General features: G+C 70.7%; 51 protein-coding genes, 1 tRNA gene and 1 pseudogene (2 of these 53 cut by a window edge). 28 read left to right on the forward strand and 25 right to left on the reverse strand.

What is annotated here, in order from left to right; genetic code table 11:
* A protein-coding gene (locus tag ACFQE5_RS01045) for a GTP-binding protein (protein ID WP_449301257.1) crosses the window boundary here: on the forward strand, positions 1-484 show its 3' portion. It extends 92 nt beyond the left edge of the window; 484 of the gene's 576 nt are visible here — the last part of the coding sequence; its start codon lies off the left edge, out of view; its stop codon occupies positions 482-484.
* A gap of 51 nt (positions 485-535) precedes the next feature.
* Here the strand turns inward: ACFQE5_RS01045 and ACFQE5_RS01050 are convergent, their stop codons facing one another.
* Both ACFQE5_RS01050 and ACFQE5_RS01055 read right to left on the reverse strand, forming a co-directional pair.
* Entirely contained in the window at positions 536-775 is a 240-nt protein-coding gene (locus ACFQE5_RS01050; protein WP_379581684.1) for an acyl-CoA carboxylase subunit epsilon, read from the reverse strand.
* An 84-nt stretch (positions 776-859) separates the two neighbouring features.
* The gene (locus ACFQE5_RS01055; protein WP_379581686.1) at positions 860-2,500 is read right to left on the reverse strand and encodes an acyl-CoA carboxylase subunit beta; all 1,641 of its coding nucleotides are present in this window, start codon (positions 2,498-2,500) and stop codon (positions 860-862) included.
* Positions 2,501-2,610: 110 nt separating this feature from the next.
* On the opposite strand from ACFQE5_RS01055, the gene ACFQE5_RS01060 reads away from it, so the two are divergent.
* Genes ACFQE5_RS01060 through ACFQE5_RS01070 form a run of 3 tightly spaced genes read left to right on the forward strand, consistent with a single transcriptional unit; the run spans position 2,611 to position 4,917 of the window.
* Entirely contained in the window at positions 2,611-3,441 is an 831-nt protein-coding gene (locus tag ACFQE5_RS01060) for a biotin--[acetyl-CoA-carboxylase] ligase (protein ID WP_379581688.1), read from the forward strand.
* 50 nt (positions 3,442-3,491) lie between these two features.
* The gene (locus tag ACFQE5_RS01065; RefSeq protein WP_379581690.1) at positions 3,492-3,977 is read left to right on the forward strand and encodes a PH domain-containing protein; all 486 of its coding nucleotides are present in this window, start codon (positions 3,492-3,494) and stop codon (positions 3,975-3,977) included.
* Positions 3,970-4,917, forward strand: a complete 948-nt coding sequence (locus ACFQE5_RS01070; protein ID WP_379581692.1) for a hydroxymethylglutaryl-CoA lyase — start codon at positions 3,970-3,972, stop codon at positions 4,915-4,917. The genes ACFQE5_RS01065 and ACFQE5_RS01070 overlap by 8 nt, the downstream gene beginning before the upstream one ends.
* Positions 4,918-4,944: 27 nt before the next feature.
* Here the strand turns inward: ACFQE5_RS01070 and ACFQE5_RS01075 are convergent.
* The 8 genes and pseudogenes from ACFQE5_RS01075 to hisN all read right to left on the reverse strand — a co-directional run.
* Positions 4,945-5,103, reverse strand: a pseudogene (locus ACFQE5_RS01075) (superoxide dismutase [Ni]); the annotation flags it as partial.
* 19 nt (positions 5,104-5,122) lie between these two features.
* Positions 5,123-5,362 (reverse strand): hexameric tyrosine-coordinated heme protein, encoded by a 240-nt coding sequence (locus ACFQE5_RS01080; protein ID WP_379581694.1) that lies wholly within the window; start codon positions 5,360-5,362, stop codon positions 5,123-5,125.
* A gap of 86 nt (positions 5,363-5,448) precedes the next feature.
* Positions 5,449-6,780, reverse strand: a complete 1,332-nt coding sequence (locus ACFQE5_RS01085; RefSeq protein WP_379581696.1) for an acyl-CoA dehydrogenase family protein — start codon at positions 6,778-6,780, stop codon at positions 5,449-5,451.
* Between the two features lie 331 nt (positions 6,781-7,111).
* Positions 7,112-8,521: a DNA-binding protein gene (locus ACFQE5_RS01090; RefSeq protein ID WP_379581698.1), complete on the reverse strand. Its 1,410-nt coding sequence runs from the start codon at positions 8,519-8,521 to the stop codon at positions 7,112-7,114.
* Between the two features lie 52 nt (positions 8,522-8,573).
* Positions 8,574-9,914 (reverse strand): acyl-CoA dehydrogenase family protein, encoded by a 1,341-nt coding sequence (locus ACFQE5_RS01095; RefSeq protein WP_379581700.1) that lies wholly within the window; start codon positions 9,912-9,914, stop codon positions 8,574-8,576.
* A 76-nt stretch (positions 9,915-9,990) separates the two neighbouring features.
* Positions 9,991-10,440 (reverse strand): RrF2 family transcriptional regulator, encoded by a 450-nt coding sequence (locus ACFQE5_RS01100; RefSeq protein ID WP_379581702.1) that lies wholly within the window; start codon positions 10,438-10,440, stop codon positions 9,991-9,993.
* A gap of 331 nt (positions 10,441-10,771) precedes the next feature.
* A complete protein-coding gene (locus ACFQE5_RS01105; RefSeq protein ID WP_379581704.1) occupies positions 10,772-11,218 on the reverse strand; it encodes a MaoC family dehydratase in 447 nt (148 codons plus the stop codon).
* A gap of 9 nt (positions 11,219-11,227) precedes the next feature.
* On the reverse strand, positions 11,228-12,022 hold the full coding sequence (gene hisN / locus ACFQE5_RS01110) for a histidinol-phosphatase (RefSeq protein WP_379581706.1): 795 nt from the start codon (positions 12,020-12,022) through the stop codon (positions 11,228-11,230).
* A gap of 113 nt (positions 12,023-12,135) precedes the next feature.
* Here hisN and ACFQE5_RS01115 point away from each other — a divergent pair, with 113 nt between their 5' ends.
* The 3 genes from ACFQE5_RS01115 (at position 12,136) to ACFQE5_RS01125 (ending at position 15,715) form a co-directional block, all read left to right on the forward strand.
* Positions 12,136-12,792, forward strand: coding sequence for a response regulator transcription factor (locus ACFQE5_RS01115; RefSeq protein WP_379581708.1), 657 nt, complete (start codon positions 12,136-12,138; stop codon positions 12,790-12,792).
* 12 nt (positions 12,793-12,804) lie between these two features.
* Positions 12,805-14,079: an ATP-binding protein gene (locus ACFQE5_RS01120; RefSeq protein ID WP_379581710.1), complete on the forward strand. Its 1,275-nt coding sequence runs from the start codon at positions 12,805-12,807 to the stop codon at positions 14,077-14,079.
* A 64-nt stretch (positions 14,080-14,143) separates the two neighbouring features.
* The gene (locus ACFQE5_RS01125; RefSeq protein WP_379581712.1) at positions 14,144-15,715 is read left to right on the forward strand and encodes an IS1182 family transposase; all 1,572 of its coding nucleotides are present in this window, start codon (positions 14,144-14,146) and stop codon (positions 15,713-15,715) included.
* Between the two features lie 300 nt (positions 15,716-16,015).
* Here the strand turns inward: ACFQE5_RS01125 and ACFQE5_RS01130 are convergent, their stop codons facing one another.
* The gene (locus ACFQE5_RS01130; RefSeq protein ID WP_379581714.1) at positions 16,016-16,531 is read right to left on the reverse strand and encodes a GtrA family protein; all 516 of its coding nucleotides are present in this window, start codon (positions 16,529-16,531) and stop codon (positions 16,016-16,018) included.
* A gap of 94 nt (positions 16,532-16,625) precedes the next feature.
* Between ACFQE5_RS01130 and ACFQE5_RS01135 the strand changes: the two genes are divergently transcribed.
* Positions 16,626-17,837 carry a 5-(carboxyamino)imidazole ribonucleotide synthase gene (locus ACFQE5_RS01135; protein ID WP_379581716.1) on the forward strand — a complete coding sequence of 404 codons (1,212 nt, stop codon included), beginning with the start codon at positions 16,626-16,628 and terminating at the stop codon, positions 17,835-17,837.
* Positions 17,830-18,333 (forward strand): 5-(carboxyamino)imidazole ribonucleotide mutase, encoded by a 504-nt coding sequence (gene purE / locus ACFQE5_RS01140; protein WP_379581718.1) that lies wholly within the window; start codon positions 17,830-17,832, stop codon positions 18,331-18,333. The genes ACFQE5_RS01135 and purE overlap by 8 nt, the downstream gene beginning before the upstream one ends.
* A gap of 271 nt (positions 18,334-18,604) precedes the next feature.
* On the opposite strand, the gene ACFQE5_RS01145 is transcribed toward purE, so the two are convergent.
* Positions 18,605-19,300: a TetR family transcriptional regulator gene (locus tag ACFQE5_RS01145; RefSeq protein ID WP_379581720.1), complete on the reverse strand. Its 696-nt coding sequence runs from the start codon at positions 19,298-19,300 to the stop codon at positions 18,605-18,607.
* Positions 19,301-19,393: 93 nt separating this feature from the next.
* Between ACFQE5_RS01145 and ACFQE5_RS01150 the strand changes: the two genes are divergently transcribed.
* Positions 19,394-20,548, forward strand: coding sequence for an acyl-CoA dehydrogenase (locus ACFQE5_RS01150; protein ID WP_379581722.1), 1,155 nt, complete (start codon positions 19,394-19,396; stop codon positions 20,546-20,548).
* 64 nt (positions 20,549-20,612) lie between these two features.
* On the opposite strand, the gene ilvA is transcribed toward ACFQE5_RS01150, so the two are convergent.
* Positions 20,613-21,848 (reverse strand): threonine ammonia-lyase IlvA, encoded by a 1,236-nt coding sequence (gene ilvA, locus ACFQE5_RS01155; RefSeq protein WP_379581812.1) that lies wholly within the window; start codon positions 21,846-21,848, stop codon positions 20,613-20,615.
* Positions 21,849-21,967: 119 nt separating this feature from the next.
* Positions 21,968-23,641 (reverse strand): APC family permease, encoded by a 1,674-nt coding sequence (locus tag ACFQE5_RS01160; RefSeq protein ID WP_379581724.1) that lies wholly within the window; start codon positions 23,639-23,641, stop codon positions 21,968-21,970.
* Between the two features lie 411 nt (positions 23,642-24,052).
* Here ACFQE5_RS01160 and ACFQE5_RS01165 point away from each other — a divergent pair, with 411 nt between their 5' ends.
* The 9 genes from ACFQE5_RS01165 (at position 24,053) to ACFQE5_RS01205 (ending at position 33,651) form a co-directional block, all read left to right on the forward strand.
* Positions 24,053-25,051, forward strand: a complete 999-nt coding sequence (locus ACFQE5_RS01165) for a potassium channel family protein (protein ID WP_379581814.1) — start codon at positions 24,053-24,055, stop codon at positions 25,049-25,051.
* Positions 25,052-25,118: 67 nt separating this feature from the next.
* Complete coding sequence (locus tag ACFQE5_RS01170; protein WP_379581726.1) at positions 25,119-25,979, forward strand: exodeoxyribonuclease III; 861 nt, start codon at positions 25,119-25,121, stop codon at positions 25,977-25,979.
* Positions 25,980-26,078: 99 nt separating this feature from the next.
* Complete coding sequence (locus ACFQE5_RS01175; RefSeq protein ID WP_379581728.1) at positions 26,079-26,837, forward strand: DUF4142 domain-containing protein; 759 nt, start codon at positions 26,079-26,081, stop codon at positions 26,835-26,837.
* Positions 26,819-27,481 (forward strand): class F sortase, encoded by a 663-nt coding sequence (locus ACFQE5_RS01180; protein ID WP_379581730.1) that lies wholly within the window; start codon positions 26,819-26,821, stop codon positions 27,479-27,481. Before ACFQE5_RS01175 ends, ACFQE5_RS01180 begins: the two co-directional genes overlap by 19 nt.
* A 127-nt stretch (positions 27,482-27,608) precedes the next feature.
* Positions 27,609-28,880 (forward strand): aldehyde dehydrogenase family protein, encoded by a 1,272-nt coding sequence (locus ACFQE5_RS01185; protein ID WP_379581732.1) that lies wholly within the window; start codon positions 27,609-27,611, stop codon positions 28,878-28,880.
* Positions 28,881-29,045: 165 nt separating this feature from the next.
* A complete protein-coding gene (locus ACFQE5_RS01190) occupies positions 29,046-30,335 on the forward strand; it encodes a M16 family metallopeptidase (protein WP_379581734.1) in 1,290 nt (429 codons plus the stop codon).
* Positions 30,332-31,711: a M16 family metallopeptidase gene (locus tag ACFQE5_RS01195; protein WP_379581736.1), complete on the forward strand. Its 1,380-nt coding sequence runs from the start codon at positions 30,332-30,334 to the stop codon at positions 31,709-31,711. Before ACFQE5_RS01190 ends, ACFQE5_RS01195 begins: the two co-directional genes overlap by 4 nt.
* Positions 31,708-32,715, forward strand: a complete 1,008-nt coding sequence (gene nudC / locus ACFQE5_RS01200; RefSeq protein WP_379581738.1) for an NAD(+) diphosphatase — start codon at positions 31,708-31,710, stop codon at positions 32,713-32,715. Before ACFQE5_RS01195 ends, nudC begins: the two co-directional genes overlap by 4 nt.
* Before the next feature lie 72 nt (positions 32,716-32,787).
* On the forward strand, positions 32,788-33,651 hold the full coding sequence (locus ACFQE5_RS01205; RefSeq protein WP_379581740.1) for a class I SAM-dependent methyltransferase: 864 nt from the start codon (positions 32,788-32,790) through the stop codon (positions 33,649-33,651).
* Between the two features lie 225 nt (positions 33,652-33,876).
* Here ACFQE5_RS01205 and ACFQE5_RS01210 read toward each other — a convergent pair whose 3' ends face one another.
* A complete protein-coding gene (locus tag ACFQE5_RS01210; RefSeq protein ID WP_379581742.1) occupies positions 33,877-34,230 on the reverse strand; it encodes a mycoredoxin in 354 nt (117 codons plus the stop codon).
* Here ACFQE5_RS01210 and ACFQE5_RS01215 point away from each other — a divergent pair.
* The 3 genes from ACFQE5_RS01215 (at position 34,210) to ACFQE5_RS01225 (ending at position 37,057) form a co-directional block, all read left to right on the forward strand.
* Complete coding sequence (locus ACFQE5_RS01215; protein ID WP_379581744.1) at positions 34,210-36,252, forward strand: ATP-dependent DNA helicase UvrD2; 2,043 nt, start codon at positions 34,210-34,212, stop codon at positions 36,250-36,252. The two genes, ACFQE5_RS01210 and ACFQE5_RS01215, sit on opposite strands and share 21 nt — an antisense overlap.
* Positions 36,253-36,371: 119 nt before the next feature.
* Positions 36,372-36,578 carry a hypothetical protein gene (locus ACFQE5_RS01220; protein WP_379581747.1) on the forward strand — a complete coding sequence of 69 codons (207 nt, stop codon included), beginning with the start codon at positions 36,372-36,374 and terminating at the stop codon, positions 36,576-36,578.
* Positions 36,579-36,682: 104 nt separating this feature from the next.
* Positions 36,683-37,057 carry a WhiB family transcriptional regulator gene (locus ACFQE5_RS01225; RefSeq protein ID WP_379581750.1) on the forward strand — a complete coding sequence of 125 codons (375 nt, stop codon included), beginning with the start codon at positions 36,683-36,685 and terminating at the stop codon, positions 37,055-37,057.
* 65 nt (positions 37,058-37,122) lie between these two features.
* On the opposite strand, the gene ACFQE5_RS01230 is transcribed toward ACFQE5_RS01225, so the two are convergent.
* A complete protein-coding gene (locus ACFQE5_RS01230) occupies positions 37,123-38,457 on the reverse strand; it encodes an ABC1 kinase family protein (RefSeq protein ID WP_379581752.1) in 1,335 nt (444 codons plus the stop codon).
* 18 nt (positions 38,458-38,475) lie between these two features.
* A complete protein-coding gene (locus ACFQE5_RS01235; RefSeq protein WP_379581754.1) occupies positions 38,476-39,486 on the reverse strand; it encodes a TOMM precursor leader peptide-binding protein in 1,011 nt (336 codons plus the stop codon).
* Positions 39,487-39,613: 127 nt separating this feature from the next.
* On the opposite strand from ACFQE5_RS01235, the gene ACFQE5_RS01240 reads away from it, so the two are divergent.
* Positions 39,614-40,207, forward strand: a complete 594-nt coding sequence (locus tag ACFQE5_RS01240; protein ID WP_379581756.1) for a M48 metallopeptidase family protein — start codon at positions 39,614-39,616, stop codon at positions 40,205-40,207.
* Positions 40,208-40,219: 12 nt separating this feature from the next.
* Here ACFQE5_RS01240 and ACFQE5_RS01245 read toward each other — a convergent pair whose 3' ends face one another.
* Together ACFQE5_RS01245 and ACFQE5_RS01250 are read right to left on the reverse strand one after the other, a co-directional pair.
* On the reverse strand, positions 40,220-41,719 hold the full coding sequence (locus ACFQE5_RS01245) for a zinc-dependent metalloprotease (RefSeq protein ID WP_379581758.1): 1,500 nt from the start codon (positions 41,717-41,719) through the stop codon (positions 40,220-40,222).
* A 60-nt stretch (positions 41,720-41,779) separates the two neighbouring features.
* Positions 41,780-42,775, reverse strand: coding sequence for a YlbL family protein (locus ACFQE5_RS01250; protein ID WP_379581759.1), 996 nt, complete (start codon positions 42,773-42,775; stop codon positions 41,780-41,782).
* A 203-nt stretch (positions 42,776-42,978) separates the two neighbouring features.
* On the opposite strand from ACFQE5_RS01250, the gene ACFQE5_RS01255 reads away from it, so the two are divergent.
* Positions 42,979-45,915, forward strand: coding sequence for a UPF0182 family protein (locus tag ACFQE5_RS01255; RefSeq protein ID WP_379581816.1), 2,937 nt, complete (start codon positions 42,979-42,981; stop codon positions 45,913-45,915).
* 138 nt (positions 45,916-46,053) lie between these two features.
* Positions 46,054-46,127, forward strand: a tRNA-Met gene (locus ACFQE5_RS01260).
* A 289-nt stretch (positions 46,128-46,416) separates the two neighbouring features.
* On the opposite strand, the gene ACFQE5_RS01265 is transcribed toward ACFQE5_RS01260, so the two are convergent.
* On the reverse strand, positions 46,417-47,214 hold the full coding sequence (locus ACFQE5_RS01265) for a crotonase/enoyl-CoA hydratase family protein (RefSeq protein WP_379581761.1): 798 nt from the start codon (positions 47,212-47,214) through the stop codon (positions 46,417-46,419).
* Positions 47,215-47,364: 150 nt separating this feature from the next.
* Complete coding sequence (locus ACFQE5_RS01270) at positions 47,365-48,957, reverse strand: long-chain-fatty-acid--CoA ligase (RefSeq protein ID WP_379581763.1); 1,593 nt, start codon at positions 48,955-48,957, stop codon at positions 47,365-47,367.
* Positions 48,958-49,057: 100 nt separating this feature from the next.
* Between ACFQE5_RS01270 and ACFQE5_RS01275 the strand changes: the two genes are divergently transcribed.
* The gene (locus tag ACFQE5_RS01275) at positions 49,058-50,215 is read left to right on the forward strand and encodes a thiolase family protein (protein ID WP_379581765.1); all 1,158 of its coding nucleotides are present in this window, start codon (positions 49,058-49,060) and stop codon (positions 50,213-50,215) included.
* A gap of 53 nt (positions 50,216-50,268) precedes the next feature.
* A complete protein-coding gene (locus ACFQE5_RS01280) occupies positions 50,269-50,574 on the forward strand; it encodes a Zn-ribbon domain-containing OB-fold protein (protein WP_379581767.1) in 306 nt (101 codons plus the stop codon).
* A gap of 58 nt (positions 50,575-50,632) precedes the next feature.
* Here ACFQE5_RS01280 and ACFQE5_RS01285 read toward each other — a convergent pair whose 3' ends face one another.
* The 4 genes from ACFQE5_RS01285 to ACFQE5_RS01300 form a co-directional block, all read right to left on the reverse strand.
* A complete protein-coding gene (locus ACFQE5_RS01285; protein WP_379581769.1) occupies positions 50,633-52,102 on the reverse strand; it encodes an aldehyde dehydrogenase family protein in 1,470 nt (489 codons plus the stop codon).
* Positions 52,103-52,349: 247 nt separating this feature from the next.
* Positions 52,350-53,450, reverse strand: coding sequence for an NAD(P)-dependent alcohol dehydrogenase (locus ACFQE5_RS01290; RefSeq protein ID WP_379581770.1), 1,101 nt, complete (start codon positions 53,448-53,450; stop codon positions 52,350-52,352).
* 146 nt (positions 53,451-53,596) lie between these two features.
* Positions 53,597-54,280 carry a TetR/AcrR family transcriptional regulator gene (locus ACFQE5_RS01295; RefSeq protein ID WP_379581773.1) on the reverse strand — a complete coding sequence of 228 codons (684 nt, stop codon included), beginning with the start codon at positions 54,278-54,280 and terminating at the stop codon, positions 53,597-53,599.
* A gap of 91 nt (positions 54,281-54,371) precedes the next feature.
* Positions 54,372-55,901: an acyl-CoA synthetase gene (locus tag ACFQE5_RS01300; RefSeq protein ID WP_379581776.1), complete on the reverse strand. Its 1,530-nt coding sequence runs from the start codon at positions 55,899-55,901 to the stop codon at positions 54,372-54,374.
* A gap of 109 nt (positions 55,902-56,010) precedes the next feature.
* Here ACFQE5_RS01300 and ACFQE5_RS01305 point away from each other — a divergent pair, with 109 nt between their 5' ends.
* A protein-coding gene (locus ACFQE5_RS01305) for an alpha/beta hydrolase (protein ID WP_379581778.1) crosses the window boundary here: on the forward strand, positions 56,011-57,164 show its 5' portion. Its footprint extends 40 nt past the window's final position; the window shows 1,154 of its 1,194 coding nt (coding positions 1-1,154); its start codon is at positions 56,011-56,013; the stop codon falls past the right edge of the window.

A 57,164-nucleotide genomic window follows, 5' to 3' on the forward strand; every position in this document is an offset into this window, starting at 1 on the left:
GTCGGAGATCCCACCGCTGCTGACGGAGCAGGCGATGACCACCGCGTCGATCGGGATCGACGACGCCATGGTGGTGCCGGACAAGCAGACGACCACTGTGGCGATGGACTTCGGCCGCATCACGGTCGACGACTCGCTGATCCTCTACCTGTTCGGCACGCCGGGACAGTCGCGCTTCTGGTTCATGTGGGACGAGCTTGCCCGCGGCTGTGTCGGAGCCGTCGTGCTCGTCGACCTGCGCCGGGTGGACGACTGCTTTCCGGCGATCGACTACTTCGAGAACCGGCGGCTCCCGTTCGTCGTGGCGGTGAACGAGTTCCCGGGTACGGACGCCTACGACGACGCCACCGTCCGCGATGCGCTCGCCCTTTCCGCCGACTGCCCGCTGGTGCGGATGGACGCGCGACGGCCCGACTCGGGGCTCAGCACGCTCATCACGCTGGTGGAGCACGCGCTGGCGCGCACGACGGCCGCAGCGAGCTGACGGACCGGCGGTGCCGCCGCTCAGCGCGGATGTTCGCTCCGCGGGCTCCGCTCAGCGCGGCAGCGCCGCCGCCTGCCAGGCCCCGGGGCCCGGGTGCAGCGGGGTGCGCAGCCGCCGGGCCGGGTCGGACCACAGATCGCGCTTCCGCGCCGGGATGACCCGGGGGGCCGCGGCCGCCGCGGCGAGCACCGCGGTCAGCGCGGCCACCTCCTCGTCGCTCGGTTCGCCGCGGACGATCCGGAACAGCGCGCGGCGCTCCTCCGGGGTCTGTTCCTCGGTTACCTTGCCCACGATCAGCTCTCTTTCCGCAGCTCAAACCCCCCGGTGAGTGCGTAACAGTGTTCTAACACTGTTACGCACTCACCGGGGAAGCCGCTACAGGGGGATGTTGCCGTGCTTGCGGGCGGGCGCGGTTTCGCGCTTGGTCGCCAGGCTCCGTAGCGCCCGGCCCAGATGGCCGCGGGTGTGCGAGGGCGGGACGACCGCGTCGATGTAGCCGCGGTCGGCGGCGAGGTAGGGATTGCAGAGGGTGTCCTCGTACTCCTGCTGCAGCTGCGCCCGGCGCGCGGCGAGCTCGTCGCCCTCCAGCCCGGCGAGCTGCTTGCGGTAGAGGATGCCCACCGCGCCGGACGCGCCGGTCACCGCGATCTGTGCGGTGGGCCAAGCGAGGTTGAGGTCGGCACCGAGGTGCTTGGAGCCCATGACGTCGTAGGCACCGCCGTAGGCCTTGCGGGTGATCACCGTGAGCTTCGGGACGGTCGCCTCGGCGTAGGCATAGATCAGCTTCGCGCCGCGGCGGATGATCCCGTCCCATTCCTGTTCGGTGCCCGGCAGGAAGCCCGGGACGTCGACGAACGTCACGACCGGGATGTTGAACGCGTCGCAGGTGCGGACGAACCGCGAGGCCTTCTCCGAGGCGTCGATGTCCAGGCAGCCCGCGAACTGGGTGGGCTGGTTGGCCACCACCCCGACGCTGCGGCCCTCGATGCGCCCGAAGCCCACCACGATGTTCGGCGCGAACAACTCGTGGACCTCGAGGAACTCGCCCTCGTCCACGACCCGGTTGATCACCTCGCGGATGTCGTAGGGGGTGTTCGGCGAGTCCGGGATGATCGCGTCGAGCTCCCGGTCGCTGTCGGTGAGGTCGTCGGCGATCGATCCGGACATCGGCTCCGGCGCCGGGAACGACGGGGGCTCGGACAGGTTGTTGGACGGCAGGAAGCTCAGCAGCTCCTTGACATAGGAGATCGCGTCGTCCTCGTCGGCGCCGAGGTAGTGCGCCACGCCGGACTTCGTGTTGTGCGCGCGTCCGCCGCCGAGCTCCTCCATCTCGACGTCCTCACCGGTGACGGTCTTGATCACGTCGGGGCCGGTGATGAACATGTGGCTGGTCTCGTCGACCATCACCGTGAAGTCGGTGAGCGCGGGGGAGTACACCGCCCCGCCCGCGCACGGGCCCATGATCAGCGAGATCTGTGGGATCACCCCGGAGCTGCGCACGTTGCGCATGAAGATCTCGCCGTAGAGGCCGAGGGCGACGACACCCTCCTGGATCCGCGCCCCGCCGCCGTCGTTGATCCCGATGACGGGGCAGCCGACCTTGGCGGCATAGTCCATGACCTTGACGATCTTCTCGCCGTAGACCTCGCCGAGCGAGCCGCCGAAGACCGTGGCGTCCTGGCTGAACACCGCGACCGGGCGGCCGTCGATGGTCCCGGTGCCGGTGACGACGCCGTCCCCGAAGGGCCGTTTGTCCTGCATCCCGAAGTTCGTCGAGCGGTGCCGCATCAGCGCGTCGAGCTCGATGAACGAGCCCGGGTCGAGAAGCTGGTCGATCCGTTCGCGGGCGGTCTGACGGCCCTTGGCGTGCTGCCGCTCGACCGCCGCCGCGGAGCCGGCGTGCACCGCCTCGTCGTAGCGCCGGTAGAGGTCGGCCAGCTTACCGGCGGTGGTGTGGATATCGGGCTCGCCGGGGAGATCCCCGTGGGCCCCCATCGGCTCGGTCGCGGCGCTCATGAACGGGGAGCCTAACTCGCCGCGGGCCGCATGTGATGGTCATCCGAGGGCGGTCTGGGTCACGTGCCCGCGCGGGCGCGGCGGGCCCGCAGCGGATACCGTCACCCCTCGTGAGCCCGGATACCTCACCCCTGGACGTCGACCGGCTGCGCACGACGCTGCTCGCCCCGGTCGGGCCGTGGGCGAACCTTGACGTGGTCGAGCGGACCGGGTCGACCAACGCCGACCTGCTCGCCGCGGCGGCCGCGGGCGCGCCCGACCGTTCGGTGCTCGTCGCCGAGCACCAGGCCAGCGGACGCGGCAGGCTCGCCCGGACCTGGGAGTCGCCCCCCGGTTCCGGGATCACCGTCAGCGTGCTGTGGCGGCCCGTCGGTGTCCCGGCCGACCGGTTCGGTTGGCTGCCGATGCTGGGCGGGCTCGCGCTGCTCGACGCCGTGCGCGAGTTCTGTCCGGCCGAGGCCGGCCTGAAGTGGCCCAACGACCTGCTGCTCGGTACCGAGCAGCGCAAGGCCGCCGGGATCCTCGCCGAGATGACGGCGGTGGGCGGCGGTGGTCCCGGGGTGGTGCTGGGCATCGGACTCAACGTGGCGGCGAGCCGCGCGCAGCTGCCCGCCGGCGCGACGTCGCTGGCCGAGGAGGGGGCCGCCGACGTCGATCGCAGCGATCTGCTCATCGTCCTGCTCACCCGGCTCGCCGAGCGCGAGGCCCACTGGCGGGAGGCCGGCGGTGACGCCGAGGCCGCCGGCCTGCACGCCGCCTACCGAGCCGCGTGCCTCAGCCTCGGCATGCAGGTCAGGGTGGAGTTGCCCGGTGGCGAGACCCGGGTGGGGATGGCCGAGGACATCGACGGGCACGGCCGGCTGCTGCTGCTGGGGCAGGACGGCGCGCGCCAAGGGGTGACCGCGGGCGATGTGGTGCATCTGCGGCCGGCGAGCGGCTGAGCCGGCTCCGGTGACCGAAGGCGGCATGATCGACCCGCTACATTGGCTCGATGGCCTACCCGGACGACCTGCTCGTCGATGGAGAGCGGGTCGTGCTGCACAAACATCCGCATTGGAAGATGTTGGTCCTGCCGGTGCTGGTGTTCCTGGTCACCGTCGGCGTGGCGGCCTATCTCGCCGCACTGGTCCGCAACCAGAGCTGGGCGTCCATCGCATGGATCGCGCTCGCCGCCGTCGGAGTGCTGATCGTCCTCTGGTTCACCGCGTTGCCGTTCGTTCGCTGGCGCACGACGCATTTCGTGGTGACCACTCACCGCGTGCTCGTGCGCGAGGGAGTGCTGTCGCGGCAGGGCATCGACATCCCGATGAGCCGCATCAACAGTGTCCAGTTCCGCCACACCCTGGTCGAACGACTGCTGCGATGCGGCACGCTGGTCATCGAGTCGGCGTCCGACGAACCGCTGGAGTTCGACGACGTGCCGGACGTCGAGCGGGTGCACGCGACGCTCTATCACGAGGTGGTCGACGATGAGTGAGCAGGCCGGGATCCGGCAGCTACCGATGCAGGTTCCCACCGACGGGCTTCCCGAGCGGGTCACCATCTACGAGGTCGGTGCCCGCGACGGGCTGCAGAACGAGAAGACGGTGGTCCCCGTCGAGGTCAAGGCGGAGTTCCTGGACCGGCTCGCCGACGCGGGGCTCGGTGTCCTGGAGGCGACCAGCTTCGTGCATCCGAAGTGGGTCCCCCAGCTCGCGGACGCCGCCGACCTGCTGGAGCGGCTCGGCCGCCGGGACGGGATCGACTACCCGGTGCTGGTGCCCAACGAGCGCGGCCTCGACCGGGCGCTCGACGCGGGCGTGCGGCATATCGCGATCTTCGCCAGCGCTACGGAGACGTTCGCGCGCAAGAACCTCAACCGCACCCTCGACGAGCAGTTCACCATGTTCGACCCGGTCGTGAAGCGGGCACGCGGCGAAGGGCTGCGGGTGCGTGCCTACGTGTCGATGGCCTTCGGCGACCCGTGGGAGGGCGCGGTCACCCCGGCGCAGGTCGCCGTCGTCGGCAGGCGGCTCGTCGAGATGGGCTGCTGGCAACTCTCGCTCGGTGACACCATCGGAACCGGCACACCGGGGCACGCCGAGGCAGTCATCGACGCCTGCGTGAGCGCCGGGATCGGCACCGACGCGCTCGCCGTCCACTTCCACGACACCTACGGACAGGCGCTGGCCAACACCCTCGCCGCGCTACGCCGCGGCGTCACCACGGTCGACGCGAGCGCGGGCGGCCTCGGCGGCTGCCCCTACGCCGCCTCGGCCACCGGCAACCTCGCTACCGAGGACCTGGTCTGGATGCTCGACGGGCTGGGTATCGGGCACGACGTCGACCTGCGCGCGTTGGTGGAGACCAGCACGTGGATGGCCGGGAAGCTGGGGCGTCCCTCCCCGTCCCGCGTGGTGCGCGCGCTGGGCGGCTAGGTCACCACCGACGGACCGTCGGTGAGGTGCCCGCGCCCGGACCGTCGGGTCGTCGTTGGCCTGGTACTTCTCCTGGATCGCCGTCACCGACTCGGCCTCGATCCGGGCCTGCGCCGGGTCGTACACGCCGCAGGGCAGGTCGCAGTGCGCGGTGGCCTCCAGTCGCGGGCGCAGCGTCGACCGCATCGTGTCCTCCCTCGCCGGTCTAGCGCCAGTAGTCGTTGGCCGCCGCGATGGTCGCGAACTCGGTGGCCACGACCTGCGCCACCGCGAGGAGCGCGGCCGGGTCGTTCGCGTACACCTTCCGGGCCTCCGTGCGGGCCTCGGCGTCGGGCTGCGTGAGCTTGATCGTGAGCCGGGCCAACCGCACCGCCAGCGCCCGTCCCTCCTCGGGGCTCGCCGTGTGCAGGGAGTTTCCCGGAACCAGTTCGACCTCGCCGTTCACGAATCGTCCTTTCGACGTCCTCGATGTGGATATCCCTCCTCGGGGGTGGCCGGGGCCCGGTCCAGGCCCCGGCCACATCCCGAGGGTCAGACCCCCGCCGGGGTCGGCGCCGCGACCGTGTCGATCGTCTCCATGGACTTGGTGAACTCGACGAACTCGTTGTCCATCAACGCTCGCGGCTCGAAGGAGGGGCTCGCCATGACGCCGTGCACGCGGCGGCGCTGCATGCCGAAGTTGCCGCCGTCGTAGATCGGGAAGATCGCCGCTTCCCGCAGGTACTTCTCGAAGGCGTGCTTGCGGTCGGCGCTGTTCACGCCGACGACCTGCAGGCACTTGTACACGGCATCGAACAGCGTCTCGGTGCAGAAGACCTTGTTCATCGCGCCGATCAGCTCGCCGTGGTAGTCGTGCTGGTCGATGTAGTGCGCGGCCTTCCAGCAGAAGTAGCGTGCCGCCTCGATCTTGGCGGCGACGTCGCCGAGCACGTACCCGACGTACTGATGGTGGATGATCGGGTGCGGCCCGCCGGCGGTGTAGGTCTTGGCCCAGGACAGCGCCGCTTCGTAGGCCGCCCGCGCGACGCCGACGGCCGCGATCCCGGCGACCGGGCCGGACCAGGCGAAGTTGCGGTTGATGAGCAGGTCGCCGTTGCCCTTGGTGCCCTCGACGATGTTCTCCACCGGCACCCGGGCGTTGTCGAAGACGACCTCGGAGTTCGGGGTCAGCCGGTGCCCGAAGGAGTCGATCGTGTTGAAGGTGACGCCGGGTGTGTCGCGGTCGACGAGCAGCGCTGCGAGACCTTCTGTTCCGCCCTTGTCCGGGTCGGTCCGGACGACGTACAGGCTGGTGTTGGCGCCCCGGTTGTCCCAGCCGCCGACGTTGCACGGCCAGTACTTGCGCCCGTTGACGACGTAGCTGTCGCCGTCGAGGCGGGCCGTCACCCCGATCCCCGCTGGCGACGGGAGCGGGGTGTCGAAGTTGGCGGTGCCCCCGGGGGAGCCCGCGGGCTCGCTGGCGCCGTATCCGGCGATCCACTCGCCGGTCGGGTCCGACGTCGCGGCGCCGAGGACCTGGGACTTCTGCTTCTCGGTGCCCCAGTACCAGACCGGCAGTAGGCCCAGGCCGTTGACGAGCACGGTGCAGGCGAAACCGGGATCGACCGCGCAGATCTCCTCCGCTGCAAGAATGAGTTCCACGTTCGTGAGCCCGCCGCCACCGTATTCCTTGGGCAGCATGCAGAACGCGATGCCCGCCTTGTACGCCTCGACGTACGCCGGCTTGGTCATCTGGAACGCCTTCAACGGATCCGGCTCCCGGTCGGCATTGCGGACCACGGGGGCGAGAACACCCTCGGCGAAATCCCGGGCGTCGAGCTGGACTTTCTTCTGGGCATCACTCAGAGTGAAGTCGATCGCCATTCTGGCACCTCGCAAGGATCTACACGGATTCGACGGGCCCGCGGCACGTGTCGGGTCGGGACACGTGCCGCGTGCTGCGACTCAATATCGCCGATTTCCGCGCGCCGGAGAAAGCCCGTCCGAACAGACGACGGCGTGCCGGACATGAACGACCGCACCGGCGGCACGAACGGTCGTCCCCGATGGCGCGAGCCCCGGCCGGCGCGTCGGGCCGACGTATCACGGCGATCGGCCGCGGGCGGTGTGCCGCGGGGAGCCGATCCGGGGGAGGCGCCGCGTCCGACCCTGCGACCGGGGCCCGGCATCCGCGCTGACCTGTGATCGAGCGGTGTCAGATGCCGAGCCGCTGACGGACCTCGTGGGTGCTGCGCCGCGACACCGGAATGCTCTCGGTCCGGTGGTGGTCGGTGCACAGGGCGATGAGGCCGCTGCCCTTGTGCACGACGCGGCGCACCCGTGACGGATTGATGAGAAAACTGCGGTGGACCCGGAGGAAACCGTAGCGGGCGAGCTCGCGCTCGAGATTGTCCATCCCTTTCGTGACGGCCCGGAAACGGCCGCAGTCGGTCGTCAGCCACACGATGTGCCGATTCGCCTCGGCGAACCGGACCTCGTGTGGGTCGAGGAGCAGGACGGAATCCCCGGCGAGCGCCGCGATCCGTTCCGGTGTGTCCGGAGCGGATCGATGTTCGACCGTGTCCAGAATCGGGCCGGAATCGTGTGTCTCCCGGTGGTCGGAGAGTATCCAGCCAGCGAGTCCGGTCGGGCCGGTCACCGGCGTCACCGCGTAGGCCTGCGGGTCTTCGCGAAGCGGCGGTCCGATGACGGCAGTGCCCTGCCACGACGGATCTGCGAGGGCCTTCCCGAATGAGTCCTCAGCGACGACGCGCAGCGGGGCGAACGTCGCGCCGCGGCGACTCGCCGGTTCCAGCAGGAATCCCGGCGGAATCCCGCCGACGGCCTTTCGCACGCTCTCGCTCGCTGCGATGACGTTCCCCGCCAGGTCGAGGCCGAGCAGGTTTCCCGGTCGCCGCGAGCTCTCCGCCGAGAACCGCTCGGCCACCGCCATCGCGTCGCGCAGCGCCAGGTGCCTCAGGTAGCGCCGGACAGTCTCGAGCTCGGCCGCCAGCCGCGTGATCAGGCCCGTCACCCGATCCTCGGCCCGCGCCGAGACGTTGAGCGTGCCGACCGGGCGCGCTGTGACCGGGTCGTGCAGCGCGAGCCCGAGGCAGTTCCACTCGTGCATGTCCAGGCGCCAGTGCTCCGGGCCCCGCACGGCGACCGGCTGCGAGAGCAGCAGTGCGGTCCCCATCCCGTTTGTCCCGCCCACCGATTCCGGCCACCGGACCTGCGGCTCGAACCGACCGTCGGTGGCGTGTTCACTCAGCCCCCGAGCGCCCCACGACGCCAGGATCTGGGCGTCGGCGTCGGTGACGGTCGCCAGGCAGTCCCCGACGTCGTCCACGATCGCGGCTGCGACCGCCCCGAGCTGGGCGTAGACCCCGTCGTAGCGCGGGGTCACCCGGCGGTGCTGCCGGTGCGTCCGGGGGCTCGGGTGCACCGGGTCGAGGTCGTGCACGTCGCGGCACCGCCGCCACGACTGCAGGATCGCGGGCGGCAGCCGCGCGGCGGCGAGCTCGTCGTCGCCCGCGATGAAGCGCTCCCAGGCAGCCAGCGTCTCGGCGCGCCGCCGCCGCGCGTCGCGCACGGCGGGATCCGGCTGGGCAACGTCGCTGCGCATGCATCGCTCCTTTGCAACGCACCGGCTCGCGAGCACGGAGCCGGTCCCTTCCTCAGCGCGTCCGGGAGCGCTGGTGTCCCCGAGCCTCGTGCGGCGACTCGGTGAGCACGCCGTATCCCTCCATCGACTTCTTGAACGCGAATGGGGCGCAGTCGGCGAAGAGGTCAGGGGTGAACCCCGGGTCGGCCATCACGCCCCAGGCCTTGCGGCGCTGCATCCCCAGGTTGCCGGCGTCGTAGAGCGGGAACACGACCGCCTCGCGGTAGTACTTCTCCATCCCGAACTTCCGGTCGAGTGCGTTGACCCCGACGATGCGCATGCAGTCGAAGACCACGTTCTGCATGACGTCCGCGCAGAACATCTTGTTCATCGCGCCCAGCGCATGGCCCTCGCTGTCGTACTTGTCCATGTAGTGCGCGGCCTTCCAGCACAGGTAGCGACCAGCCTCGATCTTGGCCGCGACCTCGGCGAGGAGGTTGCCGACGGCCTGGTGGTTGATGATCGGCGACGAGCCGCCACCGGTGTAGGTCTTGGCCCACTTCAGGGCGAACTCGTAGGCGCCGCGGGCAACACCGACCGCCGCGATGCTGGCGATCGGACCGGACCAGGTGAAGTTGCGGTTCAGGACGATATCGCCGTCGCCCTCGGCGAACAGGTTCTCCTCGGGGACACGCACATCGCGGAAAACCATGGTCACGTTCTGGCAGGTCCGCAGACCGATCTTGTCGATGACCTCGTACTCGATGCCGGCCGTCCCGCGTTCGACGAGGATCGCGCTGAGCCCGTCCCGGCCGCCTTTCGTCCGGTCGGTCCGCACGATGCACAGATTGGTGTCGGCGCCGCGCAGGTCCCAGCCGCCGGCGTTGCATGGCCAATGCTTCTCGCCGTTGAGGACGTACTCGCCGTTGGCCCTGTCGTGGTGGGCGATGAGCTGGATCCCGGCCGACGGGTCGGGGTGGTCGAAGTTCGCGGTGCCACCGCGCTCGCTGACCACCCAGCCGCCCAGGTAGTCCATGGTGGCGCAGTTCGTGGCCGTACCGATCCACTTCTCGCACTGCTGCTCGGTGCCGAACCAGGTCAGCGGCATGAGGGCCAGACCGTTGACCAGGATGATCGTGGGGAACCCCGCATCGACCGCGCACAGCTCCTCGGTGATGATCATCATGTCGACGTTGCTGGCCCCACCGCCGCCGTACCTCTTGGGAAAGAAGCACGTGGCCAGGCCCATCGCGTACACCTGCTCGAAGACCGGTTTCATCGCGACGAACGCCTCCTGCGCGTCCCGCAGCGCATCGGCCCGTTCCGCCGCAGGCCGCAGGACTTCGCGGGCGAACTCGCGGACGTCGTACTTCAGCTTCCGCTGGCGGGCGGTGAGCTCGAAGTCGACCGACACAGTTCCTCCTGGTCGAGTGGCTGAGGCAGATCGGAGCTCAGGGGTGCCGTGGGTTCCCCGATGGCGGTGCCGCCGATCAGGTCGTGCTGGCCTGGCCGATGAGGCCGAGTGCTCCGCGCAGTCCGTTGTCGTTGGCCGCGATGTCATCGAGCGTGGCGAGGTCGAGGACGGCGAAGTAGGAGTCGAGGGCCTTCGCGAAGACACTACGTGCACCGCAGACCCCAGCCACCCGGCAGTAACGGGCCGGGCCGAGGCACTCGACGACGGCGAAGTCGTCCTCCATCGCCCGGATCACGTCGCCCACGGTGATGCTGCCCGGCTCACGGGCCAACCGGACGCCGCCGCCGCGTCCCCTGCTCGTCTCCACCAGGCCTGCCGCGCTCATCCGCTGGACCACCTTGTCGAGATGGTTGCGGGAGACGTGGTGTGCGGTGGCGATCTCGGCGATGGACCCCCGATGCTCGGGCGCGACGCGCAGGAACATCAGGACGCGCAGCGCGAAGTCGGCATGTTGGGTGTGTTTCATCGTCAGCTCGTCTCGAGAGAAGAGGGACGAACTGTACCGGTCGGACACGGGACGGCGGCCCGGTCGACCGTCGTGGGTTCGCTGCGGGTCTCAGCTGCGCGCCGTGTCCACCGGTCGGGACGGGTGCACGAGCGCTGCCGACTCGTGTGCTGCCGACGCGAGCGTGGTCGGCGCGCGGCCAAGCCGATCGGCCGTGCCCGACGACGCATGGCTCGGTCATGGCCATGGCGCCGCCTCGTGGTCAGGACTTTAAATCGGTAGATGGGATACTACTTTTATTGGCTCGGTGTGGGCAAGGCCACGTTCTCCGTGCCGACCAGGCGGTGCGGCGTCAGGCCGTGCGGACCCCGAACATTCCGGTGAAGGTGGCCCGGAAGACCGGCGTGTCCCCGCGGTACATCCGGGCGCCCAGCGTGACCAGCCCCAGCTCCGGGCGGCTGCGGGAGCGGCGGGCTCCCAGGATCTCCAGGCTCGCGGCGAGCAGATCACCCGCGAACACCGGCGCGGGCCAGGAGATCTCCTCCCCGCCGGGCGAGCCGAGCGCGACCGCACGGCTGAGCACGTGGTCGACGTAGGCGCGCATCCACAGCCCGCAGGTGTACCAGCCGGACGCCGCCAGCTGCCCGAAGATCGACTCCTTGCCCGCCTGCTCGTCGAGATGGAACGGCTGCGGGTCGAAGCGCCGTGCGAACGCGATCATCTCGTCGCGATCGACGGTGATCCTGCCCAGGTCGAACACGCGACCCGGGGTGAAGTCCTCGAAGGCGAGCTCCGCCATGTCGCGACCCTATGCGGCGCTCACCCCCGACCGGAAACAGGCGAGCGAGGCATCATGCACCAGTCCGTTGGAGGAGATCGCATCCCCACCGGCGAACGTCGCGACCCCGGCGAGGTCGGACAACCGTCCGCCGGCCTGCTCGACGATCACCTGCAGCGCCGCCAGGTCCCAGCTGTTGGCCTCGGGCTCGACGGCCACGTCGATGAGTCCCTCGGCGACGAGACAGTGCTGCCAGAAGTCGCCGAACGCCCGGGTCTCCCAGCACCGTTCGGTGAGGGCCAGCCAGCTGTCGAAGGTCCCGTGGGTGCGGAAGACCTCCGCGTTGGTGGTCGAGACGTAGGCGTCGCCGAGCTCGGCGACGCTCGACACCGCGATCCGGCGGGGCTCGCCTCCGGGCGCGTCGGTGGTCCATGCGCCCGCGCCCGCCGCGGCCCACCAGCGGCGGCCCAGCCCCGGCGCGCTCGCCACCCCGACCACCGGCGTGCCATGCACGGTCAGCGCGATGAGCGAGGCCCAGACCGGCATCCCCCGCGAGAAGTTCTTCGTGCCGTCGATCGGGTCGAGCAGCCAGCCGCGGCCGCTTTCGGGCACCTCGCCGCCGCGTTCCTCACCCAGCACGCCGTCGCCGGGGCGCTGCGCCGCGAGCTCCGCGCGCAACGCGTCCTCGGCGGCGGTGTCGGCGTCGGTGACCGGGGTGCGATCGGGTTTGCGCGTCACCCGCAGATCGGCGGCGCGGAACCGGGGCAGCGTCATCGCGTCGGCGATATCGGCCAGCCGCAGCGCGAGAGAGAGATCGGCGTCCACGCCACGAGCATGCCAGGCGGTCCTGCCCGGAACGAACCGTCGAGGTCAGGTCGGGCTGGACACATGTCGTGCGCATCGGGACGCGCGGTTCGCGCGGCATCTAAGCTGCCGATGTGACCACCGTCCTGCTGGCAGAGGACGACGGCGCGATCGCCGAGCCGCTGTCGCGGGCCCTGCAGCGCGAGGGGTACCGCGTGGACGTCGCGGCAGACGGCGTCGCCGCCCTCGAACGGGTTCGACACGGCGACATCGACCTGCTCGTCCTGGATCTCGGGCTACCCGGGATGGACGGGCTCGAGGTCTGCCGGCGGCTGCGCCCGGACCACCCCGACCTTCCCGTGCTCATGCTCACCGCCCGCACCGACGAGGTCGACTTCGTCGTGGGCCTGGACGCCGGCGCGGACGACTACGTGGGTAAGCCGTTCCGGCTCGCCGAGCTGCTCGCCAGGGTTCGTGCGCTGCTGCGCAGGCTCACCCCGGAGACCGTCGAGGTCGGCGGGGTGCGAATGGAGCTGTCCGGGCGCCGCGTCCTCGTCGACGGCGCCGAGGTCAGCCTGGCGAACAAGGAGTTCGAGTTGCTGCGGGTGCTGCTGCTGCGCGCCGGGCAGGTCGTGACCCGCGAGGAGATCCTGCGCGAGGTGTGGAACGACCCGGACCTCAAGACGTCCAAGACGCTGGACATGCACATGTCGTGGCTGCGACGCAAGATCGGGGGCGAACGCCGCATCGCGACGGTCCGGGGCGTCGGTTTCCGGTTCAACCACGACTGATCTGGGACGCCGATGCGCCGCCGAATCCTGCAGTCGACCCTCTTCGTGGTGGCCATCACCGCGCTGGTGCTCGGCGGCCCACTGGCGATCACGACCTGGCTGCTGGTGGAGGACATCACCCGGAGTGACCTGACCGCGCGGCTCGAGCAGGTCGCTGCCCGGCTCGACGAGGCGCAGGCATCCGACGAGCTCGACCGGTCCGCGATCGGGCTCGCCGTTCCCGCTGGCGGACGGCTCACCCTGACCCTGCCGGGCCGGGCCCCGCAGGTCATCGGGGCCGACGTCGGCGCGAACCCGGTGGTCGAGACCCTGCCGTTCGGTCCCGGCGGTTCGCTGCTGCTCGCCCAGCCGCGGTCGGAGATGCGGACCGAGCAGGTACAGGTCACGGGGATCGTGGTGCTCCTGGTCGTGCTCTCGGTCGGTACCGGGGCGATCGTCGCGACGGTGACGGCACGCCGGCTGGCCACCCCGCTGCTGGCCGTGGCCGACCGGGCGGCCCGCCTGGGCGGCGGCGACTTCCGTTCGGTGCCGCAGCGGCACGGCATCCCCGAGCTCGACCGCGTCTCCGATGTGCTCGACGCCTCCGCCGTCGCCCTGGCCGAGCTGGTGCAGCGGGAGCGCGACCTGGTCGGCGACGTGTCGCACCAGCTGCGCAGCAGGCTCACCGCGCTCCAGCTGCGGCTCGACGAGCTGAGCACCCACCCCGATGCCAGCGCCCGCAAGGAGGCGCTGGCCGCGCTGGAGCAGACCGAGCGGCTCTCCGAGGTGCTCGACGAGCTGCTGGAGGCCGCGCGGCTGGCCAGGGCGGCGGGCGCGGAGCCGATGGATCTGCGGAGGGGCCTTGCCGAGGTGGCCGACGAGTGGCGGCCCGCGCTGCGGGCCGCGGGCCGCTCGATCAAGCTCCGGGTGCCCGACGGGCTGCTGGCGCGGGTGACTCCGGCGCGGCTGCGCGAGGCCGTGGGCGCGCTGGTCGACAACGCGATCCAGTACGGCGCGGGCGCGGTCACGATCAGCGCGCGGACCGGGGAGCAGACGCTGGTCATCGACGTCAGCGACGCGGGCCCGGGGGTACCGGACGAACTGGTGCCGCACCTGTTCGACCGGGGGTTCTCGACGGGCTCGTCGACGGGGCTCGGTCTGGCCTTGGCGCGCGCGCTCGTGGAGGCGGACGGCGGGCGGCTCGAGCTGTCCCGGTCCCGCCCGCCGACGTTCACGATCTTCGTGCCGGTCGCGCGGGCGGACGACGTCGTCAGCCTGCCCCGCCCCGCAGGCGCCTCGCCGCGCTAGGACTGCCCTGAAAAAGGGTGCGTGTCGGCTCGGCCGTTGAGGGCGTGGCTGGGACGATCTGTGGGTGCAGGGACGGGCCGATCCGCAGCGCGAGATCTTGGACGTGGAGTCGGTGGCCGGGCATCTGTTGCCCGCGGGCGGGGTGTTCGCGTTCCTGGCCGCGCACCGCGGCGAGTTGTTCCCCGACGAGTTGTTCGCCGACATGTTCTCGGCTGGTCGTGGGCGGCCGTCGATCCCGGCCGAGGTGATCGCCTCGGTGATCGTGTTGCAGACGCTTCACGGGCTCTCGGACGAGGCGGCTGCGGAGGCGGTGACGTTCGATCTGCGGTGGAAGGCGGCGTGCGGGTTGGCGGTGACCGCGAAGGGTTTCCACCCGACGACGTTGACCTACTGGCGGCGTCGGTTGGCGAACTCGCAGCGACCGAACCGGATCTTCGACGTGATCAAGGAGGTGGTGGCCGCGACCGGGGTGCTGACCGGGAAGACCCGCCGCGCGCTGGACTCCACTGTGCTCGATGACGCGGTCGCCACCCAGGACACGGTGACCCAGCTCGTGGCCGCGATCCGGCGGGTGGCTCGCGAGGTGCCCGGCGCCGCCGGGGTGATCGCGGCGCGGTGCAGCGCTCATGACTACTCCGAGCCGGGGAAACCGCGGATTGCCTGGGACGACGCCGCGGCCCGCGAGCAGTTCACCGACGCGCTCGTCGGTGACGCGCACCGGCTGCTCGGGTATCTGCCCGACCAGGAGCTGGGTGCCAAGGCCGCCGAGGCGGTGGCGTTGCTGGCATTGGTCGCCGGCCAAGACGTCGAACCCGCCGACGGCTCGGATGGCACCGACGGGCGCTGGCGGATCGCGCGGAAGGTGGCCCCGGACCGGGTGATCTCCACCGTCGATCCGCAGGCGCGGCACGCGCACAAGACCCGGTCGCGGCGCCACGACGGCTACAAAGCCCACGTGGTCGTCGAGCCCGACACCGGGATCATCACCGACACCGCCCTGACCTCGGCGGCGGGCCCGGAGAACTCCGACGCCGCGGTCGGGATCGATCTGCTCGCCGACACCGCAACCGAGGGCGAGCGGTTCGAGGTGTTGGCGGACTCGGCCTACGGCACCGGGGACGCGCTGGCCGCGCTCGCCGACTCGCAACACACCCCGATCATCAAGCCGTGGCCGCTGCGCCCGGCCGTCGAGGGCGGGTTCACCCTCGACGACTTCACCGTCACCGAGCCCACCGGCGACCAGCCCGGGTCGGTGACCTGCCCGAACGGGATCACCCGCCCGATCACCCGGACCCGGACGGTGACCTTCGGCGCGGCCTGCCGCGGCTGCCCGTTCCTGTCCCGTTGCACCACCTCGACCCGGGGCAAGAAGCTGTCGCTGCACCCCCACCAGGCCTTGCAACGCGCGCACCGGGTCCGCGCCCAGGACCCGGATTTCCAGGCTGTCTACCGCGAGCACCGGCCGATGGTCGAGCGCTCCATCGCCTGGCTGGTCGCCGGCGGGAACCGCAGGCTGCGGTTCCGCGGGACACAGCTCAACGATCTGTGGCTGCACCACCGCGTCGCCGGGCTCAACCTGCGCCGACTGCTCAACCTGGGCCTCACCCGCACCGCGGGCGCCTGGGCGACGGCCTGAACAGCACCAGGTCCGGGGCCTTGACCGGGCAGGCGGGGCGTTCCATCCTCGCCTACGACGGGCAGGGTGAACTCGTAGTCGCACCCCGGTGCCGACTCATCCGCCGCACAGACGGCCTTGAGGGACCCTGCCCGTCCCGATACCCGCACACAGCCCCTTCTTCAGGAGTCTCCTAGGTGCTCCGCGCCGGACACGGCGCCGAGCCGGCGCCGGCGTCGTGCTGACGGATGTCCGGATGCCGGTGTGGACCGGATCGCCGGCCGGCCCGAGAGCGTCCGGGCACGGCCCGCTCAACGGCGCTCAGGGACCGCCCACCGGGACCTGGCGGCGGACGTTCTGGTCGGGGAACACGAATCGCCGGAACGCCCACCAGCGGAACGCCATCCCGGCCAGGACACCGAGGATCTGTCCGCTGACGAAGTCGGCCACCTCCTGGGTGACCAGGCTCACGCCGGGAACCTTGAGGTCGAGAACGTAGCGGGAGATGGCCAGCGGCGCGGTGTACACCGCCACGCCGATGCCGCTGATCAGGAAGAACAGCGCGGCCTCGTGGTGCCGCTCCCGGCCGCCGCGGGTGCGGAACGACCACTCGCGATTCAGCACATAGGACACGATCGTCGCGATCAGCACCGCGAGGACCTTCGCGGTGATCGGCTTGACCTCCAGCACCGTGCTCTTGAGCAGCAGGAACACCGCCGTGTCGATCACCCAGGTCGTGCCGCCGACCAGGGCGAACTTCACCAGCTCGCGGTGCCTGATCGCGACGTCGCGGTAAGGCTGCGGGATGAGCGTCAGCACCGATTCGACCACGGACACCCTGCCGATCGTGCCAGATCAGTTGATCGCTTATCCGGCAGGCCCGGACCCGGGATGCCGGGGTCCGCGGCCGCCGCCGTAGTCTTTGCGGATCGTGAGCACATCGAGCGGCATGCCCGCGGTCGGCATGGTCGGGGCGGGCCAGCTGGCGCGGATGACCCATCAGGCCGCGATCGCGCTCGGCCAGTCCCTGCGGGTGCTGGCCGTACGCGCCGACGAGCCGGCGGCGCAGGTCGCCCCCCATGTGGTGCTCGGCGCCGCCGACGACCTCGATGCGCTGCACACCCTGGCCCGTGGCTGCCACGTGGTGACCTTCGACCACGAGCAGGTCCCGCAGGAGCATCTGCGCGCGCTCGTCGAGGCCGGGGTGACGGTGCGCCCGGGCCCCGAGGCGCTGCTGCACGCCCAGGACAAGCTGGTCATGCGCCGCAGGCTCGCCGAGTTGGGCGTTCCGGTACCGGCTCACGCACCGGTGAGCGACCTCGCCGACCTCAAGGCCTTTGTCGCCGACCACGGTTGGCCCGTTGTGCTCAAGGCCGTGCGCGGCGGTTACGACGGTCGCGGAGTGTGGCTGCTCGACGGCCCCGACCCCGGTGCGGTCGAGGAGCTGCTGGCCGCGGGGGTTCCGTTGATGGTCGAGACCGCGGTCCCGATGCGCCGCGAGCTCGCCGTGCAGGTGGCCCGGTCCCCGTTCGGCCAGGCCGCCACGTGGCCGGTGGTGGAGACCGTCCAGGCCGACGGGCAGTGCGTTCAGGTGCTCGCCCCGGCGCCGGGTCTGGCCGGGGACACCGCGCTCGCCGCGCAGCGGCTCGCGCTGCGGATCGCCCACGAGCTCGCGGTGGTCGGGCTGCTGGCGGTCGAGCTGTTCGAGACCGACGACGGGCTGCTCGTCAACGAGCTCGCGATGCGCCCGCACAACTCCGGGCACTGGACGATCGAGGGTTCCCGCACCTCGCAGTTCGAGCAGCATCTGCGCGCGGTGCTCGACTATCCGCTCGGCGCGACCACACCGACGTCGCCGGCGGTGGTCATGGCCAACGTGCTGGGCGCGGCCCGGTCACCCACCATGAGTCTCGACGAGCGGCTGCACCACCTGTTCGCCCGCTTCCCGGACGTTCGGGTGCACCTGTACGGCAAGGCGGAGCGGCCCGCGCGCAAGGTCGGCCACGTGACCGTGCTCGGCGACGAGTTCGACGTCGTCCGGCGACGGGCCGCCCTGGCGGCGGGCTGGCTGGCCACCGGGACCTGGTCGGATGGCTGGTCGACGCATGGGTATGCGGCACAACGGAGGGTGCGCGGTGGCTGAGCCACTGGTCGGTGTGATCATGGGCAGCGACTCGGACTGGCCGGTGATGGGCGCAGCGGCCGAGGCCCTCGCCGAGTTCGAGGTAGCGCACGAGGTCGGTGTCTACTCCGCGCACCGCACCCCGCAGCGGATGCTCGACTACGCGACGTCGGCGGCGGACCGCGGCCTGCGTGTGATCATCGCCGGCGCCGGCGGCGCCGCGCACCTGCCCGGGATGGTCGCGGCGGCCACCCCGCTGCCGGTGATCGGGGTTCCGGTCCCGTTGCGCCAGCTCGACGGACTGGACTCGCTGCTGTCGATCGTGCAGATGCCCGCGGGCGTCCCGGTCGCCACCGTGGCGGTCGGTGGGGCCCGCAACGCCGGTCTGCTCGCGGTCCGGATCCTGGCGGCCGCCGACGCGGGGCTGCGCGAGCGGATGCGGCAGTTTCAGGTCTCCCTCGAGCGCATGGTCCTCGACAAGGACGCCGCGCTGCGGGCCTCGCTGCGCGACGGCTGAAACCGCGTTGCCGATCCTCGTGGCGCGGTCGTACCGTGGCCGTACACGAGAAGGGAGGTGGTCCAGCGTTGATTGGCGACAGGACTCGTGAGGTGGCTGTCCGCTAGCACCACAGGACTCGTTCTCCGACGGCCAGTGGAAGCCGGACCTGGTGCCGGCGAAATTCCAGGCAGTCGCCCGTGATCCCCGGGCCCGAGCCCGTCCAGCTCGGCGTGCGCGCCTGCGGCGCGGCCCGGGGATCATGCCTGTGCACCCCCCGGGTAGTTGCCGCTCAGGCGGACGCGCTGCGTTCCAGCCGCTCCACTGCCACCTCGAGGCGGCGAGCGACGTCGCTCAGCTCGTCGGCGGTCTCGAACGGCAGCAGGCCGGCCACCCGGCGGAACCGCGCTCGGCACGATTCGATCCCCGCGGTGGTGGCCCCCTCGGTCAGCCAGGTCCGCAGCGCCAGGTTGTGTGCGGCGACGACCGCCGCGGCGATGACCGCGGCCCGCAACTCGCCGTCGGGCACGTCGGCGAGCCGGGCCCGCAGCTGCTGGGTGAACAACCGCCGGTAGTGGTCGACGCTCGCGGCCTCCCGGTCCCGCAGCGCCAGTACCTGGTGGGTCAGCGCGAACCGTCTGCGCGCGACCTCGGCGTCGTCGAAGTACAGGTCGAACACGGTCTCGCCGGCCCGCAAGACCACCGACAGCAGTGGCTCGTCCGGGTGGGCCTCGGCGAACACGGCCGCCACCCGGGCGAGGCTCGCCTCGTGGTCGGGCGAAACGGCGTCCTCCTTGCCGCGGAAGTAGCGGAAGAACGTGCGGCGTCCCACCCCGGCGGCGGCCGCGATGTCGTCGACGGTCGTCTCGTCATAGCCCCGCTCGGTGAACAGCGTGACCGCGGCGTTGACCAGGTCACGGCGCACCTCGGCGCGACCCTCGGCGGAACGGCCACGGCGCGCATGATGGTTCGCGCCTGGGCGATTCATGGCACTGAGGGTAGCATCATAGTTGAATGATGGCACGGAGTGCCGCTAAGCTGACGTGCAGGTGCGGACCTACTCGCGGACAGGAACGGACACATGAACCCTGACTTCGACACCTACCGGCTCAGTGAGGAGCACGAGGCGTTGCGTGATGCGGTGCGCGCGCTCGCCGAGAAGGAGATCGCACCCCATGCCGCCGAGGTCGACGAGCAGGGGCGGTTCCCGCGCGAGGCTCTCGAGGCCCTCACCAAGGCCGGTTTCCACGCCGTGCACATCCCCGAGGCCTACGGCGGCCAGGGCGCCGACGAGCTGGCCGGTTGCATCGTCATCGAGGAGGTGGCCCGGGTCTGCGCGTCCTCCTCGCTGATTCCCGCCGTGAACGGGCTCGGGACGATCCCGATCCTGCTCTCGGCGTCGGAGGAGCTCAAGCAGCAGGTGCTGCCGTCCGTCGCGTCGGGTGAGGCGATGATCTCCTACGCGTTGTCGGAGCGGGAGGCCGGTTCCGATGCCGCCTCGATGAAGACCCGGGCCCACCGCGACGGCGACAACTGGGTGCTCAACGGCACGAAGTGCTGGATCACCAACGCCGGCGAGTCGACCTGGTACACGGTGATGGCGGTGACCGACCCGGAGAAGCGGGCCAACGGCATCTCCGCGTTCGTGGTGCACAAGGACGACCCCGGTTTCGAGGTCGGGCCCAAGGAGCGCAAGCTGGGCATCACCGGCTCGCCCACCCGCGAGATCTACTTCGCCAACTGCGTGATCCCGGGCGACCGGATCATCGGGGCCGAGGGCACCGGGTTCAAGACCGCGCTCGCCACCCTCGACCACACCCGCCCGACCATCGGGGCGCAGGCCCTCGGCGTCGCCCAGGGCGCGCTGGACATCGCGATCGGCTACGTCAAGGAGCGCAAGCAGTTCGGCAAGCACCTGGCCGAGTTCCAGGGCCTGCAGTTCATGCTCGCCGACATGGCGATGAAGCTGGAGGCCGCCCGTCAGCTCGTCTATGTCGCGGCGGCGCGCGCCGAGCGAGGCGAGCCGGATCTCGGGTTCATCTCCAGTGCCGCCAAGTGCATGGCGAGCGACGTGGCGATGGCCGTGACCACCGACGCCGTGCAGCTGCTCGGCGGGGCGGGCTACACCCGGGACTTCCCGGTCGAACGGATGATGCGCGACGCCAAGATCACCCAGATCTACGAGGGCACCAACCAGGTCCAGCGCATCGTGATGGCCCGCGCCCTCCTGCGCTGACCCCTGTGAGTGCGTAACGGTGTAAGAACACCGTTACGCACTCACAACTACGGGTGACCTGCGGTCATAGCAGGTACCGGAAGAGCGAGCTGTCCGGCGGGACGCGTTCGATCCGCGGCGGCGCGGCGTCCATTCGCTTGAGCAGCGCATCGAGGTCCTCGGGACGGCCGAGCTCGATCCCGACGAGCGCGGGGCCGGTCTCCCGGTTGCTGCGCTTGACGTACTCGAACAGAGTGATGTCGTCGTCCGGTCCGAGGATGTCGTCGAGGAAGCGACGAAGCGCGCCCGGCTCCTGAGGAAAGTCGACGAGGAAGTAGTGTTTGCGGCCCTCGTACACCAGGGCTCGCTCGATGACCTCGGCATACCGGCTGACGTCGTTGTTGCCGCCGGAGAGCACGCACACGACGGTCGACCCGCGGGGGATGTCGAGCGCGTCGAGCGCGGCAGGCGCGAGCGCCCCGGCGGGCTCGGCGATGATCCCATCCGACTGGTAGAGCGCCAGCATCTCCGCACAGACCCGGCCCTCCGGTACCAGGGTCGGGATCACGCCGGCGTCGCGGACGATGGTGAAGGTGACGTCGCCGACCCGACGCACGGCGGCGCCGTCGACGAAGGGATCGAGATCCTCGAGGGTGACGGGTGCACCGGCCGCCAGGGCCGCCGCCATCCCGCCCGCTCCCGCGGGTTCGACGCCTGCGATCCGGACCTGGGGGTAGCGGTCGCCGAGCCAGGTCGCCATCCCGGCGAGCAGGCCCCCGCCGCCGACCGGAACCACGACCAGATCGGGCTCGCGGCTCAGTTGGGCGAGGATCTCCCGGGCGACCGTGCCCTGGCCGGCGACCGTGCGCGGATCGTCGAACGCCGGGACGAGGGTGGCGCCCGACTCATGCGCATCGGCGGCGGCCGCGGCGGCCGCGTCGTCGTAGCTGTTGCCGACGACCACGAGGTCGACGAACTGCCCGCCGAGCGTCGCCACCCGCTCCCGCTTCTGACGAGGGGTGGTTCGGGGAAGGTACACCCGCGCGGTGACGCCCAGTCGGGCGCAGGCGAACGCGACGCCCTGGGCGTGGTTGCCCGCGCTCGCGCAGACCACTCCACGCTCCCGCGCCGCGACGTCGAGTTGGGCGATGAGGTTGTAGGCGCCGCGGATCTTGTACGAGCGCACCGGCTGCAGGTCCTCGCGCTTGAGCCAGACCTCGCCGCCCAGCGCGTTGGACAACCGAGGCGACAGTTGCAGCGGACTGGGCCCGATCACCGGGCGCAGCCGTTCGGCAGCGGCATCGACGTCGTGAGCGGTCACCGTGTTCACGTGGGCCACAGTCCCACGGCACCGCCCAATGCCCTGTTCAGGGGTCCCTGTGAGTGCGTAACAGTGTTAGAACACTGTTACGCACTCACAGGGATCGGGTAGCTGGGCGTCTACCGCCGGGCGGGTGCGGGCTCCGGGACCTGCTCCTCGACCCGCTCGGCGGGCAGCCGGTAGCGCTGCGACAGCCAGATCACCAGCGCACTGAGCAGGAAGGTCGCCAGGAATCCGTAGTTGAAGTCGATGACGCCGAGGTTGCCCGCTCCCTTGGCCGGATCGGGGTAGGAGCCCAGGTAGCTGATGATGCACAGGCCGGCGAGCCAGGGCAGCACCCACATCCCGTGCCGGAAGTCCAGCCGCGGGGTGCGGCCGCGATGCGTCAGCTCGTGGGCGGCGAGCAGCGCGAAGCCCAACAGTACGGCGACGAACAGCTTCCAGTTGGTGTCCCAGCCCGACCAGTAGACGATCAGGTTCGAGGACCAGAAGGCCAGGAACGGGATGACGATCCCGCCGCGAAGGTAGAAGCGACGCTCCCGGTTGGGCAGCTGCTTGCGCATCGCGAGCAGGACCAGCGGGCCCGACCCGAAGGAGAGCACGGTCGCCGAGGTGATGAAGCCGACCAGCTTCTGCCAGCCGGGGAACGGCAGGAAGAAGATCAGGCCGACGATGAACGCGAGCGCGATGCTCACCCATGGCACCCCGCGCTGGGTGACGGTCGCGAGGGCGGTCGGCGCGTTCCGGTTGCGGCCCATCGCGTACGACAGTCGCGCGGTCACCGTGGTGTAGATCAGTCCGGTGTCGGCGGGTGAGATGACGGCGTCGATGTAGAGCAGGACGGCCAGCCAGGTCGCCCCGAGCACGCCCGCGATCGCGGCCAGCGGGCCGAACTGGGCCAGCACATGGGTGTCGCCGGTGAAGTTCCGGCCCACGTCGACCCAGCCGTGGCTCAACGAGTCGGTGGGCACCGCCCCGACGAAGGCGAGCTGGAGCAGAATGTAGATCAGCCCGCAGATGACGACCGAGCCGATGAGGGTCAACGGGACGTTGCGCTGCGGCTTGCGGGTCTCCCCGGCCAGCTCGACGCCCTGGCGGAAGCCGAAGTAGGAGAAGGCGATCCCGCCGGTGGCGATCGCGGAGAACACCCCGTGGCTGCCGTAGGGCGCGAACCCGCCGAAGGCGGTGAGGTGGCTGGCGTTGAACGAGAGCGTGAGCAGCACCGCGACGACGAGCACGATGACCACGAGCTTCCACCAGACGATCGCGGTGTTGACCCGGGCGAACCACCGCACGCCGTAGATGTTGATCACACAGAACAGGAGCATCAGCCCCGCGGCGACACCGTAGCCCGGTGCGGTGAGCACCGGGGTTCCGTCCGAGGAGAGGGTGGTCAGCCAGGGGAGGTAGTTGGTGGCGTACTGCAGCGCCGCCTCCACCTCGATGGGTGCCACCGAAGCGGCGGCGAGCCAGGTAATCCAGCCGGTGGTGAAACTGGCGAACGAACCGAATGCGTAATGCGGATAGCGGACGACCCCGCCGGAGTGCGGGAAGAGCACCCCGATCTCGGCGTAGCACAGCCCGATGAAGACGATCATGATGCCGCCGATCGCCCAGGACAGGATCGAGGCCGGCCCGGCGATCTCCGCGGCGTTCAACGCGCCGAACAGCCAGCCGGAGCCGATCACCGAACCGATCCCGGTGAACAGCAGTCCAATCGTGCCGATATCCCGGCGCATGCGGTGGTCATCACCGGCGATGGTCAGGCTCGGCTTTACAACCGTTGTTGCCATAACCTGTTCCTTCCCGCACGTCGGACGCGGAAGGCGCCCACTGATCAGTTCTCACATACACCAAGGAGGTGATCCATGTTGCCATTGCAGTCGAATTGAAATGTTGAACAGGAGATTTCGGAGATTCGCCCGATATTCCGTGTCCGAGAATCGTGGTATTTGGGTCGAATAGTTCTCATCGACACGAGCCGGGTCGGTTTGCACATTTCCGGGTGCTGGCGGAGTGGAGAGCGCGCGCAGCGACCGAGCTCGAACGGCGTTGGCGAGCTGGACGCCACCGCCCCTCGGCCGGGGAGCCGGTGGCGCCGGAGACCCCGACGGTACGTCGAGGGGCGGGACGTTAGGCTCCGCCGGGTGAGCGATCGGCTGCGGCGCCGGCCCGCCGATCCGGCGTTGGTCGGGGTTCTGCGAATGCCAGACCCCGCGGTGGGGCCGGCGGTCTCCCTGCTTCGGCGGATCGCCATCGCGCTCGGCGCGCTGATGGCCAGCGCCGTGATCGTCTACCTCAGCCGCGACGGTTACGTCGACTCGAACAACCCCGGCCCGCTCACCTTCGTCGACGCGGTCTACTACGCCACGGTCTCGCTGTCCACCACCGGCTACGGCGACATCGTCCCGGTTACCCAGGCGACCCGCCTGGTGACCATCCTGGTGATCACCCCGCTGCGGCTGCTGTTTCTCATCGTCCTGGTCGGGACGACGGTCGAACTGCTCACCGAGCGCTCCCGCCAGGCCTTCCGAGCTCAACGTTGGAGGTCACGGGTGCGGGACCACACCATCGTCGTCGGCTATGGCACGAAGGGCCGCGCCGCGGTGGACACGTTGCTGGGTGACGGCGTCGAGCCCTCGCAGATCGTCGTCGTCGACGTCGACCGCGCCCAGCTCGACGCCGCGTCCGCGCTCGGCCTGGTCACGGTGACCGGCAACGCGTCGCGGTCGAGCGTGTTGCGCGTCGCCGGTGTGCAACGCGCGACCGCGCTCATCGTCGCGACGAACCGGGACGACACCGCCGTACTGGTCACCCTGACCGCCCGCGAGCTGGCTCCGAAGATCACCATCGTGGTCGCGGTGCGCGAGTCGGAGAACGTGCACCTGCTGCGCCAGTCCGGGGCGAACTCGGTGATCGTGTCGGCGGAGACGGCGGGTCGCCTCCTCGGGGTCGCCACGACGACACCGAACGTCGTCGGGGTGATCGAGGATCTGCTCACCCCGGAGGCCGGGTTCGCGATCAGCGAGCGGCCGATCGAGGAGGCGGAGGTGGGCGGCTCGCCGCGACATCTCACCGACATCGTCCTCGGGGTGGTCCGCGACAGCAAGCTGTACCGGGTCGACGCCGCCGCGGTCGACGCCCTGGAACGCGGCGACCGGCTGCTGTATGTGCGCAAGGTCAGCCTGCCCGACGACGATTGAGGGCCGATCCGGCGGGTTGATCATCGGCCCGCGGGGACGTCGGTGCAGGGTCGTAAGGTACGACGGCGTGCGCGTCGCCACCTGGAACGTGAACTCCGCCAAGTCTCGACTGCCCCGGCTGCTGGCCTGGCTGGACGAGCGGGCGCCCGACGTCCTCTGCCTGCAGGAGACCAAGCTCTCCGACCGGGATTTCGCTACCAGCTTTGACGCCGCGCTCGCCGCGCGCGACTACCAGGTCGCGCATTTCGGGCAGGGCCGGTGGAACGGGGTCGCCCTGCTGTCGCGGGTCGGCCTCGACGATATCGAACGAGGTCTGCCCGGCGAGCCGTGCTTTCCGGAGCCTACGTCCCCTCCGGAGGCCCGCGCGATCACCGCCACCTGCGGCGGGCTGCGGGTCACCTCGGTCTATGTGCCCAACGGCCGCACCCCCGACGACCCGCACTTCGACTACAAGCTGCGCTGGCTCGACGCGCTGCGCGCGATGATTGCCGCCAACGGATCCGGCACCGCCGTCGTCGCGGGGGACATGAACATCGCCCCGGCCGACGCCGACGTGTGGGATCCGGCCCAGTTCGTCGGATCCACCCATGTCACCCCGCCCGAACGGGCCGCACTGGCCGAGCTGACGGCGCTGGGTCTGCGCGACGTCGTGCGTGAACGCTGGCCCGGCCATCGGGTCTTCTCCTACTGGGACTACCGGGCGGGCCGCTTCCATCAGGACAAGGGCATGCGGATCGACCTCGTGCTGGTCGGTGCGGACGCCGCCGGGCGGGTGCAGGCCGCCTGGGTCGACCGGGCCGCGCGCAAGGGGTCAGGGCCCAGCGATCACGCGCCCGTGATCGTCGACCTCGACGTGGCCCCCGACGGGGACATCGGACCGGTTGTCCCGCCACCGAGCACCCCGGCGAAACTGCCGCATCTGTCCTGAGCCCGGCAACGGGATCGACTGCGCCCCGCACTGTGGTCTTGCCCACAGAGGCGGACCATGTGCTGCGACCGTTCAGGACAACACCGAGTCGGGGATCTCATGAACATTCTTCGCAGCCGCCTCGCGGTCGGCACGGGGCTTGCCGCGCTCGCCCTGGTGGGGGTCGCGTCGTGCACCTCGCCCAGCCAGCAGGCACCGGGGCCGGCCCCTGGAACCCCGCCCGCGAGCGCCCCGGCCACCGCGCCCGGCGCCGGTCAGGCCACCGCGCCCGGGGCCGGCCAGGCCACCGACGCCCAGCGGGCCGCGCTCGGACAGGCCCATCAGGGTGCGCTGGCCCTGGTCGCGCTCGGTGGTCTCGGCGCCCAGCAGGGCATCGGCGAGCAGGTTCGGACGCTCGGCCCGCAGTTGCAGGAGCAGGGCCAGAACCTCGACCAGCAGGTCCGCGCCGCCGCCACTGCGCAGGGTGTCGTACTGGGCGACCAGCTCAGCGCCCAGCAGCAGAGCATGCTGACGGATCTGCAGGCCCGCACCGGCCAGTCGTTCGACCAGGCGTGGCTGCGGGCGGTCCTCGACATGCAGCAGCAGGCCCGTGACGCGGCGAACGCCGTGCTCAACGATCCGAATGCCACCCCGGAGGCCAAGGCGTCCGCGCAGCGTACGCTCGCCCAGCTCGATGCGCTGCTCGCGCAGTTGCGGCAGGCGGCGGATGCGGCCGGTGCGGCGACCCCGGGTGCGGTGGACGCCGGCACCGGCGGCCAGGCGGCGACGCGGTCCGCACCCATCGGCGCCCTCAGCCTGATCGGCCTCGGCGTGGTGCTGCTCGGCGGGGCAGGCTGGTGGTGGCGTCGCCGCGCCTGACACCGGCTCGCCGGCGCCGGTGGCCCGCCGTCCTTCTCGCGTACTGCGGCGTGCTCTGCGTCGTCGTCGGTGTCGTGCTGGTCGCTGCCCACCCTCCCGCCGAGCCGGGCCGGGCGCTGGGCGCCGTGCCCGGTGCGCCGGGCGGGTACCCGTCGCCCTCCCCGCCGGTCGCACCGCCTCCGGAGCCGGGAACGGTCCCGGTCGTGCTGACGCTTCCGGCGCGGGGCATCAGCGCGCCGGTCGTCGCGGTCGGGACCGGTCCGGACGGGGGCCTCGTGGTGCCCGACCCGCCCTCGGCGGTGGGATGGTGGAGCCCGGGTGCGCTCGCCGGGTCCGGCAGCGGAACCGTGGTTCTCGCCGGGCACGTCGACTCCCGGGCCGAGGGCATCGGGGTGTTCGCCGTGCTCCCCGGGCTCACGGCCGGGGAACCGGTGCAGCTGAGGGGACGCGATGGGCGGATGATCGCGTACGTGGTCGTCGCGCGCCGGCAGTTCGCCAAGGCCCTGCTGCCGGCCGAGCTCTTTGCGCGCGGCGGCCCCCCGCGGCTGGTCCTGATCACCTGTGGTGGCCGGTTCGACCCCGCGGCCCGCAGCTATGACGACAACGTGGTGGTCTATGCCATCCCGGCCCCGGCGCATCGATGATCGACGTTTCGGCCCGCTGAGTCGCGCTGAGCGCGGCCGTCGGCTCCCCAACGGTGATCATGGTGGGGGGATCTGGATCCGGCGGCAGCCGCCCGGGCCCGGATCCGACGTCGGTACCGTGAGCGCCGTGAGCACCAGCACCGCAGCGTCAGCCGAGCAGTCCCACAGCCCCGAGTTCGAGGCCGTCCGCGCCGCCGCCCGGCGCGCGGCTGCGGCGGCCCCGGGGGTCCGGGCGGCGGGCGGGGCGGCGATCGACGCCGCACTGCGCACCGCGGCCGGGTTGCTTCGCGAGCGGGCGCCCCGGCTGCTGGCGGCCAACGCCGAGGATGTGGCGGCCGCCGAGGCAGGCGGCATGGCTCCGGGTCTGCTCGACCGGTTGCGGCTCACGCCGGAGCGGCTCGCCGAGATGGCCACCCAGCTCGAGGTGCTCGCGGCCACCCCGGAGCCGCCGACGCAGCGCGAGGTCCGGACGCTGCCGTCGGGGGAACGGGTGCTCGAACGGCGCATTCCGGTCGGGGTCATCGGCGCGGTGTTCGAGGCCCGCCCGAACGTCACCGTCGACGTCGCCTCGCAGGTTCTCAAGGCCCGCAGCGCCGCGGTGCTGCGGACCGGCTCGGCGGCACTGGGCTCGGCGCAGGCGCTGGTCGAGCACGTCATCGCCCCGGCGCTGGTCGAGCACGGAATTCCCGCCGACGCCGTCGCGCTCGTGCCCACCCCGGGGCACGGCGGGGCCGAGGCGCTCGTCGCGCTGCCCGACCTGGTTCCGCTCGTGGTCGTACGCGGCAGTGGAGAGGTCACCCGGAAGCTCTCCGCGCTCGGCGCGACCGCCGGTACCCGGGTGCTCGCCCACGCCGACGGTGGTGGCGTGCTCTACCTCGACGCCAGCGCCGACCCCGACCTCGCCGCGCGCCTGATCATCGACAGCACCGATCGGCTCGGCGTCTGCAACCGGCTCAACCTGCTGCTGATCGACCGTCCCGGCTACGACCGCCTCTGGCCCGTCGCGGAGAAGGCGCTGGCCGAGCGCGGTATCGACCCGAGCCTGCCGCCACATTCGCATCCGTTGGGCCACGAGTGGGCCCTCGACTCCGGTTCCGAGGCGCATGTGACCGTCGCCACTGTGGACGGTCCGGTCGAGGCCGCGGCGACGGCCGCCCGCGAGACCAGCGGCCTGGCCGCCACGGTGTGCGCCACCGACGAGGCCGTCGCGGCCACGTTCATCGATGCCTACACCGGAACCGGGGTCTTCTGGAACGCCACCACCCGGCTGCTCGACGGCTACAAGCTGCTCGGCCTGCCCGAGACCGGCATCAACGTCGACCGCACCCCCGGCCCGCGCGGTCCGGTGACCTATGTCGACCTGGCCCTGCGCCAGTTCGTGGTGCTCCCGCCCGGCTGAGCCGGGTTGCGCGGCTCGGTGCGCACCGCGTCGAGCCGCCGGGCGCTGATCCACCCGGCGATCGAGCACGGCTCGTCGGTGAACCCTGACCTGCGGGAGGAGCCGGCCGCGCGGTGGCCGAACACAATGGCTGGACGAGCGGCGACGCCGGACTAGGGTCGTGGCGTGCCAGCCTTCGAACTGCATCGGGCGAGACTGCCCAATGGACTGCGCGTTCTTCTCGCGCCGGATCCCACGACCCCCGTCGTCGGCGTCGCTGTGCATGTGGATGTCGGTTTTCGTTCCGAGCCACAGGGCCGGACCGGTTTCGCCCACCTGTTCGAGCATCTGATGTTCCAGGGCAGCGAGAGTCTCGAGAAGCTGGCTCACTTCCGGCACGTCCAGGCCTCGGGTGGGATGTTCAACGGCTCCACCCATCAGGACTACACCGACTACTTCGAGGTGCTGCCCGACGCGGCCCTGGAGCGCGCGTTGTTTCTCGAGGCCGACCGGCTGCGCGCCCCCCGGCTGACCGAGGAGAACCTGCGCAACCAGGTCGACGTCGTCAAGGAGGAGATCCGGCTCAATGTGCTGAACCGGCCCTACGGGGGGTTCCCGTGGATCCTGCTGCCGCCGGTTCTCTATGACACCTTTCCCAACGCGCACAACGGCTACGGCGACTTCTCCGAACTGGAGCAGGCGAGCCTGGAGGACGCCGCCGCCTTCTTCGACACCTACTACGCGCCGGGCAATGCGCTGCTCACCGTGGTCGGATCGATCGAGGTCGACGAGACGCTGGCGATGGTCGAGAAGCATTTCGGGGACATCCCGGCCCGCCCGACGCCGCGACGGCCGTCGTTCGGCGAGCCCGTTCCCGGCGCCGAGCGGCGTCAGTCGGTGCCCGACGCCCACGCCCCGTTGCCCGCACTGGCGCTGGGTTTCCGGATCCCGGATCCGTCGACCGAGCTGGACGCGTATCTGGGGCACGCCCTGCTGGCCTCGGTCCTCGGCGACGGCGAGGCCGCCCGGCTGCAGCGCCGGCTGGTGCACGCCGACGGCTTGGTCACCGACGTGTCGGCGAGCAACGGGCTGATGGGCGCGCTGGATGCCCGCGACCCCGATACGTTCACGATCACCGCCGTGCACCCGGCGAACGTCGACCCGGACAAGGTCCTCGTCGCCGTCGACGAGGAGCTCGACCGGCTGGCCTCCGACGGGCCTGCCGTCGAGGAACTGGCCCGGCAGTCGGCTCGCTGGGCCGCCGCGCTGCATCGCGAGGACGACCGGGTGATGTACCGGATGCTCGGCCTCGGGGCCCGCGAACTGCTGTTCGGACGGGCGGAGCTCACCTTCGAGCTGCCCGAGCGGCTCGCCGCGGTCACCCCGCAGCAGGTGCAGGCCGCGGCCGGCGCGCTGCGCTCGGCCGGTCGCGCGGTGCTGCTGGTGGAGCCGGCGAGCAAGGGAGAGACCCAATGACCGGTGTGACCGACTCGACTCGCACCCACCGCAGCGCCGAGGAGATCGGCCGCACCGCACAGGGACCGCGCCCGCTGCCGCCACTGCGCCAGTCCCGGCCGGTGCCGCTGCCCGCCGTGGTGACCGAGGTGCTGCCCTCGGGGTTGCGGGTGCTGGCGGCGCACCGGCCCGGGGTGCCGATGGTCGAGGTCCGGCTGCGGGTGCCCTTCGCGGGTGACGAGCGCGAGCATTCCGCACGAGCGGAGCTGCTGTCCTCGACCCTGTTCACCGGCACCGCCGCCCGCGACCGGGTCGCGATCGACGACGAGCTGGCCGCCGTCGGCGCCGACCTGGACGTCGGTGTCGACCCGGAGCGGCTGCAGATCGTCGGGTCCGGGCTCGCGGCGGGGCTGCCCGCCGTGCTCGAGGTGCTCGCCGATGTCCTCACGGGCGCCACGTACCCCGAGGCCGAGTTCGCGCGCGAGCGCGACCGGCTTGTCGAGCGGATCACGGTGGTCCGCGCCCAGCCGCGGATGATCGCGCGGGAAGCCTTGCAGCGCAAGCGGTTCGGTGAGCATCCGATTGTTCGGGAGATGCCGACCGGTCCAGAGGTCGTCGCCGTCGAGGCGGATCAGGTGCGCGCACTGCACGCCGCGGCGCTCGTTCCGGGCGGCTCGACGCTCGTGCTCGTCGGGGACATCGACCCACAGGCCGCCATCGCCCAGGTCGAACAGGCCCTGGGTGGCTGGACCGCCGACCATCCGGTGCGCGAGCTCGCGCCGCCGCCCGCGCCCGTCCCGGGTGATCTGGAGTTGGTGCACCGGGCGGGGGCCGTGCAGTCGCAGCTTCGGTTGTCGGCGCCCGCCCTGCCGCGCGTTGACGAGCGCTACGCCGCGCTGCAGCTGGCCAACCTGGTGTTCGGCGGCTACTTCTCCTCCCGGCTGGTGGAGAACCTGCGCGAGGACAAGGGCTACACCTACCACGCGAGCGCGGGTGTCGAGTTCGTTCCGGGCGGGGCGGTGCTCGGCGTCGAGACCGACACGGCCACCGACGTCACCGCGCCCGCACTGCTGGAGACCCGTTACGAGCTGGGGAGACTCGCCGTGGTGCCGCCGACGGCAGAGGAGGTGGAGGCCGCGCGCCGCTATGCCATCGGTTCGCTGCTGATCTCGCTCGACAGCCAGGGCGGGCTGGCCTCCACGCTGTCCTGGCTGGACGCCGACGGGTTGGACATCGACTGGCTGCGGGACCGGCCGCAGCGGCTGGAGGCGGTGACCACCGATCAGGTGGCCGAGGTGGCGCTGGAGTTCTTCGCGCCCACCCGGTTCACCGGCGTCGTGGTCGGCGACGCGGATGTCGTCGGCACCCGGTTGCGCGCGCTGGGCGGCATCGAGTGACCCGCACCGCGGGACGCTTCGACCTGATCGCCCCCCCGGTGCTGTCGCGTTCGGTCCTGGTGCGCGACGAACCGCTTCGCACCGATGTCGAACGCCAGCGCGCCGGGTGGGCCTCGGCCCGCGTCGTTGTCGTGGACGAGCGGGGGCGCACCCCGGTCACCTGGGACTCCCCGCCGGGGGCGGCCTTCCGCGACGGCGATGCCGCGGGCTGGGACGCCGCGGCCGGATCGGGCGGGCGGCTGCGGACCAGGGCCGCGACCGAGGTGGGCGACGTCCCGCCCGAGGAGGCGGTGCTGATCGGCGAGTACGAGGGCGTCGCCTACTGGGCGATGCGGGGCGGGCCGGACCTGCTGGCCGGAGAGGACCCGACGGAGTGGGCCGACCTGCGCGCGGTCGGCGTGGCCCTCGACGCGCTCGGGGCGGGCCTGCTGACCACGGCCGTGTCGGTGCTGAACTGGCATGATGCGGCGCGGTTCTGCGCGCGGGACGGGTCGCCGACGCAGCGGTACAACGCCGGCTGGGTGCGCCGCTGCGCCCACGGCCATGAGGAGTACCCGCGCACCGATCCGGCCGTCATCTGCCTGGTCCACGACGGTGCCGACCGGGTGCTGCTGGCCCGCCAGCCCGTCTGGCCGCCGGGCCGGTACTCGGTGCTGGCCGGCTTCGTCGAGGCCGGGGAGTCGCTGGAGGCGTGCGTGGCGCGGGAGATCCGCGAGGAGGTGGGCCTGCAGGTGCGCGAGATCCGTTATCTCGGCAGTCAGGCCTGGCCGTTCCCGCGTTCGCTGATGGTCGGCTTCCACGCCCTGGCCGACCCCGACCAGCCGCTGCACCCGGCCGACGGCGAGATCGCCGAGGCGTTCTGGGTCACCCGGGACGAGGTGCGCGCGGCGCTGGCGCGGGGCGACTGGGACCGGCCCCCTGAGCCCGGCCGGCGGGTGGTGCTGCTGCCGGGCCGGGTCTCGATCGCCCGCTCGATGCTGGACTCGTGGGCTTCATCTTCGTGAGCGGCCAAGCGCCTGCCCAGGAGATCACCGAGCTCACCGGCCCACCGTGGGCCGAGTACACCGGAGGTACCGATGCCCCATGACCATGCCTCGGACGAGTATCCGAAGGCCGACTTCAGCCGCATCTACGACCGGCCCGACCCCCGGCCGTACTTCGAGACCCTCGAAGGTGTGGACTACCGGATCCCGCAGGAGGGGCTGCCGGTCGTCGCGGCCGTCCTGGACGCCTCGGCGCGGTCGGGGCGGCCCCGGACCGTCCTGGACGTCTGCTGCTCCTACGGGATCAACGCCGGGCTGCTGCGGTTCGGGGTCGACCTGGCGCAGATGCGCTCCCGCTACACCGATCCGGCGCTGGCCGGGCTGTCGTCCGACGAGCTGGCCGCCGCCGACCGGGAGTTCTACGCGGCTCGCCCGCGCCGTCCCGATCTGGCGGTGCTCGGTGTGGACTCCTCGGTTCCCGCGGTGCGCTACGGGGTGCGAGCCGGCCTGATGACCGGCGGCTGGGGTGAGGATCTGGAGACGGCCGACCCGTCCCCGGGCCTGACCGCGGGTCTGCGCGACGTCGGGCTGATCATCTCGACCGGAGGTGTCGGTTACGTCGGCGTCCCCACCTTCGACCGGCTCCTCGGGGCGATCGCGGACCCCGGCGACATCTGGGCGGTCATCTTCGTCCTGCGGATCTTCGGCTACGGCGAGATCACCGAGCTGTTCGCCCGGTACGGGCTGGTGACCGAGAAGGTGCCCGGGGCGACCTTCCGGCAGCGCCGTTTCGCCGACCGCGCCGAGCAGGAGGCGGCGGTGACCGAGGTCGTCCGCCGCGGGCTGGACCCGGCGGGGAAGGAGGCGGACGGCTGGTACCACGCCGAGTGCTTCATCACCCGTCCGGCGGACGCGGCCGCGCGGATCCCGATCGCCGACCTGGTCGCCGGCGCGTAACCCGCCACCCGCACACCACGACTCCGAGGCCGCTCCTGCGATGACGACCTCGGGCGCCGGTCCCGCGGCAGGGTTGCGCCGGCTGCGTGAACGAGCCGGCGACGGACGGCTCGCGCAGGTGTGCGAACGCCACGGCGTGGCCGTGCGCGGTGGCTGCGCGACCAGCCGCCGGGCTGAGCGCGTTCGGGGACGGCCCCGGCCACCGGAACCCGCTCCCCGTCCGAGTCACGCCGCGGCTTCCAGGACGGCCTTCACCTCGGTGATGGAGGGGTTGGTGGCGGTCGTGCCGTCCGGGAACAGCACGGTCGGCACGGTCTGGTTACCGCCGTTGACGCTCTCGACGAAGCGGGCGGCGTCGGAATCCCGTTCGATGTTGATCTCCTTGTACGGGATGCCGGCCTCGTCGAGCTGGAGCTTGAGCCTGCGGCAGTAGCCGCACCAGGTCGTCGAGTACATCGTCAGCTGCGTCATGTCCAGGTCAACGGCGCCGGCCGAGGTCGCCCTTCCACGACCGCCTATGGCGTGGATCACGCCATAGCCGCCTGCCAAGATGGGGCGGTGACCGCCGATGCCCTGCATGCCCTGGATGACGAGCAGCGGGCCGCGGTGACCGCCCCCCGCGGTCCGGTCTGCGTGCTCGCGGGCGCGGGCACCGGCAAGACCCGCACGATCACCCGGCGGATCGCGCATCTCGTGCGAACCGGTCACGTCGCCCCCGGCCAGGTACTCGCCGTGACGTTCACCGCCCGCGCCGCGGGTGAGCTACGTACCCGGCTGCGCGCCCTGGACGCCGACGGGGTGCAGGCCCGGACCTTCCACGCCGCCGCGTTGCGCCAGCTGCGCTATTTCTGGCCCCGGGTGGTGGGCACCGAGCCGTGGCAGTTGCTCGAGGGCAAGCTGCGCCTCGTCGGGCAGGCCGCCGCGCGGGCGAAGGCGGCCACCGACCAGGACGCGCTGCGCGACCTGGCCGGCGAGATCGAATGGGCGAAGGCCAGCCTGATCACCCCGCAGGACTACCCGGCCGCGGTGGCCACGCGGCGCCGCGACATCCCGGCCCCGGCCGAGCAGGTCGCCGCGGTCTACGCGGGCTACGAGGAGCTGAAGAACCAGGCCGCGCTGCTCGACTTCGACGATCTGCTGCTGCACACCGCCGCCGCGCTCGAGGAGCACCCGAACGTCGCGGCGGAGTTCCGGGACCGCTACCGGTGCTTCGTCGTCGACGAGTATCAGGACGTCACGCCGCTGCAGCAGCGCCTGCTCGACGCCTGGCTCGGTGACCGCGACGATCTGACGGTCGTGGGTGATGCCAACCAGACGATCTACACGTTTGCCGGTGCCACCCCGCGTTACCTGCTCGAGTTCCCGCGCCGGTTCCCCGAGTGCATCCTCGTACGGTTGCAACGGGACTACCGATCGACCCCGCAGGTCGTGGCCGCCGCGAACACGTTGATCTCCGGCGCCCGCGGGCGGGTGGCGGGCTCGCGGCTGCGGCTGGTCGGCCAGCTCCCGGCCGGACCCGACCCGGACTTCACCGAGTACGACGACGAGTCCGCCGAGGCCGCCGCGGTCGCGGCGAAGATCAAACGAATGATCGCCGAGGGCACACCGGCCGCGGAGATCGCGGTGCTGTTCCGGATCAACGCCCAGTCCGAGCTCTACGAACAGGCCCTGACCGAGGTGGGCGTGCCCTTCCAGGTGCGTGGGGGAGAGCGGTTCTTCGCCCGCCCCGAGGTGCGCCGCGCGGTGAGCGCGCTGCGGGCGGCGGGCGAGGGCCCCGGCGACCTGGTCGACGGGGTGCGCGCCCTGCTCGCCCCGCTCGGGCTGACCGAGGAGCCGCCGCACGGCGCGAACGCCCGCGCCCAGTGGGAGTCGTTGCTGGCGATCGTCGGGCTGGCCGAGGAGCTCGCCGCGATCCGGCCGGGAACCGGCCTGCCCCGTTTCGTCGAGGAGTTGCAGACCCGTGCCGCCGCGGCGCACCCGCCGACCGTGCAGGGCGTCACGCTCGCCTCGCTGCATGCCGCCAAGGGCCTGGAGTGGGACGTCGTGTTCCTCGCCGGACTGGTCGACGGGACGCTGCCCATTCAGCACGCCGACGGCGACCAGGAGGCGATCGAGGAGGAACGCAGGCTGCTCTACGTCGGCCTGACCCGAGCGCGCAGGGTGCTCGCCCTGTCGTGGGCGCTGGCCCGTACCTCCGGCCGTGGCCGGCCGCGGCGGCGCAGCCGGTTCCTCTACGGTCTGATCCCGGACCATCACCCGGCCTCGCGCATTCCCGCCGCCCGGGCGGGTGGGACGAAGCCGCGCTGCCGGATCTGCGGCGCTCCGCTGATCGGAACCGAGGCGATGAAGCTGCGTCGCTGCGCCGACTGCCCGTCGGATGTGGATGCCGAGCTGCTGGACCGGCTGAAGCGGTGGCGGGCATCGACGGCCAAGGAGCAGCAGGTCCCGGCCTATGTGGTGTTCACCGACGCCACCCTGACCGCGATCGCCGAGCAGCGACCGGTCGATCCGGCCGCGCTCGTCGCGATCCCGGGCATCGGAGCCCGCAAGCTCGACCGTTACGGCAGCGCCGTACTCGCCTTGGTGGCCGACGCGTGCTGATTGAGCAAGCAACGAGTTAATTCGGTTGTGCGGTCCGGCGGACCCCTTCTAGGGTGGCCTGCGGACCGGGTCGGGCTCGCTCGCGCCCGTGCTGAGAGTCGGTGGGGGAGGTGCCTGTGATGCGGATGATCATGACGATCGGTGGTGTCGGCACCCCCATGACCCGTGGCGCGTTGGGCGCCCGGCTGGGTGCCGACCCGCGGATGGGACACCTCCTCGTCGAGCGCTTCGCGAAGAAGCCGCCGATGGTGTGCCGCCTCGTCAGCCCGATCGTCACCGATAGCACCACAGGTGTGTCCGTTCCCAGGCGTCGATATCGACCGTAGATCGAGACGCTCGCCGGCCGAATCTCTCGGGCCGCGGAACCCACACCTTGGGTTCCGCGGCCCTTTTGTTTTTCCGACCACGTCTCTCACCAGGAGGTTGCGCGGTGCCAGTCCGATCAGCCCCGTCGAACGACGGAGCGGTCACCCACCAGAACACGGGCGGTCACGCCGCTGCGGTCCTGGGGAACATCCTCGACGCGGTGCCTGCGGCCGGTCTCGAGCTGCCCTGCCGCTCGGCCGACGCAGACCTGTGGTTCGCCGACTCACCCGCCGTGCTGGAGCAGGCCAAGGCGCTCTGCGGCGCCTGCCCGATCCGGGCCGAGTGCCTTGCCGGGGCGCTGAGCCGGGAGGAGCCCTGGGGTGTCTGGGGTGGGGAGATCTTCGAGCGCGGCGTGGTGATCCCACGCAAGCGGCCGCGCGGACGTCCGCGCAAGGTCGACATCGAACGCGACCGCGCCTACGCGGTTGCCTCCGCCTGAGACATCCGCCGGATCACGAACGGCAGGACGTCCGATGGTGCTGCATGAGGCCCCGGCGCCGGCGTTTAGCCGCCTGCCGCCGGGGCCTCGCCGGAGAACAGTTCGGGCTGCCAGGTCCCGACGATCCCGCGCAGCGGAACGTCGGCGTCGAGCTGGCACAGGATGCCGAGGGTCCCGAAGGTCACCCGGTGCACGAGTAGGTACTGCGGTGGCAGGTTGAGTGAGCGGCCCGTGTCGAACTCGGGCCTGCGCAGGTCGCCGACGCGTTCGGCCTGGCCGCGCAGCCAGCGGCGCGTGAAGTGGAACCGGTCGGTACGCAGCGGCTCGGTGAAGGGGGAGAGGTAGGTCATCGCCTCCTCGGCGGTGATCGTGGTGCCTGGGCGGACGAAGCCCTCCGCGCGCATCAGCTCCATCAGCTCCGAGGACCTGCCCTCGAGCGCGTACTTCGTCATGATCGTCAGCTCCCGGGGCAGACCCTCGGGCAGCCGCGCCACGGCCCCGTAGTCGAGGACGAGCAGCCTGCCGTCGTCGAGGACGTGGAAGTTGCCGGGATGGGGGTCGGCGTGCAGGAGCCGGGCCCGGGCCGGCGCGGAGTAGTGGAACTCGGCGAGCAGGGCCGCGGCGGCGTCGCGGTCCTGCTGGCTGCCGTCCCGGATGATCGACGCGAGCGGCCGGCCCGCGACCCATTCGCTGACCATCGCCCGAGGTGCCGACGCCACCACCTTCGGCACCCGGACCTTGTCGTCGCCGGCGTAGACGGCAGCGAAGGCCCGCTGGTTGTCGGCCTCGGTGCGGTAGTCGAGCTCTTCGACCATCCGCTCCCGGAGCTCGTTGATCAGCGGTTTGATCTCCATGCCCGGCGCGAGGGGCTGCAGCAGCCTGCTCATCCGCGACAGCTGACGCAGATCCGACAGCACCGCCTCCTCGGCTCCCGGGTACTGCACCTTCACCGCGACCTCGCGGCCGTCGCGCCAGATCGCGCGGTGCACCTGGCCGATGCTGGCCGCGGCGGCCGGGACCTCGTCGAAGTCCTGGAACCGGGTGCGCCAACCGCGGCCGAACTGCTCGGCGAGCATCCGGTGCACATCGGCGGGGGGCATCGGCGGCGCGGCGGACTGGAGCCGGGTGAGCGCCTCGCGGTAGGGCTCGCCGAACTCTTCGGGCACCGCGGCCTCGAACACGCTCAGGGCCTGACCGAACTTCATCGCGCCGCCCTTGAGCTCGCCGAGCACGGCGAACAGGTGCTCGGCGCTGCGGGCCATCATCTGCGCGGAGATGTGGTCGCTGTCGCCGCCGACCAGCCGCCTGCCCCAGCCCGCCGCGACCCGGCCCGCCACGCCCAGGGGGAGGCTGGCCAGCTTCGCGGTGCGCGCCGCAGTCCGTCGCGGGATATCCGTCACCTTGCACGCTCCGTCACGTCATGATTCTCTCCCGAGTTCCGGCGTGCGCGCATGCGGCGCCGCCCGACAGGGGCAGCCGGGACATGCGGCCCATACCCGGCGGGTCAGGGTGCCGGCCGCGAGGTCCAGTTCGAGCGTCGCGTCGACCGCCGCCGGGGCGACCGGCCCGGCCGCGGGTCCGTCCACCGCGGCGAGCGCCTGCGCGGTGGCGAGTCCCGCGGTCGCGGCGGCGGTGGGCGGGTCGGCGCCGCCGCGAACCCCGTCGAGCTGGGCCGCGATCGCCGGCCATGACGGGTCGTACTCGGCGCGGCGCAGCTCCAGACATTCCAGGCACGCCGACCGTCCCGGCAGGACGAGGGGACCGACCACACCGCGGCCGTCGCGCAGCCGCACATGGAGATGGTCCACCCGCGAGGCCGTCAGCGATCGTGCCGTCGCCGCCGCGACCCGCAACGCGTCGGTGAGCACGACAAGGTCCGGGACGCTACGGGTGCGCCGGGTCGTCCGGGCGGCGGGCGCGACCCTGCCCACCGCGGCGGTCGCGGCCTCGGCGCGGGGACGGCCGATGTCGCCGTCGAGGTAGCCGGTGCCGAGGTCCGTGGCCGCCACCGCGCCGCTGGACTCGATCACGACCGTGCCGACGCCCGCCAGGCCCAGTCCCTGCGCGATGCCGACCGCGAGCGGTCCGTCACCCCGCACCAGGATCATCGCGTCCGCGCGCCGTCGTGCCGTGCGAGACGGGGCCGACGCGTCGACGACCACGCCCGCCGCGACGAGATCGGCGAGCAACTCGACCGCTGCGGTCCGGTCGGCTCCGGCCCGGACCGCCCGCTCCAGCAGCCCGTCGCGGGAAACGGGAACCGCCAGCTCGTCGAGCAGCATGGCGAGCGGGGCGGAGAGCTCGTCGACGACGATCCCGCGGGCCGGATCGAGCCCGATCACCCGACCCCCGGTGCCGCAGTGCAGCAGCGTGTGGTGCGGCGCCAGCGTCAGCTCGGCGGGGATGCGGGGAACCCGGTCGGTGGGCATGCCGCCGATGGTGGCGGGTCGACCGGGCTCGTGCGGCCCGCTGTCCACAGGTGGGCCCGGAGCCTGTGGACAACCGATGTGGTGGGCACAAGGGGCGGTGCGATCATTTCAGGCCTACGCTGAGCACATGGCGCGTCCTGCGATCGTCGAGGTCAGAAGGAGCGAGCGGCGACGGCGGATGGTGAGCGCGCGACGTGAGGGCGACACCGTCATCGTGTTCATCCCGGGATGGATGAGCGAGTCCGAGGAACGGCGCTGGGTGGACGAGATGGTCCGCAGGCTGGAGCGCAGCGAGGCACGGCGCCGTTCCCCCGCGCGGGTCGGGAACGAGGCGCTACTGCGGCACAGCCGCGAACTGGCCCGTCGCTACCTCGACGGCCTCGCGGAGCCGACGACGGTGCGCTGGGTGGCCCCGATGCGGACCCGCTGGGCGTCGTGCACGCCCGCCGACGGGACGATCCGGGTGAGCGAGCGGCTGCGGGACGCCCCCAGCTGGGTCGTCGACTATGTGCTGGTCCACGAGCTCGCGCACCTGCTGGCCCCCGGGCACGACGACTACTTCTGGTCGCTGGTGCGCCGCTATCCGCGCACCGATCGGGCCATCGGCTACCTGGAGGGTCTCTCCGACGCCGCCGGGCTCGGCCTCATCGCCGCGGACGGCGACGCGCCGAGTCCCGACGTCGACGACGTCGACGAGAGCGACGACGAGGCCGCGGGCTGAGTCAGGTCGGGGTCAGGCGTCCGGACGGTCCGGCTCGTCGTCCGGCGGCTCCGGCTGGCCGGGATCCGGCGGCCTGGTCTCCTCGGCCCGGTCGGACTCGTGTGCTTTCTCGGCCGCGTCCATCGCCTCGTCGGCGCGCAGCTGCCGCTCGATCTCCGCGATCGGATCGAGGTCGTCGGCCCGGTTGACGAACCCGGCAGGGTCGTCGAGGTCCTCGGCCGTCGGGATCAGGTCCGGGTGGGCCCACAGCGAGTCGCGTCCGACGATCCCCCGCTGCTCGCCGAGCAACCGCCACAGCTCCGCTGCGGAGCGCAGCTTGCGCGGCCGCAACTCCAGCCCGACGATCGTGGCGAAGGCCTGCTCGGCGGGGCCGCCGGAGGCCCGACGGCGCCGCAGGGTCTCGCGCAGCGCCTCGGCGCCGGGCAGCCGTTCACCGACGGCGTCGGCCACCACGGTGTCCACCCAGCCCTCGATGAGCGCGAGCAGCGTCTCGAGGCGGGCCAGCGCCGCCTTCTGGGCGGGCGTGGTCTGCGGCTCGAACAACCCGGACTGCATGGCCTCCTGGATCGACGCCGGGTTCGACGGGTCGATCTGGCCGGCCAGCTCCTCGATCCGCGAGGTGTCCACCGTGATGCCGCGCGCGTAGTCCTCGACCGCGCCGAGCAGCCGCTCGCGCAGCCAGCCGACATGCGCGAACAACCGCTGGTGCGCGGCCTCCCGGGCGGCGAGGAAGATCATGACCTCGCTGGCCGGGCGATCCAGGCCCGCGGTGAACGTCTCGATGGCCTCGGGCATCAGCGCCGCGATGCGCTCCGGCCCGACGGGAACGCCGATATCGGTGGAGGTCAGCACCTCGGCGGCGAGCTGGGACAGCCCGGTGCCGAGCTGGCTGCCGAAGGCGAGCCCGCCCATCTGGCCGAGCATCGCCAGCATCGGGCCCGCGGCCGCGCGCGCGGGCTCGGGCAGCGCCTCGACCCACGCGCCCGCAACCCGCTGGGCGACCGGGTCGCACAGCCGCTTCCAGGTGGGCATGCTCGACTTCACCCAGTCGATCGCCGTCCAGGCCTGGGTGTCGGTGGCGCCGATGGGAAACTCCGTCGCCGGGTTCAGCCACAGCTCGGCGAGCTGGACCGCATCGGCGACGGCCTTGCGCTGATCGGCGGTCAGCGACGAGGTCCGCTGCGCGAGCTGCTGGGTGGCCAGCTGCCCGGCGAGCTCATAGTTGACGGGGCCGCCGCCGGACGAGCCGGCGTGGCTGAGCATCTGGCCGAGCTGGGTCAGCATCTGACCGAGCTGGCTCACGTCGAAGCCTCCGGTGCCGCCCCCGGGCATGCCGGGAAAGCCGGGGATGCCGGGAAAGCCCCCCGAGGGCATGCCGGGCAGGTTGCCGAATCCGAAGGGGTCCTTCGGGCCCTGGTCGCCGCCCTTGCCGGGACGGTCCTCGTCGCGGTTCCCCTTGTCCTTGTCGGGGTCGCGATCGGCGGGTCCGAACCCGAACGGGGTGTCGTTCATACGACTACGGTACGCGGGCCGACCGGCACACGGTGGGGCCCACAGCGAGTTCCGCCGGGTTCAGCAACCGCCGGGGGAGTGTCCGCTGCGCAGTTGCTTCAGATCGTCGACGGCGTCGGCCAGACTGTCGACGCGGACCAGCTCGAGACCAGCGGGAACGGTGGCGCGGGCCTCCGCGCAGTTGTCGGCGGGCACCAGGAACACGGTCGCCCCCGCGTTGCGGGCGGCCTTCATCTTGAACGGAATTCCCCGGATCGCCTGCACGACGCCGTCGGACCGGATCGCCCCGGTGCCCGCGATGAATCGTCCCCCGGTGAGGTCGTCGGGGGTCAGCTTGTCGACCACGGCCAACGCGAAGATCAGCCCGGCGGAGGGGCCACCGACATCGGCCAGCGAGATCGAGATCTCGTCGTCGGCCGCGGGCCGCGCCACCGGGGACACCCCGAGCAGGCCCTGCGGACCATCGGTCCGGGCGCCCAGGGTGATCGTCACATCGCGCGGCGCCGTCTCGTTGCTGCGCACCCGCACCGGGACGGACTGGCCAGGTTTGGTGTCGGCGAGCGCCGCGTGCAGGTCCTCGATCGACTGCACCGGGCGGCCCGCCACGGTGATCAGCTCGTCCCCGACGGCGAGGATCCCCGTCGCGGGCGAGCCGTCCGGCACCGCACCGACGATCACTCTCGTCGGAAGCCGCAGGTAGTCCAGCGCCGCTGCCTCGGCGTTCGCCTGCGAGTCCAGGAACTGCTTGCGGTTCTCCTCGTTGACCTGCTGTGCCGACTCCCCGGGCGGGATGACGGTGTCGCGGGGAACGAGCTGATGATCGCGCGAGGCCCACAGCCTGAGGGCATCGACCATGGTCAGGTTGTCGGTGACGCCGACCGTGGTCATGTTGAGGTTGCCGGACGTGGGGTACGTCGGCAGCCTCCTGATGGTGACGATCGGTTCGCCGTCGACGGCGCCCAGAGTGTTGAACGTCGGACCGAGACCCAGCGCCACCAACGGGACCTGGACGGTGGTGCCGAGCACTCCGATGCTCAGCAGCAGGACGATTCCCACCAACAGGGTCCTTCGGCGACGACTCACGGCTCGCTACGGTACGGCGACCGGGCACGGGAACTTTGGACGGCGTCCGTAGAGTTGGTAAGGCAGGACGCGCCATGGGCCGGCTGCCGTGACGACGCATGTCGACTCTGCTCCGGAACGACGCAAGGGCGTCTCGGCCTGGAACGACCCCCGACGTCAGGAGTGTGACTGTGGCCATGCCCACCCCGGTGGGATCCCATTCGCTGTCCCGTCGCACCCGGATTCTGCTCATCGTCGCCGGTGTGCTCGTGGTGCTGCTGTTGGGCGGATCGAGGCTGATCGACTTCTACGTCACCTGGCTGTGGTTCGGTGAGGTCGGCTTCCGCGGTGTGTTCACCACGGTCCTGTTCACCAGGATCGTGCAGTTCCTGCTGGCGGGCCTGCTGGTCGGTGGCCTCGTCGCGGTGACGCTGTGGCTGGGTTATCGCTTCCGCCCGATGTTCGTCCCGGTGAGCGGCCCCGACGATCCGATCGCCCGCTACCGCACGGTGATCATCCAGCGGCTGCGGCTGTTCGCGATCGGTGTTCCGGCCGCGGTCGGGATCATCGCGGGGCTCGCTGCGCTGGGCGACTGGCAGACCGTGCAGATGTTTCTGCACGGCACGTCGTTCGGGATCACCGACCCCGAGTTCGGCAAGGACGTCAGCTTCTACGCCTTCACGCTGCCGTTCTATCGAATGCTGCTGAGCTGGTTCATGGTGGCGATCGCGATCAGCTTCGTGGTCGCGCTACTGACGAACTATCTGTTCGGCGGCATTCGGCTGGCCGGCCGATCCGCGCAGGTCTCCAACGCGGCCCGCGCCCAGCTCGCCGTCCTTGCCGGCGTGTTCGTGCTGCTCAAGGCCATCGCGTACTACCTCGACCGCTACGAGCTGCTGTTCTCCACCCGCGACCAGAACTTCGACGGGGCCACCTACACCGACCTCAACGCGGTGATGCCGGCCAAACTGATCCTGCTGTTCATCTCGCTGATCTGCGCCGCGGCCTTCTTCGCGGCGGTGTTCCGGCGCAACCTGCAGCTGCCGGCGATCGCGGTGGTGCTGTTGGTGCTCTCGAGCGTGCTGATCGGGGCGGCGTGGCCCGCGGTGCTGCAGCAGTTCATCGTGGCGCCCAACGCGAACGAGCGCGAGGCACCGTCCATCTCGCGCAACATCGAGGCGACCCGACAGGCCTTCGGGCTCACCGAGGACACGGTCACGGTGGAGCCCTACAGCGGGACGTCGACCGCCACCCCGGCCGCGGTCCGGGCCGACACCTTGACCATCCCCAACATCCGGCTGCTCGACCCCAACAAGCTGGCCAAGACCTTCACCCAGCTCCAGCAGCGACGTAACTTCTACGGCTTCCCGGACAAGCTGGACATCGACCGCTACGTGGTCAACGGGCAGAAGCAGGACTACGTCGTCGCCGTCCGCGAGCTCGACAGCGACGCCTTGGTCGGAAACCAGACGGACTGGATCAACCGCCACCTCGTCTACACCCACGGCAACGGTTTCGTGGCCGCGCCCGCGAACCAGGTGAACGCGGCGCTGGAGGACACCGGCGGCCAAGGCGGATTGCCCAGGTTCACCGTCAGCGACACGTCGACCCAGGGCTCGATCCCGGTCAGCGAGCCACGGATCTACTACGGCGAGAAGATCACCGACTACTCGATCGTCGGGGCCGAACCGGGCGACGCGCCTCGCGAGTACGACACCGACAGCCAGCAGTACACCTACGCCGGGACGGGGGGCGTGCCGCTCGGCAACCTGTTCAACCGACTGGTCTTCTCGTTGTACTACGGCGAGCGGAACATCTTGTTCAACAGCTCGATCAACGTCAACTCGAAGATCATGTATGTGCGTGACCCGCGAGATCGGGTCGAGGCCGTGGCGCCGTGGCTGACCGCGGACGGTGACCCGTACCCCGCCGTGATCGACGGCAAGATCATGTGGATCGTCGATGGGTACACGACGCTGAAGAACTACCCGTACGCCCAGCGGGTCCCGCTCGGCGAGACCACCAGGGACAGCATCCAGGGTGGGGTGCAGCGGCTCCCCGACACCGACATCAGCTACCTGCGCAATTCGGTGAAGGCCACGGTCGACGCCTACAACGGCACCGTCACGCTCTATGCGTTCGACGAGCACGACCCGGTGCTGCAGACCTGGATGAAGACCTTCCCCGGCGTGGTCAAGCCGGCCAAGGACATCAGCCCGGAGTTGCGAGAGCACTTCCGGTACCCGGAGGACCAGTTCAAGGTCCAGCGTGAGCTGCTGACCCGGTACCACGTCGACAACCCCGGCGAGTTCTTCTCCACGGTGTCGTTCTGGGACGTGCCCTCCGACCCGACGGTGCAGGGAAACACCGGAGCGGGACAGGCCGCGCAGCCGCCGTACTACATGCTGTCCGGCTTGCCCGGGGAGCAGGGCGCGAGCTTCCAGCTCACCAGCGCGTTGGTGAGCCTGCGCCGGCAGTTCATGGCCGCCTACATGACGGCGAGCTCCGAGCCGGACACCTACGGCAAGATCACGGTGCTGCAGCTGCCCGCCGAGACCCAGACCCTGGGCCCGCAGCAGGTGCAGGCGCAGTTCCTCGGTTCGCCCAACGTGTCGCAGGAGCTGAACCTGCTGCGGCAGAACCAGACCACGATCGACTACGGCAACCTGCTCACGTTGCCCGTGGCCGGGGGGCTGCTGTACGTCGAGCCGGTCTATATCGAACGCGCCGGGCAGGACGCGTCGTATCCGCAGTTGGCGCGGGTGCTGGTGTCCTACGGCGGGAAGGTCGGCTACAGCGCGAACCTGTCGACCGCGCTCGACCAGGTCTTCGGCGCCGGTGCCGGCGCCGGCGCGCAGCAGGCCGGTGGTACCCCGCCGCCGAACGCCGGGTCCGCGGCGCCGCCGGCCGCCCCGGGGACCGGTGCGCCCAGCCCGCAGCTGGCCGCCGCGGCCGCGGAGATCCAAACGGCCATCAACCAGCTCAAGGCCGCCCAGCAGTCCGGTGACTTCCCCGCTCAGGGCCAGGCGCTCGCCGCGCTCGACGCCGCCGTCAAGAAGTTCCAGGCGGCGGAGGCGGCGCAGCCTCCCAGCCCGGCCCCCACTGAAGCGCCGGCCCCGGCACCGGGTGGCTGACCCACCAGCATGATCACCGGTTGGGAGCCGCGAACCGCGAATCGCGCGGCTCCCGACTCCCAACCGGTGATCTTGGTGGGGGACCCCCCGAACGCGGCGGGGTGGAGCGGGGTGGTAGTGTTCAGGGCACAACAGCAACGCGGGGTGGAGCAGCTCGGTAGCTCGCTGGGCTCATAACCCAGAGGTCGTTGGTTCGAATCCGACCCCCGCTACGAATATGCGTCGGCCACACGCAGTGTTCTCGCCTCACCAGAGGAGAGAGAACATGAGGGACTTGGCGCAAACTCGGCGCGATGATTCATCGCGCCGAGTTTTTTCGTTCCCGGACAGGGCGGGACGTGCGGGGCTCGACCGCGCTCGTCGTGGCTCGCACACCTGAGGTGTATGCGCACGACATCGGCTTCGGCGAGCGCGACGGCGAAGCCGGCGCCCAGGCCAGAACTGGCGCCGGTCACCACGGCAACGCGGTCGTCCGGACGGTATCCTCCAGCACTCCGGTCATCAGGTGCCGCTCCAGGCCGGACGTCGCTTCTGCGCGAATGCGGCCGCGCCCTCGCGGGCGTCGGAGCTGGCTCGCACTGGAGCGAACTCGCGCTCGTTGGCCTCCCAGACGGCGGGGTCCCAATCGGACGACGCCGCGGTGCTGGTCATGATCCTCTTGCTCGCACGGAGCGCGAGGGGAGCATTCCTGGCGATGCGGCCCGCGAGTTCGAGCGCCGTCGGGACCACGTCGGGATCGGGAACGACACGGTTGACCAGCCCCCACCGCAATGCCGTCTCAGCCGGGATCGGGTCGCCGGTGTAGATCGCCTCGGCAGCCACCTTGGGCGGGATCTGGCGGTGCAGGCGGACCACGCCGCCTGCGGCCGCGACCAGGCCTCGCTTCACCTCGGGCAGGCCGAGGGCGGTGCTCTCACCCATGATGGCGAGGTCGCAGGCGAGGACGATCTCCGTCCCGCCACCAAGCGCGAAACCATTGACCGCAGCAACCACCGGCTTGTCCACGAGGTGTCGGACGAAACCGGCAAAGCCACGTTCGGGATGGTCGGTGTCGTGGATCGAACCACCCGAGGCGAGGACCTTCAGGTCGGCGCCGGCACAGAACGCGCGACCAGCGCCGGTGATGACTGCGACGCGTTGGGTGTCGTCTGCGGCAAATGCCTCCATCGCGTCGCCCAAGGCACGCGATAACTTGGCATTGACGGCGTTCATCGCCTCGGGGCGGTTGAGCGTGATCAGCGTGACCGCCTCTCGGCGTTCCACGAGGACCGGCAGATGCCGGTCGTTGTCAACAGACATCTCCTCGACTCCTTCGTGGTCCGTGCCTTGCGGGCCACCTCCACGACGGTATCAGTGACCGTACGACCGGTCAACGACGGGATCGGATGAACGACGCGGGCTGGGCCGCCGCGAGTCGCGTACCGCCGAGATGGGCAGCCTCCGGTCACCTCAGATCTGGTTTCGCAGAGAGCTCTTGTCGATCTTGCCGACGCTGGTCTTGGGGAGGTCGATCGCGAAGGTCCACTTCTCGGGGATCCACCACTTGGCCACCTTCCCTTCGAGGAAGCCGGCCAGTCCCGTACCGTCCAGGTCCGATCGGTCGGCGGCCACGACGAAGGCGTGGGGTCGCTCCTCCCACGTCGGGTCTGGTACGCCGACGACGGCGACCTCCAGCACGTCCGGATGCTCGGCGATGGCGTTCTCCAGTTCGACCGTGGAGATCCACTCACCACCTGACTTGATGCCGTCTTTGAGCCGGTCCTTCAGCTGCACCCAGCCGCCGGGGTGGATGACGCCCAGGTCGCCGGTGCGCAGCCACCCGTCGCGGAACTGTGATCCGGCGGTGTCCTCGATGCCGAGATAGGCGCCGGTGATGGAGTTCCCGGCGACCTCTACTTCGCCCTGCGAGACTCCGTCCCATGGCTGGACCTCTCCGTCCTCGGCCACGATCCGGGCCTGGACGCCGGGCACGAGGCGGCCGGTGCGGGTCGTCCAGGTGACGATCTCCTCAGCCGGCGTGCCGGCGGGAGGACGCGAGAAGGTCAGCAGCGGGGATGTCTCGGTCATGCCCCAGCCCTGGGTCAGCGTGAGCTGGTTGTTCTCCTGTACCTCGCGAGCGAGCGCGGGGGAGAGCGGTGACCCGCCGGAGACCGCCACTCGTAGACAGGTCAGGTCGACGCCTTCGGCCGCGGAGTGCCGGCTGAGTGCGCTCCAGATGGTGGGGACCGCGGCGAGCATTGTCGGCCGCAACTGGTCGATCATGCTTGCGATGTGGGGGGCCTGGAGGTAGCGACCGCTCATCACCAGGTCGGTGCCGGCGATCCATGCCGCGTGCACCCAGCCCCAGGCGTTGGCGTGGAACATCGGCACGGCCGGCAGGGCTCGGTCCACGTCGGAGAACCCGTACGCGCTTCCGGTGGAGATCATCAAGGTGTGCAGGTAGGTCGACCGGTGGCTGTAGGCGACGCCCTTCGGGTCGCCTGTCGTTCCGGTGGTGTAGCAGAGCACCGCAGCCTGTTCCTCGGTGAGGGCAGGCCACTGAGCCGTGGGCTCCGCCGCGTTGACCAGGTCGTCATACACGTGGAAGCGCACGCCGTCCGGAAGCTCGGCGGGCAGTGCGCCGATGACGATGATGTCGCACACGGTGGGCACCTCCGCGACGAACGTGAGCAACATCGGCAGCAGGTCCTCGTCGACGAGGATGACTCGGTCCCGGGCGTGCCTGGCGATGTAGGACAGTTGCGAGGGGTGCAGGCGCAGGTTGAGCGTATGGAGGACCGCGCCGGAGCTGGGCACCGCGAAGTAGGCCGCGACGTGGTGGGAGGTGTTCCAGCACAGCGTGGCGACGACGTCGTCGGCGCCGACGCCGAGATCCGCCAGCGCCGTGGCGAGCCGCCGCGCTTCGTCGGCGACGTCGGCGAACGTGCGGTGCTCGAGTCGGCCGTCGAGGTAGTCGGTGATCCGGGCGTCTGCATGAACGCGCTCCCCGTGCTCGAACAGATCGGCGATCGTCAGCGGGAGGGTCTGCATCGTCGCGCGCATGGGTCCTGCTCCTTCGGGTGCCGGCACACGTCCATGGGGTCTTGGCTGGGTGAGAACTCCACGATACCCTTGTGACCGTATGTACGGTCAAGGAGGAGCGATGGCGACGATCGCGGGTCTCGGTCTGACGGAGGTCGGCAAGGTCTACGGCAAGACGTCGTTCGACTTCGCCTCCGAGGCGGTACGGCTCGCGGCGGCCGATGCGGGGCTGACGATGGATGACATCGATGGTCTCCTCATCAACCCTGGCATGTCGTTGCCGGCGCTGGATCTGACGCTGGCGCGGCGGCTCGGAATGCGCGACCTGCGGATGCTGACACAGTTGACGGCGTACGGCGCATCGGCTGGAGTCATGGTCGCCCTCGCCGCCCAGGCGGTCGACTCCGGAGCTGCTTGCGCCGTGGCCTGCGTCTTCGCCGACACCCCGCGATCGCCGAGCAGTTCCGGTGCCGACGCATATCGCGCTACGTCATTGCAGGCCCGCGGTGTTCGGAGCGCAGAGACGGCTGCGGGCCTGCTGAGCACCACGCACCGCTACGCCTTGGCGGCGGATCGCTACATGTCGACCTACGGGGTGACGCACGACGAGCTCGGCGCGGTCGCCGTGTCGCAGCGCCGGTGGGCACAGATGAACCCGATCGCGGCGATGCGCTCGCCCCTCACTCTCGACGACTATCACGCGTCCCGTTGGGTGGTCGAGCCGCTGCACCTTCTCGATTGCTGCCTGGTCTCCAATGGTGGCGCGGCCGTCATCGTGACCACGGTGGAGCGGGCTCGCGATCTGCGTCAGCCCCTTGTCCACATCCGCGGCTGGGGGCAGGCGCATCCCGCTCCGGCGCTGCGCACCGACAGCTCCTTCGGGCTCACCACCGGGGCCAAGGCGTCGGGGCGCGCAGCACTCGCCATGGCTGGCCTCGATCCCGCGGACATACAGCTTCGCGAGATCTACGACTGCTACACCTACACCCTGCTCGTCACCCTCGAGGACTACGGATTCTGCGGTCCGGGAGAGGCCGGCGAGCTGGCCGCGTCAGGCGCCTTGGCGCCCGGCGGCGACCTGCCGACCAACACCGGCGGTGGGCAGTTGTCCGCCTTCTACATGTGGGGCATGACGCCGCTGCACGAAGCGGTCACCCAGGTCCGCGGGCAGGCCGGAGACCGTCAGGTCGCCGACCACGACACCGTGATCGTCAGCGGCAACGGTGGCATCCTCGAACACCATTCCACCCTCGTCCTGACTTCGGAGGCGGCAGCATGAGGGCGCCTGCGCGACGTGACGACGCAACCGAGGCGTGGTACGACGCTCTCGCGATGGACCGTCTGCTGCTGCGACGCTGCCCGGCGGGCCACTACAGCCGGCCCGACGTACTCGCTTGCGACATATGCCGCGATGCCGACCTGTCCTGGCAGCCGGCCAGCGGTCGCGGCAAGGTCATCAGCCTCGCAGTCGATCACGACGCGGACACGACGGTGGTCGTCGCTGAGCTCGATGAGGGGCCGTGGCTCGTGACTCGTCTCGACGGTCCCGCGGTCGCGCGCGGTGACGCGGTCGTCGTCAGCTTCGCCCACCCCGAGGAAGGCGAGGCCTACCCGATCGTGACGGCAGCGCCTTCCTGACGACGCAACGACGGCGGGGCGGGACCGATGGTTCGATCCCGCCCCGCCGTCGTTCTGATCAACCCAGGCGAGCGACCGCCGCTTCCGCGGCTTGAGCGGCCGCAGCGGCGACTCTCTCGACACGCCCGGGGGAAAGTGGAGCGATCAGCGAGCTCGCAACAACGACCGGCAGGTCGCTCTGCGCGACGGTGCGCTGATGGGAGAACGTGTCGAATCCGGCCTTCCCGTGGTAGGCCCCGGATCCACTCATCCCCACGCCGCCGAACGGCGCCTCGTGGTTGAGGTATGCGAGCGCGGTGTCGTTGCGCGAGACACCCCCGGACGTCGTCCGCACCAGGAAGCGCTGGAAGTCGGCAGTGTCGCCGCCGTACCAGTACGACGACAGTGGGTGCTCGCCGGCCGCGGCGTAGTCGATCGCCTCGTCGACGTCGGTGTAGGTGTGAACCACCAGCACCGGCCCGAAGACCTCCTCGGTGTTGATCTCCGCGTCGTCCGGGGTGTCGAGCAGCAGGGTGGGCGGGATGCGTCGCGTCGCGGCGTCCGGCACTCGGTCCCGCTCGTCGTCGGGGACGATCACCACCTCCCTCGCCCCGTTGTTCTTCGCGTCGTCGATCAGGCCGACGACGCGGGCATAGTTCGCGTCGTTGACGCACGCCACCACGTCCGGGTTCTCGATGAAGGTCGGGAAGTGCGACAGGACCGCCTCCTGGTAGGCCTCGACGAAGGCGTCCCTGCTCGCCTCGGGCACGAACGCATAGTCCGGGCACAGGCAGACCTGCCCGTTGTTGATGAGCCGTCCGGCAGCGATGCGCTTCGCCGCGTCGGCGATGTCGGCGTCCGGTGCGACGATCGCCGGGTTCTTCCCGCCCAGCTCGAGCGTGATGGGGACCAGGTTGCGCCCGGCGGCGGCCGCGACAATCCGGCCGACCTTGGGCGAGCCCGTGAAGAAGATGTGGTCGAAGCGAAGGTTCGAGAATGCAGTCGCCGTCTCGATGCCGCCGTTGACGACCGTGACCTCCTCCGGACTCATCCGCGAGGCGACGGCGCGGGCGAACACCTCGCCCGCTCGAGGCGCCACGTCGGAGAACTTGATCATCACCCGGTTGCCGGCGGCCAGCGCTTCGGCCGCCGGAACGAAGACCAACAGGACGGGGAAGTTCCAGGGGCCGATGATTCCCACTACGCCCTTCGGGCGGTGCTGCAGGAACGCCGGGACACCGCCACCCAGGGCAGGGGGCAGCTCCGTGGGCTGCATCCAGTTCTCGAACCGCTCCCGGGTCGCCTCGATGGCTGGCAGCCCGGACAGCACGTCCAGCTCCAGCGACGTCGTGGGCGGCCGGCTGCCGAAGTCCGTATGGAGCGCCTCGGCAAGTTCCTGGCCGTGCTCCAGTACCGCGGCGACGAATCGGTCGAGACGGTCGCGTCGGGTCTCGGCGTCCGGGATGGGATCGGCGGCTTGAGCGGATCGCTGCGCATCGAGGAGCTGCTGAAGATCCTCGGGAGCGACCTCCGTCGCGTTCGTGGACATGCGGTCTCCTTCGACGAGTCGGATTGGCGTGGATCAATTCCCGGTGGAGTTTCTCGGTCGCTGCCGGACCGATCGGTCACCCTCAGCGGCGAGCCCCGTCACCGACGCGAGCTCGGTGACCCGCGACGACCGCCAGCCGCTCGTCACAGCGGTGCGCACCGAGGAGGCCGCCGGGGCGCCCTGCGGCTGGTGGGTCTGCGAGCGGCGGATCGGCCGCGCCGAGGTCTGGTCGCATGCCGGCCTCTTCTCAACGCGAGTGCGGAATCAGCACGGGCTTGATCGTGCGGCCGCTGGCCATGTCTGCCTCGGCCTGGTTGATGTCATTCATCGGGTAGGTCTGGATCAGGCGCTCGAAGGGCAGATGGCCACCGCGCCAGAGTGTGATCAACCGCGGGATGTGGATACGCGGTACCGAGTCTCCCTCAAGGATGCCGGTGATGGTCTTTCCGGTCGCGAGCGCGTCGCGCTGAAGCACGATGTCGCTGGAGGCCATCGACACCATCCCCAGGATGCCGCGGGTGCGCAGGCCGGTCACCGCCGATGCGATCACAGGCGCAACCCCGGTCGTGTCCAGAGCCGTTCGGGTGCCACCCGCGCTCCGCGCGACGACCTCCTGCCCCAGCTCTTGGCTCAGGCATTGGGTGTCGATCACCTCGGTGGCCCCGAGTTCGAGCGCCAGTTCGAGCCGCTCCTTGTGGCGATCGATCGCGATCACCTGAGTTGCGCCCGTTGCGGCGGCAGCCATGACCGCGGACAGGCCGACCGCCCCTGCGCCATACACCGCAATCGAGTCCCCGGCGCTGACCGCCAGCGTGTTGAACACCGCACCCGCGCCGGTCAGGACGCTACAGGCGAGCGGGCCGAGGAGTTCGAGCGGGAGATCTGAGGGGACAGGGACCACGGCGTCCTCCCTCGTCAGCGCGTGTGTGGCGAACGAGGACTGGCCGAACCAGCGGGCGCCGATCGACCTGCCGGCGACGTCGGTGACGGGGGAGGATGAGCGCGACCGGCCCACCATGTTGCGTCCCCAGAAGGAGCGGCAGTAGGCCGGATGTCCGTCCAGGCAGTTGGCGCACCGGCCACAGTGGTCGAACGACATCACGACGGGCGTGCCGACCGTGATCGTGGTGCACGGCCCGGCCGCGACCACCACGCCACTGCCTTCATGGCCAAGGATCAGCGGCGGCTCAGCCATGAACGCCTCGGCTCGGGGCATGACGTCGGTGTGACAGAACCCAACCCCTGCCACCTCGACCAGGAGCTCGCCCATTCCGGGCTCGGCGAGCTCGAGGTCCTCCATCTTGAACGGTCCTCCGTGTTCGCGGAGTACCGCGGCGCGCATGTGCATGTGATGCCTCCTGCTGGTGACCGGACGCACGGTCAGTCTATCGGGTCGTGTGTCGACCTTCTGCATGTCGGTTGTCTCTGGGCCGAGAAAGACCGAGGCCCCCGAGCCGCACAGGAATGGATCGGGGGCCTCGGCGCGAGTCGTGCTCAGGAGCTGACTGCTTCCTCTGCCTCGGAAACAGCGCGAATCGCTTCGCGCACGATGCGCGCGGGGTGGCCCTCTGGGTCACTCAGCTCAGCGAGGTTCTCGCGGTTCGTCAGGAGGCTGCCGAGGACCAGGTCCACCAGCGCCTGCCCGACTGCCTCGATCGGCACGCTCCCCTCGGGGCGGAACCAGGTCCAGGCCCATTGTGCCGATCCGAACATGAGGAACGAGTCGATCCGGGAGTCGACCTTCCGGAACTCGCCCGACTCGATGCCCGCCTCCACGATCTGCTGGACGAGCGTGAAGTAGCGCGCGCGCAGGCGAGCCCCCTCGGCCATCGACTCCTCATGGGCGAGGCGTACCACCTCTCTCTGGAACGCGACGGTCGCCGCACGATCCTCGACGTGGTAGATCATGAAGGCGTGCAGGGCCGCCGCGAGGCGCTCGGAAGGGGTGTCCAGCTCGACGATCATGTACTCCAACTCGGCCAGGCGTTTGGTCATGTACGCCTCATGAAGGGCGGCCAAGATCCGGTCCTTGGTCCCGAAGTGGTGAACGATCGTGCCTTTCGACACGCCGAGCTCCTTGGCCACGAGGCTGAAGTTGACTCCGTCGTATCCGAGTTCGGCGATGTAGCGGGTGAACGTGTCGAGGATGTCGTTGTAACGACCGACTCCACCTGCCACGGAAAGACTCCTTCAGCTTGCTGGGTGGGCGTGCGTCGCATGATCGACGCACTGCGGGAACCCCATTGTATGTCGCTGACGGTACGTACAGTCAGCCGAGCGTCGAGCGGAGTTCTCGCTTGAGCACCTTCCCGGTGGGGTTGCGGGGAAGCGCGTCGACGAAGGTCACGCCGGTCGGGCACTTGTAGTGCGCCAAGCGCTCGCGGGTGTACTTGATCAGCGCCTCCGCGTCGGCGTGGTCCGGGTGGGACGGCACGACGACCGCGTGCACCGTCTCGCCCCACTTCTCGTGGGGAAGGCCGATCACGGCGACCTCGGCGACGTCGGGGTGCTCGACGAGGACCCGCTCCACCTCGGCTGGATAAACGTTCTCGCCCCCGGTGATGACCATGTCCTTGACCCGGTCCTCGAGGTAGAGATAGCCCTCGTCGTCGACGCGGCCGGCGTCGCCGGTGCGCAGCCATCCGTCGACGAAGGCCTCGGCGGTGGCGTCCGGCTTGTTCCAGTAGCCGGCCATGGCCTGCTCGGACTTCACCCAGAACTCGCCGACGGTGCCCACGGGGACGTCCACGCCCGTGTTCGGGTCGACAACCCGAACGATCGTGTCGCTCAGGGGGCGACCAGCCGAGGCGTGCAGGTGTTGCCGGTCCGGATTGCGGTGGTCGTCCGGACCGAGGACGCAGAAGACCCCCGACATCTCGGTCATGCCGTAGACGGAGTACATCGGCGTCTCGATCGTCGCGAGTGTGCGGGCCATGAGCGGGGCGGGCATGGGCGAGCCGCCGTAGCCGATCACCTTGAGGCCAGCCGTCGCCTCGACGACGCCTTCCTGGTCGAGCAGCATCTGGATGACCGCGGGAACGAAGAAGGCGTGGGTGACGCCCTGCTCGGCGATCGTCTTCAGGATCTCGGCGGGCACGACCTCGCGAACGACGATCGTGTGCCCGCCGGCGGCCATGCCGCCGAGCGCCCAGCTGGTGCCGCCGACGTGGAACAGGGGCATCGCGACCAGGTTCACCGTGTCGGCGTCGAAGCCGTACGCCGACAGCAGGCCCTTGTTGTGGGCCGCCATGCTGCGCTGGGTGAGCATGGCCCCCTTGGGGAAGCCGGTGGTCCCGGAGGTGTAGAGCTGCAGGAAGCAGTCGTCGGGGGAGGCCTCGTGGCGGTCCTTCAGGGGCGTCGCGTTGGCGATGAACGCTTCGTACTCGTCGGCGTCGCCGCCCAGGACGACGACGCGCTTCACTGCCGGGAGGTCGGCGCGCAGGTTGTTGACGGTGTCGGCGAATCCGGCGCCCACGATCAGCAGGGTCGCGCCGCTGTCGTTGATCACGTAGGCGAGTTCGGCGGGGGCGAGACGGAAGTTGGTCACCGCGTGGGCGGCGCCGAGGAGCGACGCTGCGAAGGTCGTCTCCAGGCAGGCAGGGTGGTTCTTGTCGAGGAAGCCGATGCGGTCCTCAGGGCCGATGCCCTCGGCGCGCAAGGCGCCAGCCAGTCGGAGGATGCGGTCCCTCAACTGGCTCCATGTCCAGCCGCGGTCGCCGTACGTGAGGGCGACTCGATCGGGCTCCAGGGTGAACCCGCGCTCGACGATCTCGAAGATTCCGTTGGTGGTGACGGTCATGGTCACTCCTGACTGTATGTACGGTCAGCCGGGTGGTGAAAATCATAAGGGTCTGCGGCTGAACGCACAAGGGTTGACTGACCGGTCGTACGGTCACTAGAGTTGACTCATGGTCGAGGACCCCTACCCGGACGCCTCCATGAGCGGGAATCCGTCGGCGCAGATCGTCCCGGATTGCCGTGTCGCCCTGCTGCTCACCATGCTCGAGGAGGGGTTCTGGCCATCGATGGCGCAGCGAACGCCGCGGCAGGCGCGCCACGATTTCCGGATTCTCGCCGCAGCGACCGGGACATGGCGGCCGGTTCGCCGGGTGGGCGATGCGCTCATCGACGGTCCGCAGGGTGCGATCCCGGCCCGCATCTACCGGCCGACATCCGGCACAGTCGGCCAGTCGCTTGTCGTCTACTTCCATGGTGGCGGCTTCGTCATCGGTGATCTCTTCACCGCGGACGGCACCTGTCGTCGGATTGCCACCCAGACCGGCGCGACCGTGGTCTCGGTCCACTACCGTCGTGCGCCCGAGTACCCGTTGCCCGCAGCGCACATCGATGCGTACGCCGCCGCTCGTTGGGCTGTGGAGCACGCCGCGGCACTCGGCGCCGATCCCGCCCGGTTGGTCCTGGCCGGGGACTCGGCCGGCGGCGGGCTGGCCGCCCATGTCGCGCAGCGGCTCCGCGACGAAGGACCGATCGGCGCCGCACTCCAGGTGCTGATCAACCCAGGTCTCGACTTCACCTTCGAGCACACCGACGACAACCCGGCCCTCGCCCGGCTCCTGGACTGGGACACGATCCACTGGTTCGCCGAGCATGCCCTGCCCGAAGGCCTCGACCGAACCGACCCCGTGATCTCTCCGGCGCGAACGGCGGACCTGAAGGGCCTGCCACCCGCGGTCATCATCACGGCCGGGATCGATCCCTTCCGAGCGGATGCCGAGCACTACGCGGGTGATCTTGAGCGGGCGGGTGTGCCGGTCGAGCTGCACCGGTTCGACCGGCAGACCCACGGTTTCACCGACATGGACCTGATCCTTCCGGCCGCCCGAAGGTCGATGGCGCGCATCGTCGCGGCGGTCGAGGGACTGACGCCGGTCCAGGTTCCCGACCACCTGCCGGTCGAGTCCGGCATCGCCTGGATCGCCCCGCACAGGGGCAGCCTGCGGCGGATGCGCGAGAACGCCCAGCGCCTGCCTTTCGTCAACGGGACCGATGCTCTGTGGAAGCTGGTGCAGTTCCACCTGCTCCCGAGCAGAGCCTGTGCGGC

It is taken from the genome of Pseudonocardia hispaniensis, from assembly GCF_042658695.1.
Classification (GTDB): domain Bacteria; phylum Actinomycetota; class Actinomycetes; order Mycobacteriales; family Pseudonocardiaceae; genus Pseudonocardia; species Pseudonocardia hispaniensis.

Coding starts and splice junctions, on each gene's coding strand:
- ACFQE5_RS01055 (WP_379581686.1), bottom strand. CDS start 2,500: ATGAGCGCCGCGACCGAGCCGATGGGGGCCCACGGGGATCTCCCCGGC.
- ACFQE5_RS01065 (WP_379581690.1), top strand. CDS start 3,492: ATGGCCTACCCGGACGACCTGCTCGTCGATGGAGAGCGGGTCGTGCTG.
- ACFQE5_RS01070 (WP_379581692.1), top strand. CDS start 3,970: ATGAGTGAGCAGGCCGGGATCCGGCAGCTACCGATGCAGGTTCCCACC.
- ACFQE5_RS01085 (WP_379581696.1), bottom strand. CDS start 6,780: ATGGCGATCGACTTCACTCTGAGTGATGCCCAGAAGAAAGTCCAGCTC.
- ACFQE5_RS01090 (WP_379581698.1), bottom strand. CDS start 8,521: ATGCGCAGCGACGTTGCCCAGCCGGATCCCGCCGTGCGCGACGCGCGG.
- ACFQE5_RS01100 (WP_379581702.1), bottom strand. CDS start 10,440: ATGAAACACACCCAACATGCCGACTTCGCGCTGCGCGTCCTGATGTTC.
- ACFQE5_RS01105 (WP_379581704.1), bottom strand. CDS start 11,218: ATGGCGGAGCTCGCCTTCGAGGACTTCACCCCGGGTCGCGTGTTCGAC.
- ACFQE5_RS01120 (WP_379581710.1), top strand. CDS start 12,805: ATGCGCCGCCGAATCCTGCAGTCGACCCTCTTCGTGGTGGCCATCACC.
- ACFQE5_RS01145 (WP_379581720.1), bottom strand. CDS start 19,300: ATGAATCGCCCAGGCGCGAACCATCATGCGCGCCGTGGCCGTTCCGCC.
- ACFQE5_RS01150 (WP_379581722.1), top strand. CDS start 19,394: ATGAACCCTGACTTCGACACCTACCGGCTCAGTGAGGAGCACGAGGCG.
- ACFQE5_RS01160 (WP_379581724.1), bottom strand. CDS start 23,641: ATGGCAACAACGGTTGTAAAGCCGAGCCTGACCATCGCCGGTGATGAC.
- ACFQE5_RS01165 (WP_379581814.1), top strand. CDS start 24,053: ATGCCAGACCCCGCGGTGGGGCCGGCGGTCTCCCTGCTTCGGCGGATC.
- ACFQE5_RS01175 (WP_379581728.1), top strand. CDS start 26,079: ATGAACATTCTTCGCAGCCGCCTCGCGGTCGGCACGGGGCTTGCCGCG.
- ACFQE5_RS01195 (WP_379581736.1), top strand. CDS start 30,332: ATGACCGGTGTGACCGACTCGACTCGCACCCACCGCAGCGCCGAGGAG.
- ACFQE5_RS01205 (WP_379581740.1), top strand. CDS start 32,788: ATGCCCCATGACCATGCCTCGGACGAGTATCCGAAGGCCGACTTCAGC.
- ACFQE5_RS01210 (WP_379581742.1), bottom strand. CDS start 34,230: ATGCAGGGCATCGGCGGTCACCGCCCCATCTTGGCAGGCGGCTATGGC.
- ACFQE5_RS01220 (WP_379581747.1), top strand. CDS start 36,372: ATGCGGATGATCATGACGATCGGTGGTGTCGGCACCCCCATGACCCGT.
- ACFQE5_RS01235 (WP_379581754.1), bottom strand. CDS start 39,486: ATGCCCACCGACCGGGTTCCCCGCATCCCCGCCGAGCTGACGCTGGCG.
- ACFQE5_RS01240 (WP_379581756.1), top strand. CDS start 39,614: ATGGCGCGTCCTGCGATCGTCGAGGTCAGAAGGAGCGAGCGGCGACGG.
- ACFQE5_RS01245 (WP_379581758.1), bottom strand. CDS start 41,719: ATGAACGACACCCCGTTCGGGTTCGGACCCGCCGATCGCGACCCCGAC.
- ACFQE5_RS01255 (WP_379581816.1), top strand. CDS start 42,979: ATGCCCACCCCGGTGGGATCCCATTCGCTGTCCCGTCGCACCCGGATT.
- ACFQE5_RS01265 (WP_379581761.1), bottom strand. CDS start 47,214: ATGTCTGTTGACAACGACCGGCATCTGCCGGTCCTCGTGGAACGCCGA.
- ACFQE5_RS01270 (WP_379581763.1), bottom strand. CDS start 48,957: ATGCGCGCGACGATGCAGACCCTCCCGCTGACGATCGCCGATCTGTTC.
- ACFQE5_RS01275 (WP_379581765.1), top strand. CDS start 49,058: ATGGCGACGATCGCGGGTCTCGGTCTGACGGAGGTCGGCAAGGTCTAC.
- ACFQE5_RS01280 (WP_379581767.1), top strand. CDS start 50,269: ATGGACCGTCTGCTGCTGCGACGCTGCCCGGCGGGCCACTACAGCCGG.
- ACFQE5_RS01285 (WP_379581769.1), bottom strand. CDS start 52,102: ATGTCCACGAACGCGACGGAGGTCGCTCCCGAGGATCTTCAGCAGCTC.
- ACFQE5_RS01290 (WP_379581770.1), bottom strand. CDS start 53,450: ATGCACATGCGCGCCGCGGTACTCCGCGAACACGGAGGACCGTTCAAG.
- ACFQE5_RS01300 (WP_379581776.1), bottom strand. CDS start 55,901: ATGACCGTCACCACCAACGGAATCTTCGAGATCGTCGAGCGCGGGTTC.